This window comes from Bacillus sp. URHA0034 (assembly GCF_056280405.1).
Map to the genome: position 1 here is coordinate 2,879,239 of NZ_JBWCDK010000002.1, position 57,671 is coordinate 2,936,909.

The 57,671-nt window shown below is 40.6% G+C and carries 45 protein-coding genes, 7 tRNA genes, 3 rRNA genes, 2 pseudogenes and 1 other annotated feature (1 of these 58 running past the window's edge); of the genes and pseudogenes, 39 read left to right on the top strand and 18 right to left on the bottom strand.

Going from position 1 to position 57,671, the window contains the following annotated elements:
• The first annotated feature begins 205 nt into the window (after positions 1 to 205).
• Together ACZ9EE_RS15945 and ACZ9EE_RS15950 are read left to right on the top strand one after the other, a co-directional pair.
• Positions 206 to 871: a deoxynucleoside kinase gene (locus ACZ9EE_RS15945; RefSeq protein ID WP_476028488.1), complete on the top strand. Its 666-nt coding sequence runs from the start codon at positions 206 to 208 to the stop codon at positions 869 to 871.
• Positions 871 to 1,566: a deoxynucleoside kinase gene (locus tag ACZ9EE_RS15950; RefSeq protein WP_476028490.1), complete on the top strand. Its 696-nt coding sequence runs from the start codon at positions 871 to 873 to the stop codon at positions 1,564 to 1,566. The genes ACZ9EE_RS15945 and ACZ9EE_RS15950 overlap by 1 nt, the downstream gene beginning before the upstream one ends.
• 111 nt (positions 1,567 to 1,677) lie before the next feature.
• Here the strand turns inward: ACZ9EE_RS15950 and ACZ9EE_RS15955 are convergent.
• The 5 genes and pseudogenes from ACZ9EE_RS15955 to guaB all read right to left on the bottom strand — a co-directional run bounded on the left by ACZ9EE_RS15955 (position 1,678) and on the right by guaB (position 7,177).
• Positions 1,678 to 1,770: transfer RNA gene (locus tag ACZ9EE_RS15955), tRNA-Ser, on the bottom strand.
• A 118-nt stretch (positions 1,771 to 1,888) separates the two neighbouring features.
• Positions 1,889 to 3,169: a serine--tRNA ligase gene (serS, locus tag ACZ9EE_RS15960; RefSeq protein WP_476028492.1), complete on the bottom strand. Its 1,281-nt coding sequence runs from the start codon at positions 3,167 to 3,169 to the stop codon at positions 1,889 to 1,891.
• Positions 3,170 to 3,473: 304 nt separating this feature from the next.
• Positions 3,474 to 3,692 (bottom strand) — a binding site (T-box leader).
• A 53-nt stretch (positions 3,693 to 3,745) separates the two neighbouring features.
• Positions 3,746 to 4,015 (bottom strand): annotated as a pseudogene (locus ACZ9EE_RS15965) (type 1 glutamine amidotransferase family protein); the annotation flags it as partial.
• 156 nt (positions 4,016 to 4,171) lie between these two features.
• Positions 4,172 to 5,488, bottom strand: a complete 1,317-nt coding sequence (locus tag ACZ9EE_RS15970) for a serine hydrolase (RefSeq protein ID WP_476032978.1) — start codon at positions 5,486 to 5,488, stop codon at positions 4,172 to 4,174.
• A gap of 219 nt (positions 5,489 to 5,707) precedes the next feature.
• Positions 5,708 to 7,177, bottom strand: a complete 1,470-nt coding sequence (gene guaB, locus ACZ9EE_RS15975) for an IMP dehydrogenase (protein ID WP_476028494.1) — start codon at positions 7,175 to 7,177, stop codon at positions 5,708 to 5,710.
• A gap of 106 nt (positions 7,178 to 7,283) precedes the next feature.
• Here guaB and ACZ9EE_RS15980 point away from each other — a divergent pair, with 106 nt between their 5' ends.
• A complete protein-coding gene (locus ACZ9EE_RS15980) occupies positions 7,284 to 8,225 on the top strand; it encodes a YaaC family protein (protein ID WP_476032979.1) in 942 nt (313 codons plus the stop codon).
• A gap of 219 nt (positions 8,226 to 8,444) precedes the next feature.
• Here the strand turns inward: ACZ9EE_RS15980 and rrf are convergent.
• From rrf to dnaA, 12 genes and pseudogenes are all read right to left on the bottom strand, one after another.
• Positions 8,445 to 8,560: ribosomal RNA gene (gene rrf / locus ACZ9EE_RS15985) — 5S ribosomal RNA — on the bottom strand.
• An 80-nt stretch (positions 8,561 to 8,640) separates the two neighbouring features.
• Positions 8,641 to 11,575, bottom strand: a 23S ribosomal RNA gene (locus ACZ9EE_RS15990).
• 128 nt (positions 11,576 to 11,703) lie between these two features.
• A tRNA-Ala gene (locus tag ACZ9EE_RS15995) sits at positions 11,704 to 11,779 on the bottom strand.
• Between the two features lie 11 nt (positions 11,780 to 11,790).
• A tRNA-Ile gene (locus tag ACZ9EE_RS16000) sits at positions 11,791 to 11,867 on the bottom strand.
• A 97-nt stretch (positions 11,868 to 11,964) separates the two neighbouring features.
• Positions 11,965 to 13,514, bottom strand: a 16S ribosomal RNA gene (locus ACZ9EE_RS16005).
• The 16S, 23S and 5S rRNA genes sit together here with 2 tRNA genes alongside, the layout of an rRNA operon.
• Before the next feature lie 236 nt (positions 13,515 to 13,750).
• Positions 13,751 to 16,280, bottom strand: a pseudogene (gene gyrA, locus ACZ9EE_RS16010) (DNA gyrase subunit A).
• Between the two features lie 22 nt (positions 16,281 to 16,302).
• Positions 16,303 to 18,228, bottom strand: coding sequence for a DNA topoisomerase (ATP-hydrolyzing) subunit B (gyrB, locus tag ACZ9EE_RS16015; RefSeq protein ID WP_476028496.1), 1,926 nt, complete (start codon positions 18,226 to 18,228; stop codon positions 16,303 to 16,305).
• Between the two features lie 64 nt (positions 18,229 to 18,292).
• The gene (remB, locus tag ACZ9EE_RS16020) at positions 18,293 to 18,541 is read right to left on the bottom strand and encodes an extracellular matrix regulator RemB (protein WP_476028498.1); all 249 of its coding nucleotides are present in this window, start codon (positions 18,539 to 18,541) and stop codon (positions 18,293 to 18,295) included.
• A gap of 9 nt (positions 18,542 to 18,550) precedes the next feature.
• Positions 18,551 to 19,669 (bottom strand): DNA replication/repair protein RecF, encoded by a 1,119-nt coding sequence (gene recF, locus ACZ9EE_RS16025; RefSeq protein ID WP_476028500.1) that lies wholly within the window; start codon positions 19,667 to 19,669, stop codon positions 18,551 to 18,553.
• Positions 19,670 to 19,687: 18 nt separating this feature from the next.
• Entirely contained in the window at positions 19,688 to 19,903 is a 216-nt protein-coding gene (yaaA, locus tag ACZ9EE_RS16030; protein ID WP_098530203.1) for a S4 domain-containing protein YaaA, read from the bottom strand.
• A gap of 193 nt (positions 19,904 to 20,096) precedes the next feature.
• Positions 20,097 to 21,233 carry a DNA polymerase III subunit beta gene (gene dnaN / locus ACZ9EE_RS16035; protein ID WP_476028503.1) on the bottom strand — a complete coding sequence of 379 codons (1,137 nt, stop codon included), beginning with the start codon at positions 21,231 to 21,233 and terminating at the stop codon, positions 20,097 to 20,099.
• Positions 21,234 to 21,432: 199 nt separating this feature from the next.
• On the bottom strand, positions 21,433 to 22,779 hold the full coding sequence (dnaA, locus tag ACZ9EE_RS16040; RefSeq protein ID WP_476028505.1) for a chromosomal replication initiator protein DnaA: 1,347 nt from the start codon (positions 22,777 to 22,779) through the stop codon (positions 21,433 to 21,435).
• A 727-nt stretch (positions 22,780 to 23,506) separates the two neighbouring features.
• Between dnaA and rpmH the strand changes: the two genes are divergently transcribed.
• The 11 genes from rpmH (at position 23,507) to ACZ9EE_RS16095 (ending at position 34,054) form a co-directional block, all read left to right on the top strand.
• On the top strand, positions 23,507 to 23,641 hold the full coding sequence (rpmH, locus tag ACZ9EE_RS16045) for a 50S ribosomal protein L34 (RefSeq protein WP_007084526.1): 135 nt from the start codon (positions 23,507 to 23,509) through the stop codon (positions 23,639 to 23,641).
• Between the two features lie 148 nt (positions 23,642 to 23,789).
• Positions 23,790 to 24,134 carry a ribonuclease P protein component gene (rnpA, locus tag ACZ9EE_RS16050; RefSeq protein WP_476028507.1) on the top strand — a complete coding sequence of 115 codons (345 nt, stop codon included), beginning with the start codon at positions 23,790 to 23,792 and terminating at the stop codon, positions 24,132 to 24,134.
• Between the two features lie 168 nt (positions 24,135 to 24,302).
• Positions 24,303 to 25,076, top strand: coding sequence for a YidC family membrane integrase SpoIIIJ (gene spoIIIJ / locus ACZ9EE_RS16055; protein WP_476028509.1), 774 nt, complete (start codon positions 24,303 to 24,305; stop codon positions 25,074 to 25,076).
• Positions 25,073 to 25,696 (top strand): RNA-binding cell elongation regulator Jag/EloR, encoded by a 624-nt coding sequence (gene jag, locus ACZ9EE_RS16060; protein WP_476028511.1) that lies wholly within the window; start codon positions 25,073 to 25,075, stop codon positions 25,694 to 25,696. The genes spoIIIJ and jag overlap by 4 nt, the downstream gene beginning before the upstream one ends.
• A 309-nt stretch (positions 25,697 to 26,005) precedes the next feature.
• Positions 26,006 to 27,391 carry a tRNA uridine-5-carboxymethylaminomethyl(34) synthesis GTPase MnmE gene (gene mnmE / locus ACZ9EE_RS16065; RefSeq protein ID WP_476028513.1) on the top strand — a complete coding sequence of 462 codons (1,386 nt, stop codon included), beginning with the start codon at positions 26,006 to 26,008 and terminating at the stop codon, positions 27,389 to 27,391.
• Positions 27,392 to 27,514: 123 nt separating this feature from the next.
• The gene (gene mnmG / locus ACZ9EE_RS16070) at positions 27,515 to 29,404 is read left to right on the top strand and encodes a tRNA uridine-5-carboxymethylaminomethyl(34) synthesis enzyme MnmG (protein ID WP_476028515.1); all 1,890 of its coding nucleotides are present in this window, start codon (positions 27,515 to 27,517) and stop codon (positions 29,402 to 29,404) included.
• Between the two features lie 81 nt (positions 29,405 to 29,485).
• Complete coding sequence (gene rsmG / locus ACZ9EE_RS16075) at positions 29,486 to 30,202, top strand: 16S rRNA (guanine(527)-N(7))-methyltransferase RsmG (RefSeq protein ID WP_476028517.1); 717 nt, start codon at positions 29,486 to 29,488, stop codon at positions 30,200 to 30,202.
• A gap of 135 nt (positions 30,203 to 30,337) precedes the next feature.
• Positions 30,338 to 31,195, top strand: coding sequence for a nucleoid occlusion protein (noc, locus tag ACZ9EE_RS16080; RefSeq protein ID WP_476028519.1), 858 nt, complete (start codon positions 30,338 to 30,340; stop codon positions 31,193 to 31,195).
• A gap of 264 nt (positions 31,196 to 31,459) precedes the next feature.
• Positions 31,460 to 32,221 carry a ParA family protein gene (locus tag ACZ9EE_RS16085; RefSeq protein ID WP_476028521.1) on the top strand — a complete coding sequence of 254 codons (762 nt, stop codon included), beginning with the start codon at positions 31,460 to 31,462 and terminating at the stop codon, positions 32,219 to 32,221.
• Positions 32,214 to 33,065: a ParB/RepB/Spo0J family partition protein gene (locus ACZ9EE_RS16090; protein ID WP_476028523.1), complete on the top strand. Its 852-nt coding sequence runs from the start codon at positions 32,214 to 32,216 to the stop codon at positions 33,063 to 33,065. The genes ACZ9EE_RS16085 and ACZ9EE_RS16090 overlap by 8 nt, the downstream gene beginning before the upstream one ends.
• 275 nt (positions 33,066 to 33,340) lie before the next feature.
• Positions 33,341 to 34,054, top strand: a complete 714-nt coding sequence (locus ACZ9EE_RS16095) for a DUF554 domain-containing protein (RefSeq protein WP_476028525.1) — start codon at positions 33,341 to 33,343, stop codon at positions 34,052 to 34,054.
• 42 nt (positions 34,055 to 34,096) lie between these two features.
• On the opposite strand, the gene yyaC is transcribed toward ACZ9EE_RS16095, so the two are convergent.
• Entirely contained in the window at positions 34,097 to 34,711 is a 615-nt protein-coding gene (yyaC, locus tag ACZ9EE_RS16100) for a spore protease YyaC (RefSeq protein ID WP_476028527.1), read from the bottom strand.
• A gap of 200 nt (positions 34,712 to 34,911) precedes the next feature.
• On the opposite strand from yyaC, the gene ACZ9EE_RS16105 reads away from it, so the two are divergent.
• The 25 genes from ACZ9EE_RS16105 to rlmH form a co-directional block, all read left to right on the top strand.
• The gene (locus tag ACZ9EE_RS16105) at positions 34,912 to 35,796 is read left to right on the top strand and encodes a mechanosensitive ion channel family protein (RefSeq protein ID WP_476028529.1); all 885 of its coding nucleotides are present in this window, start codon (positions 34,912 to 34,914) and stop codon (positions 35,794 to 35,796) included.
• 13 nt (positions 35,797 to 35,809) lie between these two features.
• Entirely contained in the window at positions 35,810 to 36,007 is a 198-nt protein-coding gene (locus ACZ9EE_RS16110; protein ID WP_476028531.1) for a DUF951 domain-containing protein, read from the top strand.
• Between the two features lie 77 nt (positions 36,008 to 36,084).
• Positions 36,085 to 38,097, top strand: coding sequence for a molybdopterin-dependent oxidoreductase (locus tag ACZ9EE_RS16115; RefSeq protein ID WP_476028532.1), 2,013 nt, complete (start codon positions 36,085 to 36,087; stop codon positions 38,095 to 38,097).
• A gap of 119 nt (positions 38,098 to 38,216) precedes the next feature.
• Positions 38,217 to 39,317, top strand: a complete 1,101-nt coding sequence (gene ychF / locus ACZ9EE_RS16120; RefSeq protein WP_476028534.1) for a redox-regulated ATPase YchF — start codon at positions 38,217 to 38,219, stop codon at positions 39,315 to 39,317.
• 186 nt (positions 39,318 to 39,503) lie between these two features.
• Positions 39,504 to 39,791, top strand: a complete 288-nt coding sequence (gene rpsF, locus ACZ9EE_RS16125; protein WP_098530221.1) for a 30S ribosomal protein S6 — start codon at positions 39,504 to 39,506, stop codon at positions 39,789 to 39,791.
• 71 nt (positions 39,792 to 39,862) lie between these two features.
• Positions 39,863 to 40,381: a single-stranded DNA-binding protein gene (gene ssb, locus ACZ9EE_RS16130; RefSeq protein ID WP_476028537.1), complete on the top strand. Its 519-nt coding sequence runs from the start codon at positions 39,863 to 39,865 to the stop codon at positions 40,379 to 40,381.
• Between the two features lie 48 nt (positions 40,382 to 40,429).
• Positions 40,430 to 40,669 carry a 30S ribosomal protein S18 gene (rpsR, locus tag ACZ9EE_RS16135; protein WP_007088219.1) on the top strand — a complete coding sequence of 80 codons (240 nt, stop codon included), beginning with the start codon at positions 40,430 to 40,432 and terminating at the stop codon, positions 40,667 to 40,669.
• A 122-nt stretch (positions 40,670 to 40,791) separates the two neighbouring features.
• Positions 40,792 to 41,736, top strand: a complete 945-nt coding sequence (locus ACZ9EE_RS16140; protein ID WP_476028540.1) for a YybS family protein — start codon at positions 40,792 to 40,794, stop codon at positions 41,734 to 41,736.
• A gap of 22 nt (positions 41,737 to 41,758) precedes the next feature.
• Positions 41,759 to 43,732: a DHH family phosphoesterase gene (locus tag ACZ9EE_RS16145; protein ID WP_476028541.1), complete on the top strand. Its 1,974-nt coding sequence runs from the start codon at positions 41,759 to 41,761 to the stop codon at positions 43,730 to 43,732.
• A complete protein-coding gene (gene rplI, locus ACZ9EE_RS16150) occupies positions 43,729 to 44,178 on the top strand; it encodes a 50S ribosomal protein L9 (RefSeq protein ID WP_335504038.1) in 450 nt (149 codons plus the stop codon). The genes ACZ9EE_RS16145 and rplI overlap by 4 nt, the downstream gene beginning before the upstream one ends.
• Before the next feature lie 158 nt (positions 44,179 to 44,336).
• Positions 44,337 to 45,689, top strand: a complete 1,353-nt coding sequence (gene dnaB, locus ACZ9EE_RS16155; protein ID WP_476028544.1) for a replicative DNA helicase — start codon at positions 44,337 to 44,339, stop codon at positions 45,687 to 45,689.
• Positions 45,690 to 45,914: 225 nt separating this feature from the next.
• Positions 45,915 to 47,207, top strand: coding sequence for an adenylosuccinate synthase (locus ACZ9EE_RS16160; protein WP_476028546.1), 1,293 nt, complete (start codon positions 45,915 to 45,917; stop codon positions 47,205 to 47,207).
• 429 nt (positions 47,208 to 47,636) lie between these two features.
• Positions 47,637 to 47,712: transfer RNA gene (locus tag ACZ9EE_RS16165), tRNA-Lys, on the top strand.
• Between the two features lie 14 nt (positions 47,713 to 47,726).
• Positions 47,727 to 47,798: transfer RNA gene (locus ACZ9EE_RS16170), tRNA-Glu, on the top strand.
• A gap of 64 nt (positions 47,799 to 47,862) precedes the next feature.
• A tRNA-Asp gene (locus ACZ9EE_RS16175) sits at positions 47,863 to 47,939 on the top strand.
• Between the two features lie 5 nt (positions 47,940 to 47,944).
• Positions 47,945 to 48,017, top strand: a tRNA-Phe gene (locus tag ACZ9EE_RS16180).
• Between the two features lie 395 nt (positions 48,018 to 48,412).
• Complete coding sequence (locus ACZ9EE_RS16185; protein ID WP_476028548.1) at positions 48,413 to 49,861, top strand: peptidoglycan DD-metalloendopeptidase family protein; 1,449 nt, start codon at positions 48,413 to 48,415, stop codon at positions 49,859 to 49,861.
• A gap of 218 nt (positions 49,862 to 50,079) precedes the next feature.
• A complete protein-coding gene (yycF, locus tag ACZ9EE_RS16190; protein ID WP_476028549.1) occupies positions 50,080 to 50,790 on the top strand; it encodes a response regulator YycF in 711 nt (236 codons plus the stop codon).
• 7 nt (positions 50,791 to 50,797) lie between these two features.
• Positions 50,798 to 52,630 (top strand): cell wall metabolism sensor histidine kinase WalK, encoded by a 1,833-nt coding sequence (gene walK, locus ACZ9EE_RS16195; RefSeq protein ID WP_476028551.1) that lies wholly within the window; start codon positions 50,798 to 50,800, stop codon positions 52,628 to 52,630.
• Complete coding sequence (locus ACZ9EE_RS16200) at positions 52,627 to 53,952, top strand: YycH family regulatory protein (RefSeq protein ID WP_476028553.1); 1,326 nt, start codon at positions 52,627 to 52,629, stop codon at positions 53,950 to 53,952. Before walK ends, ACZ9EE_RS16200 begins: the two co-directional genes overlap by 4 nt.
• Positions 53,939 to 54,736 carry a two-component system regulatory protein YycI gene (locus ACZ9EE_RS16205; RefSeq protein ID WP_476028555.1) on the top strand — a complete coding sequence of 266 codons (798 nt, stop codon included), beginning with the start codon at positions 53,939 to 53,941 and terminating at the stop codon, positions 54,734 to 54,736. The genes ACZ9EE_RS16200 and ACZ9EE_RS16205 overlap by 14 nt, the downstream gene beginning before the upstream one ends.
• Positions 54,737 to 54,742: 6 nt before the next feature.
• On the top strand, positions 54,743 to 55,537 hold the full coding sequence (locus ACZ9EE_RS16210) for an MBL fold metallo-hydrolase (protein ID WP_476028557.1): 795 nt from the start codon (positions 54,743 to 54,745) through the stop codon (positions 55,535 to 55,537).
• 155 nt (positions 55,538 to 55,692) lie between these two features.
• Positions 55,693 to 56,928, top strand: a complete 1,236-nt coding sequence (locus tag ACZ9EE_RS16215; protein WP_476028559.1) for a S1C family serine protease — start codon at positions 55,693 to 55,695, stop codon at positions 56,926 to 56,928.
• Positions 56,929 to 57,067: 139 nt separating this feature from the next.
• A complete protein-coding gene (locus ACZ9EE_RS16220; protein WP_476028561.1) occupies positions 57,068 to 57,226 on the top strand; it encodes a CxxH/CxxC protein in 159 nt (52 codons plus the stop codon).
• Positions 57,227 to 57,326: 100 nt separating this feature from the next.
• Positions 57,327 to 57,671 carry the 5' portion of a 23S rRNA (pseudouridine(1915)-N(3))-methyltransferase RlmH gene (gene rlmH / locus ACZ9EE_RS16225; RefSeq protein WP_476032980.1) on the top strand. 135 nt of this gene lie beyond the right edge of the window, so 345 of the gene's 480 nt are visible here — the first part of the coding sequence; it begins with the start codon at positions 57,327 to 57,329; its stop codon lies beyond the right edge, outside the window.

Below are 57,671 nucleotides of genomic sequence, written 5' to 3' on the forward strand. Positions count from 1 at the left end.
CTTCATTCGGCAGTTTTTTCATATATTTGACATAAAACATCCAGCTTGAAAATTTTCCATATCCCTTCCTTCGACAGATTATGATAAAATATTCTTTGCGTCATTATTAAGAGAACGTATAACCACATGTACTACGGTAAGGTTAGGTAAAAACTTATCATAAGATAGCATAGATGTACGAGCAGTTGGAGAAGGAGGACTTGCAATGGGGGATACACCCTTTATTACCGTTGAAGGGCCGATTGGTGTAGGAAAAACATCTCTCGCAAAAGCCATTTCAGAAAAGTTCAATTTTGCTTTACTAAAAGAGATAGTTGATGAAAATCCATTTTTGGGGAAATTCTACGAAAATATAGAGGAATGGAGTTTTCAAACAGAGATGTTCTTTCTCTGTAATCGCTATAAGCAATTAGGAGATATCAATACCCATTTCTTAAGTCAAAATAGGCCTGTTGTGGCAGACTATCATATTTTAAAGAATCTGATCTTTGCCGAACGGACTTTAAATAATGAAGAGTATAAAAAATACTTAAAGATTTATCAAATTCTAACAGAAGATATGCCGAAGCCGAATGTCATTATTTATCTAAATGCAAGCCTCGACACACTTTTGAAACGAATTAAAAAAAGAGGACGCGAAGTAGAGAAAAATATTAGTCCTTTATATTTAGAGCAGCTCTCTCTTGACTATGAAAATACGATAACTGCTTTTGAAAAGAAACATCCGGAGATTCCAGTTCTTCGCTTTAGCGGTGATGAGTTGGATTTTGTACAGAGTGAACAGGATTTAAATTATATTTTTCAAAAGCTATCCACTTCCTTACAAGAAAACAGCTGGGCAAACAACATATTATTGAACGGGGGATGTTAGTGAGTATCGTTATTGGTGGTATGATTGGTCTAGGAAAAACAAGTGTGGCGGATACATTGAATGCACACTTTAAAACTAAAGGAATTGAAAGTAAGGTATTTTATGAAACGGTTGATGATAATCCGATTCTTCCCCTTTACTATGAACTAACACCTGAGGAACTAGATTCCAGAAGAATTCCTTTCCTCCTGCAGTTATTCTTTTTAAACAAACGGTTTAAAACGGTTAAAGAATGTATTAATTGGCGTGAACCGATCTATACGATTCAAGACCGTTCAATTTATGAAGATTGGTATTTTGCTTATGTAAATAAAAACTTAGGCCGGATTTCAGACCTGGAATTCAAAATATATGAAGACCTTGTTGATAATATGATGGAAGAATTAAATGAACTTCCTAAAAAGGCACCGGATTTAATGGTTTACTTAAAAGGTTCCTTTGATACAGTCATTGATCGGATTATGGCGCGTGGCAGAAGCTTTGAAATTAACCCGGAACTAAAGGAGTACTATTTCGAAGTGTGGAAGGGTTACGACGAATGGGTCTTGAATCAGTATGCTGCCAGTGAAGTACTTGTCATTGATATGGATCATACAGATGTTGTCAAAAGCAAGGCGGATGCAATCAAGGTTTCTAATGCCGTCGAAGAGAAATTAAATGAAATATTAAAAATCGAAAAAGCACAGATTGGTTAAACCGATCTGTGCTTTTTTCTATATAAAGGCTTAGGCAAAAAAAATCCGCTGCAAGTAAATTGCAGCGGATTTTTATCTCCAGTTTTTATGCGCGTGATTTATTAAAAATGATGGCGGAGGAAGAGGGATTCGAACCCCCGCGCGGTTTAACCCGCCTGTCGGTTTTCAAGACCGATCCCTTCAGCCGGACTTGGGTATTCCTCCGTATCGACAAATGATAATTTATCATACATAGATGACAATGTCAAATAGAATAACTAACTTTTCCGGACAAATTTAGATTGCCCGGAAAAATCTTTTAAATACAATTCTTTTTTAAAATTTACAAAGGTTTAATGACTTCGCGATTGCCCATATATGGTCGTAGGGCCGTCGGAATGATGACACTGCCGTCTGCTTGCTGATAATTTTCTAGGATTGCAGCCACCGTGCGGCCAATCGCAAGACCAGATCCGTTTAGGGTATGAACATGCTCTGGCTTTGCCTTTGGATCACGACGGAAACGGATATTGGCCCGTCTGGCCTGGAATGCCTCAAAGTTACTGCAAGAAGAAATCTCCCGATATGTTCCGTAACTTGGAATCCATACTTCAATATCGTATTTTTTCGCAGCAGTAAAGCCAAGATCCCCTGTACACATGCTTAACACACGGTATGGCAGCTCAAGCAGCTGTAACACACGTTCCGCATCATGGGTCAACTTTTCTAGCTCCTCATAAGAATCTTCGGGTTTCACAAACTTTACAAGCTCAACCTTATTAAATTGATGCTGGCGGATCAGTCCTCTTGTATCGCGTCCTGCAGAACCTGCTTCAGATCGGAAACAAGCACTATAAGCAGCAAAACGAATTGGAAGGTCTTCACCGCTTAAAATTTCATCACGGTGGTAGTTTGTGACTGGCACCTCAGCGGTAGGAATGAGGAAATAATCTTCATTTTCAATTAAGAAGGCATCTTCTTCAAACTTTGGCAGCTGCCCTGTTCCTGTCATACTTGTTCGATTGACTAGGTAAGGAGGTAATATTTCTGTGTAGCCATGCTCATCCACATGAAGGTCTAACATGAAGCTGATTAAGGCCCTTTCTAAGCGGGCTCCAAGTCCCTTATAAAAGACAAAGCGGCTTCCGGTAACCTTTCCTGCCCGCTCGAAATCAAGGATCCCTAGTTCGTCTGCAACGTCCCAGTGCGGCTTTGCTTCAAAATCAAATTCACGGACTTGGCCCCATTTTCTGATTTCAACATTATCATCCTCTGTTTCTCCGATTGGAACACTTTCATGTGGAATATTTGGAATACTTAGTAGTAATAGCTCTAATGTCTCTTCGACACCGCGCAGTTCCTCGTCTAAGACTTTTATTTGATCGCCAACTTCACGCATCTCCGTAATTAAATGATCGGCATCCTTTTTTTCGCGCTTTAGTGCGGCCACTTGCTGTGAAACTTCATTTTTTCGGCTCTTTAATTTTTCTGTTTCAACGATTAGTTCGCGTCTTTTTACATCCAGATCCTCAAACCGGCCTAAATCCGTTAAATCTTCCCCCCGGTACTGAAGCTTTTCTTTTACTTCAGCAAAGTTTGCTCTTAATACTTTGATATCTAACATCTGTTGACACTCCTTTTATTAATTTAAAAACTATCCGACTCCCGACCCTATCCGCTAATGGGACCCGCTAATTGGTGATATCACTTTAAAATAAGGCTCTGTTAAATATCGCTGTTGATTTCCGCTCCAGGCTCTCGCTTTCCGCGGGCGTGCCGGGGAGCCTCCTCGGCGCTGAAAGCGCCTGTGGGGTCTCCCCTGCCCCGTACTCCCGCAGGAGTCGAGCGCTTTCCGCTCCAATCAACAGAGTATAAAAAACAACAATATCGTTTAACAGAGCCTAAAATAAAAAAACTCCCGCCCCAAAAACAGGGACGAGAGTTAGTCGCGATACCACCCTGGTTGACAGCATAGGCTGCCCACCTCGAAAAACTGTAACGGTTTTTACCGAAAGTACTTACTAACCAAACAGGCGTTCCATACCTTGCTCGAGGAGGGATTCGCAAGGATCACACACCGGTTTACACCAGACACCGGCTCTCTTTAGTGTGAGGTTCTTGTTACTAGTTCCTCTCATTGCTTTTTTCATTATTGATTTGTTTTATAATTTACTATAATTATGAACCAAATGCAACCGAATTAAACAAATTGTTTGGCTTTTGCTTCCTTCACCATTTCGACAAAGTAGGCTGTAATGGCATGGTTTTCGGTTTATTCCAGATGGAATGAACAGCCAAGAAATTGTCCTTCCCGCGCGGCGACGATGCGGTCATTATGCTTGGGCAAAATTTCAACATTCTCTCCCGCCTCAACGATGTGCGGCACACGGATGAACACAGCAGGAAAACGATCTGCTACACCATTGATCGTGAGGTCGGCCTCGAAGCTATTGACTTGTCTGCCAAATGAGATGTGTTGCCGGGTAGGATAAGGGTTTGAATTTTTGAGCTATGGTTTAATGGCATTAAAGCAACAAAAGAGGATTCCTGTCAAGACAAGAATCCTTCTTATAATGATTACCTTGTAGTAGTCTAGTTCAAGCATTTAGACGTTACGCTTTTCTAATTAAAACCAACCTTTTATAGTTGTCCCGATTCCATGAAATACATCCCCAAAGAAATTACCTATGCCTCGCATCATTAAGACAAACCAGTTGGCTTTTTCAACATCCTGAGCAGCCACAACATCTGCTTGTGCTTTCTTCTGTCCCTCAGCAGTTAAGAAGCTAACCTTTTCATTATTCTTTGGTTTTAAGGTCACATAACCGATCTTTTCTCCTTTTTTAATCGGTGCAATCAATTCACCCTTTTTGTTAACCTCATTTTTATCTAAAACAAGAACCGGTTGATAGTTTTTCTCTTCACCATTTAGAACAGTCATATTAATCGCTGATTTGGTGTAAATCTTTACTTGATCCTCTTTACCTTTAAGGACTGGTAATGTTTTCTGCCCTTTTACTTGGTAGTGCTTTGGAACAAGTTTGACATTCGTATAATTACTAAATGCATAATCCAACATTTTTCTAGTTTCTTCAAAGCGTGCTTTATATCCACCTTGTTGCCCAGAGCCATCCTTTGCATTTTGCACGACAGTAATAAATCGTTTTCCATCACGGCTCGCTGTTCCGGTAAAGCAATAGCCTGCAAAATCAGTTGTCCCTGTTTTAAGCCCGTCCATCCCCTGGTAACCATAATCTAGTGATGGAAGCATCCAGTTCCAGTTAATCATATTAATTTGATCCGTTGTTCCTTCACGAAAGACCTTTTTCGGTGTGCTGGCTGTCTTTAATACATCAGGAAAATCATTAATTAAATGAAAAGCTAATGTTGCAACTGCGCGGGATGACATTACATTTTCATCCTCAGAACCTGTTCCTTTTGGGTGCAAACCTTTGTAGTCACGATTATTTAAACCTGTTGAGTTAACAAATTTATAATCCTTTAAGCCTAGTTCTTTCGCTTTTTCATTCATCATTTTTATAAAGTTTGTTTCTGAACCACCGATAATTTCTGCAATCGCGATGGTGGCAGCGTTGGCAGAGTATATCGCCATTGCTTCATATAATTCTCGCACTTTATAGGTGCCATCTGCCCGTAATGGTACATTTGAAAGATCGCGGCGCTGAGAGATTTTATAGACAAGATCACTTACCCTATACTCTTGGTCCCATTTCACTTTTCCCTTTTTTACTGAATCCAGTAAGATATATTCAGTCATCATTTTCGTCATACTAGCAATTCCTAGTAGACTATCAGCATTTTTTTCATATAAAACTTTACCTGTTTTTCCATCTACTAAAATGGCTCCATCTGCATTCACATTTAAAGCTGCTTCTGCATGGGCCTTATTTACACCAGCAAAAACACTTAAAAACATAATCATTGCCAATGCGCTGACAATATATTTTCGATAAAGATGTTTGTTCACTATTACACGCCCTCCAAGGAATTTATACACTTTGAATATTTTATCATACCTGCATAGTAAATCATAGAATGAGCATCGAACCATTCTTTGGCATATGATTAAAATTTCCTTAAAATTTAATAGGAAATTTTTCATAATAAAAAAACAGAGAGTATAACCTCTCTGTTAGAAAATTTATAACGAATAATTTGGTGCCTCTTTGGTAATTTGAACATCATGTGGATGACTTTCCTTTAAACCTGCACCTGTCATTTTAATAAATTGTGCTTTTGTTCTTAAATCATGAAGATCTTTTGTCCCGCAATAGCCCATACCTGACCTTATGCCGCCAATAAGCTGATAAATTGTCTCGGCTAAAGGTCCTTTATATGGAATCCGTCCTTCAATTCCTTCTGGAACAAACTTTTTATTATCCTCTTGGAAATATCGGTCCTTAGATCCCTTTTCCATTGCTGCGACTGAACCCATTCCTCTATAGACCTTAAAGCGGCGCCCTTGGAAGATTTCTGTTTCTCCAGGACTCTCAGATACTCCGGCCAATAAGCTTCCAAGCATAACTGCATGTCCGCCCGCTGCCAAGGCTTTTACGATATCTCCTGAATATTTAATCCCGCCATCAGCTATAATCGTTTTCCCATGCTTCATCGCTTCTGTTGCACAATCATAAACAGCTGTTATTTGCGGTACCCCTACCCCTGCTACTACTCGTGTTGTACAAATGGAACCAGGTCCAATTCCAACCTTTACAACATCGGCACCAGCTTCAATTAGGTCCTTTGTCGCTTCAGCTGTGGCGACATTCCCAGCAATGATGGTTAAGTCAGGATATGCACTTCTAATTTCCTTAACCATGTCTAGAACACCTTTAGAATGTCCGTGAGCCGTATCAATAACAATGGCATCAACATTTGCCGCTACTAAAGCCTCAACACGCTTCATTGTATCCTTTGTTACACCTACAGCTCCCCCAGCAAGTAGACGCCCTTGTCTGTCTTTTGCAGAGTTGGGAAATTCGATTACTTTTTCAATATCTTTAATCGTAATTAATCCTTTTAATACGCCGTCTTCATTTACAAGAGGAAGCTTTTCAATCTTATGCTTTTGAAGAATCTTTTCGGCTTCTTTTAATGTGGTCCCAACTGGGGCTGTTACAAGATTTTCTTTTGTCATGACATCTGAGATTTTAAAAGAATAATCTTGATCCTGAATAAAACGGAGGTCACGATTGGTAATGATTCCGATTAGCCTTTGATCCTGCATATTGTTGACAATTGGGACACCAGAAATTCGGTACTTACCCATCAAATGTTCTGCGTCAAACACTTGGTGTTCAGGGGTTAGGAAAAAGGGATCAGTTATAACTCCGCTTTCCGACCTTTTGACTTTTTCTACTTGTTCTGCCTGCTGTTCAATCGTCATATTCTTGTGAATGATCCCTAAGCCGCCTTGGCGGGCAATAGAAATAGCCATTTCTGATTCTGTTACGGTGTCCATTCCAGCACTGATAATTGGAATATTAAGTTTCACACTTGGCGATAATTCTACTTGCAAGTTGACATCTTTGGGCAGTATCTCTGATTTACCCGGAATTAACAAAACATCATCAAACGTTAGACCTTCTTTTGCAAATTTATTTTCCCACATTTTTAACAGCCCTCCAGGACAAAAAATATTATTTGTACTTTAACAATTGGACAAAATACTGTCAAGGAATAAATATTTAATTGATTTTTCTGAAAAAGGTGATAATTTGATAATTAACTATAAAGATTGGGAAAATTTTTCTTGTTTTTTTTCAGCTGACTACTGTCAAAAGTATCTAAAAACCTGCTACCAAAAGCGAAATGTTGATAATCCAGACCAAAAAAGCTATGAAAATGGATATGCCTTTCTCTATTATCTCGAACATGGGCAAATATATTATGATCAAGCAGAAAAGGCTCCACTCATTTTAAAACCAATTTTACTTTTCTATGGACTTGTCCATTTAATTAAAGCCTGTATCTTAACCATAGATCCTTCCTATCCGGAAACAACTGCTGTATTGGCGCATGGCGTATCCACTAGGAAAAGAAAAAAGCAAAATTATCTTTTTTTCCATGATGAAGTAAAGTTTCAAAAAAATGGTCTCTTTCCCTTTATGTCGGAAAAAATGTTTCACATGAAACAATTAGAAGGGGAAAAAGTCATTATGGAAGAATTATTACAGCTTATACCTGAATTAAATGATTTATTCTTTATCGTAGAAGGAAAAAAGACCTTTGCAAATTTAGCTCAACAGGATAATAAATTGATTATCCCAGAGTATGTATTGGATCACTATCATATGACAGAGAGCAGATTTAAGGAGTTTTTTACCTCAAAATTCAAAAATAGTGCGGAGTTTATTAATGGGGAGCTTGCCTTTTGTATCAATGAGAACTTTTCTTTTGAAATCTCACCATTACACTTTAACTTAGAGAACAGTAGTTACACAATCCCACTCGTTAAAGGGAGTTTTGTCCAATTTCCAGAGCTGCTCGTTCACTATCTGTTGTTATATAACCTAAGTATGATTGCCCGTTATGAAACCGAATGGTGGAGTGAGTTAACAAAGATGATGCCCAACCGGGATTATCCATTTATTAAATCTTTCCTAGAAATCACAATGAAAAAGGGGCCATTTTTAATCTTTCAATTTCTTATGAGGTAAAAGAACAAAAGCGCAAGCGCCTTGGTTAGCTCCGACAAGCATAAGACAAGACGGCTGAAAGGTTGCTCTTTAACCTTTTAGACGGATTGACTTATGACCTCGAGGGGCTAGGCGCTGGAGCTGGACGTATCTAACCCTGTAAAAAGTTATTTACAAGTAGTAAATCTATAATTTCTTAGAACACACAAAAGGACAATCCTTCCGGATTGTCCTAAACATGCCTGGCAACGTCCTACTCTCACAGGGGCAAAGCCCCAACTACCATCGGCGCTGAGAAGCTTAACTTCCGTGTTCGGTATGGGAACGGGTGTGACCTTCTCGCCTTAATTGCCAGACTATTTAATTGAAAGATCGCTCTCTCAAAACTAGATAATGTAGAAGAAACTTTATAAAAACGAGTTATTCGCTTTAGACTATGGTTAAGTCCTCGATCGATTAGTATCAGTCAGCTCCACATGTCGCCACGCTTCCACCTCTGACCTATCAACCTGATCATCTTTCAGGGATCTTACTAGCTTGACGCTATGGGAAATCTCATCTTGAGGGGGGCTTCATGCTTAGATGCTTTCAGCACTTATCCCGTCCGCACATAGCTACCCAGCGATGCCTTTGGCAAGACAACTGGTACACCAGCGGTGCGTCCATCCCGGTCCTCTCGTACTAAGGACAGCTCCTCTCAAATTTCCTGCGCCCACGACGGATAGGGACCGAACTGTCTCACGACGTTCTGAACCCAGCTCGCGTACCGCTTTAATGGGCGAACAGCCCAACCCTTGGGACCGACTACAGCCCCAGGATGCGATGAGCCGACATCGAGGTGCCAAACCTCCCCGTCGATGTGGACTCTTGGGGGAGATAAGCCTGTTATCCCCGGGGTAGCTTTTATCCGTTGAGCGATGGCCCTTCCATGCGGAACCACCGGATCACTAAGCCCGACTTTCGTCCCTGCTCGACTTGTAGGTCTCGCAGTCAAGCTCCCTTGTGCCTTTACACTCTACGAATGATTTCCAACCATTCTGAGGGAACCTTTGGGCGCCTCCGTTACTCTTTAGGAGGCGACCGCCCCAGTCAAACTGCCCACCTGACACTGTCTCCCACCCCGATAAGGGGTGCGGGTTAGAATTTCAATACAGCCAGGGTAGTATCCCACCGACGCCTCCACCGAAGCTGGCGCTCCGGCTTCTCAGGCTCCTACCTATCCTGTACAAGCTGTACCAAAATTCAATATCAGGCTACAGTAAAGCTCCACGGGGTCTTTCCGTCCTGTCGCGGGTAACCTGCATCTTCACAGGTACTATAATTTCACCGAGTCTCTCGTTGAGACAGTGCCCAGATCGTTACGCCTTTCGTGCGGGTCGGAACTTACCCGACAAGGAATTTCGCTACCTTAGGACCGTTATAGTTACGGCCGCCGTTTACTGGGGCTTCGATTCAGAGCTTCGCGTGAGCTAACCCCTCCTCTTAACCTTCCAGCACCGGGCAGGCGTCAGCCCCTATACTTCGCCTTGCGGCTTCGCAGAGACCTGTGTTTTTGCTAAACAGTCGCCTGGGCCTATTCACTGCGGCTCTTCGAGGCTATGAACCCCAAAGAGCACCCCTTCTCCCGAAGTTACGGGGTCATTTTGCCGAGTTCCTTAACGAGAGTTCTCTCGCTCACCTTAGGATTCTCTCCTCGCCTACCTGTGTCGGTTTGCGGTACGGGCACCTTTTATCTCGCTAGAGGCTTTTCTTGGCAGTGTGGAATCAGGAACTTCGGTACTATATTTCCCTCGCTGTCACAGCTCAGCACACACGAGAAGCGGATTTTCCTGCTTCTCAGCCTAACTGCTTAGACGCACATATCCAACAGTGCGCTTACCCTATCCTCCTGCGTCCCCCCATCACTCAAACGATAAAGAGGTGGTACAGGAATATCAACCTGTTGTCCATCGCCTACGCCTTTCGGCCTCGGCTTAGGTCCCGACTAACCCTGAGCGGACGAGCCTTCCTCAGGAAACCTTAGGCATTCGGTGGATGAGATTCTCACTCATCTTTCGCTACTCATACCGGCATTCTCACTTCTAAGCGCTCCACCAGTCCTTACGGTCTAGCTTCAACGCCCTTAGAACGCTCTCCTACCACTGACACCAACGGTGTCAATCCACAGCTTCGGTGATACGTTTAGCCCCGGTACATTTTCGGCGCAGAGTCACTCGACCAGTGAGCTATTACGCACTCTTTAAATGGTGGCTGCTTCTAAGCCAACATCCTGGTTGTCTAAGCAACTCCACATCCTTTTCCACTTAACGTATACTTTGGGACCTTAGCTGGTGGTCTGGGCTGTTTCCCTTTTGACTACGGATCTTATCACTCGCAGTCTGACTCCCACGGATAAGTCTTTGGCATTCGGAGTTTGTCTGAATTCGGTAACCCGATGAGGGCCCCTAGTCCAAACAGTGCTCTACCTCCAAGACTCTAACTACGTGAGGCTAGCCCTAAAGCTATTTCGGAGAGAACCAGCTATCTCCAAGTTCGATTGGAATTTCTCCGCTACCCACACCTCATCCCCGCACTTTTCAACGTGCGTGGGTTCGGGCCTCCATCCAGTGTTACCTGGACTTCACCCTGGACATGGGTAGATCACCTGGTTTCGGGTCTACGACCACATACTAATTCGCCCTATTCAGACTCGCTTTCGCTGCGGCTCCGTCTCTTCAACTTAACCTTGCATGTAATCGTAACTCGCCGGTTCATTCTACAAAAGGCACGCTATCACCCATTAACGGGCTCTAACTACTTGTAGGCACACGGTTTCAGGAACTATTTCACTCCCCTTCCGGGGTGCTTTTCACCTTTCCCTCACGGTACTGGTTCACTATCGGTCACTAGGGAGTATTTAGCCTTGGGAGATGGTCCTCCCTGCTTCCGACCGGATTTCACGTGTCCGGCCGTACTCAGGATCCACTCAGGAGGGAACGAAGTTTCAACTACAGGGCTTTTACCTTCTATGACGGGCCTTTCCAGACCGCTTCATCTACCCCGTTCCTTTGTAACTCCATGTTGAGTGTCCTACAACCCCAAGAGGCAAGCCTCTTGGTTTGGGCTAATCCCGTTTCGCTCGCCGCTACTTAGGGAATCGCGTTTGCTTTCTCTTCCTCCGGGTACTTAGATGTTTCAGTTCCCCGGGTCTGCCATCAATACCCTATGTATTCAGGTAAAGATACTGCTCCATTACGAGCAGTGGGTTTCCCCATTCGGAAATCTCCGGATCAAAGCTTACTTACAGCTCCCCGAAGCATATCGGTGTTAGTCCCGTCCTTCATCGGCTCCTAGTGCCAAGGCATTCACCGTGCGCCCTTTCTAACTTAACCTAAAAGGTTTTACTCTATTTAAAATAGAGAGAAAAACTAAAATGGCGATTTTACTCGGTTTTTACTTGGTTTCTTCTATACGATTATCTAGTTTTCAAAGAACGAATTTCGACGTTTTTAATCATCATTGGTGGAGTCTAGGGGGATCGAACCCCTGACCTCCTGCGTGCAAAGCAGGCGCTCTCCCAGCTGAGCTAAGACCCCGTTATGAAGTATGGTGGGCCTAAATGGACTCGAACCATCGACCTCACGCTTATCAGGCGTGCGCTCTAACCAGCTGAGCTATAGGCCCATACCATAAAATATTTTGAGAGGATTGCTCCCTCAAAACTAAACAAACAAAAAACGGTCAACTTCTTATCAGTCCATAAGGACTGCATTATCCTTAGAAAGGAGGTGATCCAGCCGCACCTTCCGATACGGCTACCTTGTTACGACTTCACCCCAATCATCTGTCCCACCTTAGGCGGCTGGCTCCTTGCGGTTACCCCACCGACTTCGGGTGTTACAAACTCTCGTGGTGTGACGGGCGGTGTGTACAAGGCCCGGGAACGTATTCACCGCGGCATGCTGATCCGCGATTACTAGCGATTCCGGCTTCATGTAGGCGAGTTGCAGCCTACAATCCGAACTGAGAATGGTTTTATGGGATTGGCTAGGCCTCGCGGCTTTGCTGCCCTTTGTACCATCCATTGTAGCACGTGTGTAGCCCAGGTCATAAGGGGCATGATGATTTGACGTCATCCCCACCTTCCTCCGGTTTGTCACCGGCAGTCACCTTAGAGTGCCCAACTGAATGCTGGCAACTAAGATCAAGGGTTGCGCTCGTTGCGGGACTTAACCCAACATCTCACGACACGAGCTGACGACAACCATGCACCACCTGTCACTCTGTCCCCCGAAGGGGAAATTCCTATCTCTAGGAGTGTCAGAGGATGTCAAGACCTGGTAAGGTTCTTCGCGTTGCTTCGAATTAAACCACATGCTCCACCGCTTGTGCGGGCCCCCGTCAATTCCTTTGAGTTTCAGCCTTGCGGCCGTACTCCCCAGGCGGAGTGCTTAATGCGTTAGCTGCAGCACTAAAGGGCGGAAACCCTCTAACACTTAGCACTCATCGTTTACGGCGTGGACTACCAGGGTATCTAATCCTGTTTGCTCCCCACGCTTTCGCGCCTCAGCGTCAGTTACAGACCAGAAAGCCGCCTTCGCCACTGGTGTTCCTCCACATCTCTACGCATTTCACCGCTACACGTGGAATTCCGCTTTCCTCTTCTGCACTCAAGTCCCCCAGTTTCCAATGACCCTCCACGGTTGAGCCGTGGGCTTTCACATCAGACTTAAAGGACCGCCTGCGCGCGCTTTACGCCCAATAATTCCGGACAACGCTTGCCACCTACGTATTACCGCGGCTGCTGGCACGTAGTTAGCCGTGGCTTTCTGGTTAGGTACCGTCAAGGTACCGGCAGTTACTCCGGTACTTGTTCTTCCCTAACAACAGAGTTTTACGACCCGAAGGCCTTCATCGCTCACGCGGCGTTGCTCCATCAGACTTTCGTCCATTGTGGAAGATTCCCTACTGCTGCCTCCCGTAGGAGTCTGGGCCGTGTCTCAGTCCCAGTGTGGCCGATCACCCTCTCAGGTCGGCTACGCATCGTCGCCTTGGTGAGCCGTTACCTCACCAACTAGCTAATGCGCCGCGGGCCCATCTGTAAGTGTCAGCCGAAACCGACTTTCAACTTTTCCTCATGAGAGGAAAAGGATTATCCGGTATTAGCACCGGTTTCCCGGTGTTATCCCAGTCTTACAGGCAGGTTGCCCACGTGTTACTCACCCGTCCGCCGCTAACCAACAGGAGCAAGCTCCTATTGATTCGCTCGACTTGCATGTATTAGGCACGCCGCCAGCGTTCGTCCTGAGCCAGGATCAAACTCTCCAAGAAAGTTGATTTAGCTCAATTTGTTACGTTGGCTTCATTTCCTAAGAAATGAATATTATTGTTTGTTGACGTTTTTGTTTGTTTAGTTTTCAAAGAACAACCATCGCCCCGAAGCGACTTTATTAATATACCACCCATATCAAATGAAGTCAACAATTTTTTCGAATAAATTTTATATAGCCGCTCCAACTTTTGGTCATAATAAAAGGAGCACATGAAAGTGCTCCTTTTAATCAAAATTATTCTTCACCTTCAGGAAGGCTGTCATCTTGGCCTTCATCAAGGACTGCTTCATTGCTATCAACTAGAGCAGCTTCATCTTGCTCTAGTTCCTCTTCTTTTTCAACCTTTGCTACGGTTGCAACAAATTCATTTTCACTTTCTTTTAAATTGATCAGTTTAACACCTTGTGTATTTCGACCCATCTGTGAAATACCTGCAACATCAGTTCGAATTAACACACCACCGGTTGTAATCAGCATGATATCTTCTTCTCCAGTTACAGCTCTCATGGAGACTAGGTTTCCGTTTTTCTCTGTGACATGGCAGGTTTTAATCCCTTTACCACCTCGGCCTTGAATCCGGTACTCAGATGCAGGAGTACGTTTTCCATAACCATTTTTGGTTACAATTAGTACGTCGTTATCTTCTTCTATTACTTCCATACCTACTACTTCATCATCTGAATCAAGAGTAATCCCTTTGACCCCTGTTGCCGTACGTCCCATTGATCGGACGTCAGTCTCAGGAAAGTGGATTAGCATGCCTTTCTTAGTACCAATAATGATATGTTTGGTCCCATCAGTCAGACGAACAGAGATTAATTCATCTCCTTCACGCAGACTTAACGCAATCAAACCATTGTTACGGATATGGGCAAACGATGACAGTGGTGAACGCTTTGAGACCCCTTCCTTCGTTGTGAAGAATAAGAACCAATCATCCACAAATTCGTCTACAGGAATAATTGCATTGATCCACTCACCTTTTTCGATACCAAGCAGATTTATAATCGGAAGCCCTTTAGCTGTCCTGCTATACTCCGGTATCTCATATCCTTTAGAACGATAAACCTTCCCTTTATTGGTAAAGAATAAAATCGTATCATGGGACGAAGTAGTAATTAGATGTTCAACAAAGTCGTCTTCATTTGTTCCCATTCCTTGTATACCCCGGCCGCCGCGTCTCTGCGCACGATAAGTGGACACTGGGAGCCGTTTAATATAGCCATTATGGGTTAACGAAATAACGATATTTTCGCGTGGAATTAAATCCTCATCTTCGATATTTTCAATACCGCCCATGACAATTTCTGTCCGGCGTTTATCATTGAAACGTTCTTTAATTTCTAATAATTCTTCACGGATGATCTCGAGAATTTTTTCCTCATCGGCCAAAATTGCTTTTAGTTCCGCAATTAACTTCATCAAACTTTGGAATTCATCCTCAATTTTTTCTCTTTCTAATCCTGTTAAACGCTGTAAACGCATATCAAGGATGGCCTGAGCTTGTTTTTCAGAAAGATTAAACTGGGTCATTAAGCCTTCACGGGCAATATCCGTTGTACGAGAGCTTCGGATCAGGGTAATGACAGCATCTAAATTATCAAGTGCAATTCTTAACCCTTCTAAAATATGTGCACGTGCTTCTGCTTTGTTTAATTCAAACAATGTTCTTCGGCGAATGACCACTTTTTGATGGTCTAAATAGTAAACTAAACACTGCTTTAGGCTTAACACTTTGGGCTGTCCATCTACTAGTGCCAATGTGTTTATTCCAAAACTGGTTTGTAGTGCTGTTTGTTTATATAAGTTATTTAACAGTACATTTGCATTTGCATCTTTACGGACCTCAATAACAATCCGCATACCGCGGCGGTCAGATTCATCTCTAAGATCGGTGATGCCTTCAATCTTTTTATCGCGGGCTAACTCAGCAATTTTTTCAATTAATCTCGCTTTATTTACTTGATATGGAATTTCATTAACGATAATGACTTCTTTACCGTTGGACTTCTGTTCAATTTCCACTTTAGCACGGATAGTAATCGATCCGCGGCCTGTTTCATATGCTTTTCTAATTCCGCTTCGGCCAATAATAATACCGCCAGTTGGAAAATCTGGACCTGGAATTATTTCCATCAATTCTTGTATAGTAATTTCAGGTTCGCGGCTTACTGCTAATACCCCATCAATAACTTCCCCTAATTGATGTGGCGGAATATTGGTTGCCATACCAACGGCAATCCCGGTTGTCCCATTTACTAAAAAGGTTAGGGAATCGCGCCGGCAGAACAACCGGCTCTCTTTCCTCCCCATCATAGTTGTCTTGATAATCGATAGTATCTTTGTTTAAATCTCTTAGTAATTCCATAGAGATTTTGGACATTCTTGATTCTGTATAACGCATAGCGGCCGCTGAGTCACCATCAACAGATCCAAAGTTTCCATGTCCATCTACTAGCATATAACGATAGTTAAAATTCTGTGCCATCCGAACCATGGTTTCATAAACAGCAGAATCACCATGTGGGTGATATTTACCGATAACATCCCCAACGATACGCGCAGACTTTTTATATGGTTTGTCTGCATGAATGCCAAGGTCATGCATCGCATATAAAATACGGCGATGAACTGGCTTTAACCCATCACGAACATCTGGAAGGGCACGAGAAACAATAACACTCATCGCATAATCTAGAAAGGACGACTTCATCTCATGACTAATATTAATTTCGCTTACTTTTGAATTGGGTGTTTCAGTCATATTACCTACCTCCCTCCGACTTTTATATATCTAAATTCTTTACGTATTGTGCATTTTCTTCAATGAAGTTACGACGTGGTTCTACCTTCTCACCCATTAGCATATCAAAAGTTTCGTCGGCTTCAATTGCATCTTCAAGACTTACTTGGAGCATACTTCTATAAGCAGGATCCATCGTTGTTTCCCATAACTGTTCAGGATTCATCTCCCCTAAACCTTTATAACGTTGGATATTAGGTTTTGGTGTAGCTGGCAGCTCCGCAAATATCCGCTCAAGTTCTTTGTCGTTATAAGCATACTCAATTCGTTTGCCTTGCTGTACCTTATAAAGAGGCGGCTGGGCAATATATACATAACCAGCTTCTAAAATTTTTCTCATAAAGCGGTAAAAGAACGTTAAAAGAAGCGTACGAATATGAGCACCATCCACATCGGCATCTGTCATAATGACCACTTTATGGTAACGAGCTTTGGAAATATCAAAGTCTTCTCCAATTCCAGTCCCTATCGCCGTAATCATTGCTCTGACTTCATTGTTTGAAAGAATTCTATCTAAACGTGCTTTTTCCACATTAAGAATTTTCCCACGTAGTGGCAGGATCGCTTGGAAATGACGATCACGTCCTTGTTTTGCTGATCCGCCGGCAGAGTCACCCTCAACGATGTACAATTCACTCTCTGAAGGATCCTTTGAAGAACAATCTGCTAATTTCCCAGGCAAACTGGATACCTCTAATGCACTTTTGCGGCGGGTTAATTCCCTAGCCTTTTTGGCAGCAAGTCTTGCCCGGGATGCCATCAATCCTTTATCAACAATTTTCCTTGCCACGGTTGGATTTTCCAATAAAAATTTATCAAACGTACTTGCAAAAACTGTGTCAGTAATTGCTCTGACTTCTGAATTTCCAAGCTTTGTTTTTGTTTGTCCTTCAAATTGAGGATCAGGGTGTTTGATCGAAACAATCGCTGTAATCCCTTCACGAACATCCTCGCCTGAAAGGTTTGCATCACTTTCCTTGAATATGCCACTTTTTCTAGCATAATCATTGATAACTCTTGTTAAAGCAGTTTTAAAACCTGATTCATGTGTACCGCCTTCATAGGTGTGAATATTATTAGCGAAAGAGTAAATATTTTCTGTATAGCCCTCATTGTATTGGAGTGCGACCTCAACACTAATGCCGTCTTTTTCTCCCTCCATGTAGATAGGCTCATCATGGACTACTTCTTTTGTACGATTTAAATGTTCAACATACGATTTGATACCACCCTCATAGTGGTATTCATTCCGTTTATTTTCACCACGTTTATCCTCAATTGTAATTCTTATTCCTCTGTTAAGAAAGGCAAGCTCACGTAAACGAGTAGCCAGAATATCATATTCATACACTAATGTTTCCGTAAAAATTTGGCTATCTGGTTTAAAATGAGTGATCGTTCCGGTTTTGTCAGTAGTTCCAATAACCTTTAGTTCTGAGACTACCGCACCACGTTCAAATATAATCTGATAAATTTTACCGTCACGATGAACGTTAACCTCAAGTTCGGTAGAAAGGGCATTAACAACCGATGCACCAACACCATGTAAACCGCCGGAAACCTTATAACCTCCGCCGCCAAATTTCCCACCTGCGTGAAGTACAGTCATGATTACTTCGACGGCTGGTCTGCCCATCTTTTCTTGAATATCAACTGGTATTCCACGGCCATTGTCCTTTACGGTGATACTATTATCTTCTTCAATGATGACATTAATTTCATCACAGTAACCTGCCAGGGCCTCATCAATACTATTATCAACAATTTCCCAAACAAGATGATGCAGACCTTTTCCGCTTGTTGAACCAATATACATACCAGGTCTTTTCCGTACTGCTTCAAGTCCCTCGAGAACTTGAATTTGATCAGCGCCGTATGCTCCCTCTACTGCTTTCTGTTCCAAAGTCATACTTGTTCACCTACACCTTCTGACAAAAATATCTCTAAATAAACTATAAATATAAAAATTTATATTAAAAATCATGTATACTCATTTGATTTGAACGTTTCTTTAATGTTCCTGAAGCAATGGGGGATAAATAAACCTTGTCATATGTAATAATGACTGATTTATAGGGGTTTTTAGACAAGTTAATGACTCTTTCACTTTGTTTATCCAAAAATTCATTCACCAATGGTGATTGATTGGCACTCTCTTTATCTAATATTGAAATAATATCTTTTGCCCTTATATTTAAATCTTCCCCGATATGAATATACATTGACCCACCTCAATTAACCTTCTTTATGGTGCCTGCCTGCACGATATAGGTCGAAGCATCTTTTAATGTCTGATGATCAATTCCTTCTACACTTGTCGTGGTGACAAATGTCTGAACTTTCCCTTGAATGGTATTGAGTAAATGGGATTGCCTGTAATCATCTAATTCGGATAAAACATCATCAAGCAAAAGAATTGGATATTCACCAATTTCATTATGAATCAATTCAATTTCAGCCAGTTTAACAGAGAGGGCGGTTGTTCGTTGCTGCCCTTGGGAGCCGTATGTTTGAACATCCCTTCCATTAACGAAAAACAATAAGTCGTCACGATGCGGGCCAAACAAGGTAGTTCCTCGTTCCATTTCCCTTACTCTCACCTTGGCGAATTTTTCCTGAAAGCTTTCTATCATTTTCGACAAATCTTGTTCTTCTAATACCTCTACTGAAGGTTTATACATAATTTCTAGTGTTTCCAAGCCTCTTGAAATTCCTTGATGAATAGGTTTAGCCCAATTTTCGAGTAATCTCAGGAATTCAAATCTCTTTTTAACAACCTTTACAGCCATGTTAATAAATTGTTCAGTTAAGACTTCAAGCATGGTTGGATCGCTTTGTTTTTTTATTTGCATCATTTTTAAATAATGGTTGCGTTGTTGAAGTATTTTTTGATATTGGCTCATATCATGTAAGTAAATCGGTGATACCTGACCAATCTCCATATCAATAAATCGTCTTCGTACCTGAGGGCTGCCTTTAACAATATTTAAATCCTCTGGTGCAAACATGACTACATTTAAGTTTCCAACATATTGGCTTAATTTTTGCTGTTCAATATGGTTCAACCTTGCCTTTTTTCCCTTTTTCGAAATCACCAGCTGCAAGGGCAGGGAGCTGTGCTGCTTTTGAACCCTTCCTTCTATTTTAGCATACTCCTGGTCCCAGCGAATAAGTTCTTTATCATTAGACGTTCGATGTGACTTGGCCATTGCTAACACATAGATGGATTCCATTACATTGGTTTTTCCTTGAGCGTTTTCTCCCAAAATAACATTTACCTTATTTTCAAACTCGACGAATAACTCGTCATAGTTCCGATAATCTTTAAGTGCTAATTTTTCTATATACATGGTAACAACATCCTTTAGCTACTCGCTAATTACAAATTCCCCAAAGCCGGCTATTTGGACTTTGTCACCAACGCGAAGCTTTCTCCCTCTTCTTTGGTCTTGCTCACCATTGATAAATATTTCATGCTCACTTAAAAACCATTTGGCCATACCGCCTGTTTGAATCACATCAGCCAGCTTTAAAAATTGCCCTAATGTTATATATTCGGTATCCAATTTAATTTTTTCAGGCATCTTTTCATCCTCATTTCTAAAAATGGTCCCAATACTTTATTTTACTAAAAAAATTAGTCGGACACAAAGGAAACTCGAAAAAAATAAAAGTAAACGTTCTAGGACTGCGGTGAAGTAACGCAGTAGAACCTGACTTGTCATATAAAGAAGCCACCAGTGATATGGTGGCTTATAGGTTGTAAACTGCTTTAATTTAGTATGTTCTAACTGGCAAAATAAGCTGTAAAATCGTTTCATCATGCAGCGGACGAATGACAAACGGACGCATTGCACCGGTAAAGCTTACTTTAATTTCCGTTCCTTCTAATGCCTTTAAAGCATCCATCATATACTTTGCACTAAATGAAATTTTTAACTCTTCTCCGTCTATGGACTGGCTCTGAATTTCTTCAACTACCTTTCCAATTTCGGGGGTATTCGATGATATTTCAATTGTTCCTCCCTCGATAGTAGACAACTTAACAACATTGTTTCTTCCTTCACGAGCTAAAAGGGAAGCACGATCAATAGCTTGTAGGAACTCTTTGGTATTAACAGTCACATCTGTTTTACTTTCATCAGGAATCAATCTTGATGTATCAGGATAATTCCCTTCTAATAATCTTGAGAAAAATAATAAGTGTTTCGCTTTAAATAAGATTTGATTCTCTGTAATCACAATATCAATTAGTTCATTCGAATCAGCAATAATTTTGCTTAATTCATTTAAGCTTTTCCCAGGAATGACCACATTATAGTTTTCATGACTTTCTGATTCAATTTTCGCTTTTCGTAAAGCAAGACGATGGCTATCTGTTGCAATACAGGTTAGCTCTTCATTTTCAATCCGCCAGTTTACACCTGTCAAGATGGGGCGTGTTTCTGAGGTGGACACAGCAAAATGTGTTTGGCGGATCATCGCTTTTAGAAGATCAGTTGCGATGTGAAATTTGTTGTTCTCCTCGACTTGCGGAAGATGTGGATATTCTTCTGCATCAAGGCCGTTTAAGTTAAATTCAGACTTACCAGAGCGAATAACGGTTTGTAACGAACCAAGAACTTCTATTTCCACGGTATCCGTAGGGAGCTTTTTAACGATTTCACTAAAAAATTTGGCTTGGAGGACAATTGCACCTGGTTGTCTAATTTCAACAATTTCAGCTCCATCCTCTTCTTTAGGAATAAATGATTCAATCGATATGTCTGAGTCGCTTCCGGTTAACGTAACTCCTTCAGCTGAAGCTGTAATTTTAATCCCCGTTAAGATAGGTATGGTCGTTCTAGAAGTGACAGCCTTCATAACATCTTGAACACTTTGAACTAAGTGGTCCCGCTGGATGATAAATTTCATCGCATTTAATCCTCCGTATTATGCATATTTTTATTGCTGTTACATATAATATTATTTTTTAAAAAATAGTAGAAGTACTAGTAGGCCCTGTTAGTATGTGGATAACTACAATTTTCAATAGAAACACAGCCTATCCACATGTGGACAGACTGTGTATAGATTCTAAGAAGTTATTCACAGTTTAAACAAAAAAAATTAACTATATTTTTAAAAGTTCATGTAGTTCCTTCATTTGTTTTTGAAACATTGAATCTGTTTGAAGGAGCTTTGAGATTTTTTCATGTGCGTGAATGACGGTTGTATGGTCACGTCCCCCAAATTCTTCTCCTATTTTCGGCAGGGAATAATCGGTTAATTCACGTGATAAGTACATGGCAATTTGCCGTGGAAAGGCAACAGACTTTGTCCGCTTTTTTGCCTTAAAGTCTTCAAGTTTAATACTAAAATGCTCCCCAACTACCTTTTGAATTTCATGGATCGTAATGACCTTTGGCTTAGAGCTAGGGATGATATCTTTTAATGCCTCTGCTGCTAGATCTGCATTGATATCTTTATTGATTAAAGAAGAATAAGCTACTACGCGAATGAGTGCACCTTCAAGCTCACGGATGTTGGAATCAATTTGATTCGCTATATATAGCATCACTTCATTAGGAATATCTAAACCTTCCGCCTTTGCCTTTTTTCGGAGAATCGCTATTCTCGTTTCTAAATCAGGCGGAGTGATATCTGTGATCAAGCCCCACTCAAATCGTGAACGGAGCCGGTCTTCAAGTGTGGGAATTTCCCTAGGCGGGCGGTCACTTGAGATAATGATTTGTTTACTTTCCTCATGCAGGGCATTAAAGGTATGGAAAAATTCTTCCTGGGTTGATTCTTTTCCGGCCAGAAACTGAATATCATCAATAAGTAAGATATCGACATTTCGATATTTATTGCGGAAACTCTCTGCTTTATTGTCACGAATCGAGTTAATAAATTCGTTCGTAAATTTTTCAGAAGATAGGTAAACTACCTTTGCAGCTGGATTATGATCTAGAACATAATGGCCAATCGCGTGCATTAAGTGCGTTTTCCCGAGTCCTACTCCCCCATAAATAAATAAGGGATTATAAGCCTTCGCTGGTGCTTCTGCTACTGCAAGCGATGCTGCGTGGGCAAATCGATTTCCTGAGCCGATAACAAATGTATCAAATGTATATTTTTGATTTAAAATTCCCTGTGGGAATTCGACATGATCATCATCTTTTTTAACCTTTTTGGGCGGCAGCTGGACATCATTTTCAGCTTCATTTTGATTTTGCGGAATAATAAATTTTACAGATAGCTCTTCACCGGTAATTTCATCAAGGATTCCCGAAATTAACTGAGAATAACGCTCTTCTAGCCAGTCTCTTGCAAATTCATTAGGAGCGGTAATCACCAGGTTATTGCCTTGAAGGGAATGGGCTTTTGTTGATTTAAGCCAGGTATCAAAGCTAGGCTTGCTTATCTTTTTCTCGATATTGGCCAGCGCTGCATTCCAAAGGTCTGCAATATTTTCCAACTAGTATCCCTCCTTTTTAAATTTATAAAACCATATATCTTAACAGACACTCTCTCTATTACAGTCTAACTCCAAAGGAATATTTATCAACGGCATCATGTCCCGTGAAAACAAGATTATACCGGCAGTACAACCTATTAATTTATAAATATACAAAACAGTGATTGTGGAAAAACTTATAATAAGGAAGTAAAGTGGAGTTTCGACAATATCCACCGCTTGTGGACAAGTTTTTACAGAATGCTAGGATAAACTATCCACATGTTATCCACAAATTGTGGATAACACTTTTCTGTTGATGAAGTTATTCAGAGTGAAAACACAAATATAATAACAAATAATTGCTTAGGGTGCAATGCTTTTTCACAGTTTATCCACAAGTATAACATTCTGTGTGTAAAATTTGTCCACAAGCTGAAGGTTTGTGTAAAACCTGTCAATATCATGTGTGGATAATAAAAATAATGTCGAAATTTTATCCACAACCTCAAAAGTGGTGCTGGATCTACAAATTTTTAAAGTGATTTTAGCGAGGAATATAAAATTTAATCGTTCGGCATCTTACCGATAGAATTTCTTGTCAGGTAAGAACTCATACCGAGAAATAATGGAAATAGGGAATAATCTTTAGAGAGATGTTGACAATTGCAAGTATCCGTCCTTATAATAAGTAGGACTGTCAATTAAGATTTAAATTTGATAGCTATTCCTCAGGGAGGTGTCATATATGAAAAGAACATATCAACCAAATAAACGTAAACATAGTAAAGTTCACGGATTCCGTAGTCGCATGAGCTCAGCAAACGGACGTAAGGTTCTTGCTCGCCGTCGTCTAAAAGGAAGAAAAGTATTATCAGCTTAGGCCACTGAAACGTCTCAGTGGTCTTTTTTTCAATTATAGTGGAAGCGCTATTAGAAAAGCGGAAGTGCCTTGACCGGGGGCCCCGGGCCCCTAGGCGCTGCAGCTAGACAATTCTCATAGTATAAACCTAGATAAAGGAGTTTTTTTTATGAAAAAAGAATTCCGAGTAAAGAAGAATAACGATTTTCAAGCGGCCTTTAAGAAGGGCCAGTCGTTTGCAAACCGGCAATTTGTGGTCTATTCATTAGAAAAAGAGGAACAAGACTTTTTTCGAATCGGTTTATCTGTCAGTAAAAAGCTTGGGAATGCTGTTACCAGAAATAGAATTAAACGCTTTGTGAGACAATCCGTCATGGAAATGCAGGATCAACTTACAAAAGGGAAAGATTATGTAATCATCGCCAGGAAGCCTGTTGCTGAAATGGACTTTTTTGAAGTGAAGAAGAGTCTTACCCATGTGTTGAAGGTTGGGAAAGTATTGAAGAAAAACTAACCTTTCTAAAAATAGTTTTAATAAACCTAAAACAATAAAGACATCCGCTCCATAAAAATGCTAAAATGAAAGCAAAAGTGTGTGGGTGAGATTTGTCGAAATAGGATAAATAAAGAAATTACATATCAAACATTATTTTACTTAATATAGGTAAGGAGGAAATTTTGGTTGAATAAACGAATATTACTTTCGTTCGGCGTCCTTTCTGTATTCTTATTTTTAACTGGCTGCAGTGAAATTAAAAAGCCGATTACATCAGAAAGCACAGGTTTTTGGAATGAATATATTGTCTATCCGTTATCTTGGTTGATTAAAGAGGGAGCACATCTGCTTGGGGGAAGCTATGGATTGTCACTAATTGTGGTAACTCTTGTCATTCGTTTAGTGCTCCTGCCGCTTATGGTCAAGCAAACAAGGAGCTCAAAGGCCATGCAGGCTTTGCAGCCCGAAATGAAGGCGCTTCGTGAAAAATATAGCTCTAAAGACCAAAAAACACAGCAAAAGCTTCAGCAGGAAACAATGGCACTCTTTCAAAAGCACGGTGTCAACCCAATGGCTGGATGTTTCCCATTAATCATACAAATGCCGATTTTAATTGGTTTTTATCATGCAATCTCAAGAACGAGAGAAATTGCCTCTGATAGTTTTTTATGGTTTGATCTCGGAGAAAAAGACCCTTATTATATCTTGCCGATTGTGGCAGGGATTACGACTTTTATTCAGCAAAAAATTATGATGGCAGGACAAGAGCAAAATCCACAAATGGCCATGATGGTCTGGATGATGCCAATTATGATTATTTTCTTTGCGTTTAGTTTCCCTGCAGCCCTTTCACTTTATTGGGTTGTCGGAAATATATTTATGATTGTACAAACCTATTTTATTAAAGGACCGGACCTAAAGGCGCAGGCCGCCGGTAATGCGGGAGGAGCAAAAAAGTGAAACAGGTAACTGCTACAGGACAAACTGTCGAAGCAGCAGTAGAATCAGCTTTAGCTCAATTAAATACCACCAAAGACCGCGCAGATGTGGATATAATCGATGAAGGCAAAAAAGGGATCTTCGGAATTTTTGGATCCAGGCCTGCTGTTGTCAAAGTAACAGTTATCCTTGATCCAGTTGAAGAGGCGAAGAAGTTTTTAGAACAAGTTAGTGAACAAATGGGTGCACCCGCAGAAATTGAAATCAGACGAGATGGTAAACAAGTGACCTTTGTGATGACGGGGGAAAAGATTGCGCTTTTAATCGGAAAAAGAGGTCAAACCCTAAACTCACTACAATATTTGACTCAGTTGGTCATTAACCGTTCTTCGAATCAATATTTAACTGTAATTTTGGACGCTGAAGATTACCGGAATCGAAGAAGTGAAACACTAATTCAGTTGGCCCATCGGCTTGCCGGTAAGGCTGTCAAGACAGGAAAAGATGTGGCCTTAGAACCGATGCCTTCTTATGAGCGTAAAGTCATTCATAGTGCTTTATCTGATAATAAACGCGTTAAGACATTTTCTGATGGATCTGAACCACATCGATTTATTGTCATCACCCCAGTAAGAAGATAACTAGCAGCAGAAAAGCAGGTTAACATGAAAGGCACTCTACCAAGTAGAGTGTCTTTTTTTATGCTTATTTTTAAAAATTAAGACTGTTGATAACTTTTGCCGATCATCAAAAAGAAGGTGCGGGTTTCAGCTTATTGTTATTCACATGTTGATAAGTTAAAATAATATAAGTACATCCAAAGACTGTGGATAAGTAAGATGGTCGAAGTGGTTTGCTTTTTTAACAGAAACTGATGTGGTATTCTATTTTTTTGGATATAAAATTTAGGATCATATATAGATTGAATCTTTATTTGTGAGGTGAAGTAAATGGAATACGATACAATTGCGGCAATATCGACACCGATGGGGGAGGGCGCTATTGCCATAGTGCGCTTGAGTGGTGAGAAGGCGATCCCAATTGCGGACAAGCTGTTTAAAGGCATCGGAGCGAAAAAGCTAATCGATGTTTCCAGCCATACCATTCACTACGGGCATTTGCTGGATCCGAAAAATGGCGAGGTCATCGAAGAGGTAATGGTTTCGGTGATGAAGGGACCAAAAACCTTTACTAAAGAGGATGTAGTCGAAATTAATTGCCATGGAGGAATTGTTTCTGTCAATCGAGTCCTTCAGCAGGTATTAAAGTATGGAGCAAGATTGGCCGAACCAGGAGAGTTTACCAAACGGGCTTTTTTAAATGGACGAATTGACCTATCACAGGCTGAAGCCGTGATGGATTTAATTCGGGCAAAAACAGACAGAGCGATGAATGTCGCTTTAGGGCAAATGGAAGGCCGTCTTTCTAAATTAATTCGAACATTAAGGCAGGAAATTTTAGAGGTTTTAGCCCATGTGGAAGTAAATATCGATTATCCGGAATATGACGATGTCGAAGAAATGACACATAAAATGCTTTTAGAAAAGGCTCATTTTGTACGGGAAGAAATCCAAAAACTGCTGCAGACCTCAGAACAGGGAAAAATATTACGGGAAGGATTGTCAACTGTCATTGTTGGCCGGCCCAATGTCGGAAAATCCTCCCTATTAAATAGCCTTGTTCATGAGAATAAAGCAATCGTTACGGATATCCCAGGGACAACCCGGGATGTAATTGAAGAGTATGTAAATGTTCGTGGTGTTCCACTTCGATTATTAGATACTGCGGGAATACGAGAAACGGAAGATATTGTTGAGCGAATTGGTGTGGAACGTTCCCGCCAAGTTTTAAAAGAGGCTGATCTGATTTTACTTGTGCTGAATTATTCAGATCAGCTGACAGTAGAAGATGAAAATTTATTTGAAGTGGTCAAGGGAATGGATGTTATTGTTATAGTAAACAAAACAGACCTTCCGCAGCAAATTGATTTGGACCGGGTCCATGAACTTACTAAAGAGCATAAATTGGTGACAACCTCTTTGTTAGAGGAACGCGGCGTCGATGATCTTGAAGAAGCGATTTCTTCTTTATTTTTCTCAGGGTCAATTGAAGCGGGAGATATCACCTATGTATCAAACACCCGCCATATTGCGGTGCTGAATCAGAGTCTCCAAACAATCGAAGATGCCATTGAAGGGGTTGAAATGGGTGTTCCCATTGATATTGTTCAAATCGATATGACTCGGACGTGGGAGCTGCTTGGTGAAATCATTGGTGATAGTGTTCATGAGAGTCTGATTGATCAATTGTTCTCACAATTTTGTTTAGGAAAATAGAATTGTTCAGGAAGGTGTTCGTTTTGCTAATGCCTATTCTGGACAGGATAATAAAAAAGCATTAGCTCTCTAGGGGGCTAGGAGAAGCAAGTTTCCGTAATGGTACGGAAAAGGAGGAAACACATGCAATACGAAGCAGGAAATTATGACGTCATCGTTGTTGGCGCAGGACATGCCGGTTGTGAGGCCGGACTTGCGGCTGCCCGACTGGGTGCAAAAACTTTAATGATTACGATTAACTTAGATATGGTGGCATTTATGCCATGTAACCCATCTGTTGGCGGACCGGCTAAGGGAATTGTCGTACGTGAAATAGATGCTCTTGGCGGGGAAATGGGTAAAAATATTGATAAAACCTATATCCAAATGAGAATGTTAAACACAGGAAAAGGACCGGCAGTAAGGGCTTTAAGGGCACAGGCCGATAAATTTGCTTATCAGCATGAAATGAAAAAAACACTCGAGGAAGAACCTAATTTAACTCTCCTTCAAGGTATGGTTGAGCAATTGATCGTTGAGGATGGGGTTGTTAAAGGGGTTATTTCAAAAACAGGTGCAATCTACCGTGCTAAGACAGTAGTTATCACAACAGGCACCTATTTGCGCGGAGAAGTTATCTTAGGCGAATTGAAATATTCAAGCGGACCTAATAATCAGCAGCCATCGATTAGGTTGTCTGAGCACTTAGAAGAGCTTGGTTTTGACTTAGTCCGTTTTAAGACAGGTACACCGCCACGGGTAAACAGTAATACGATCGATTATAGCAAGACGGAAATACAACCAGGGGATGACGTCCCAAGAGCTTTTTCCTATGAAACGACAAAATATATTACCGATCAGCTCCCATGCTGGTTAACTTATACAAATGATCAAACACACCAAATTATTGATAACAATCTGTATCGTTCACCAATGTTTTCCGGCATGATTAAAGGAACAGGTCCGAGATATTGTCCATCGATCGAAGATAAGGTGGTTCGTTTTAATGACAAGCCGCGCCATCAAATCTTTCTGGAGCCGGAAGGAAGACATACACAGGAAGTCTATGTACAGGGAATGTCAACCAGTCTTCCTGAAGATGTACAGCTGCAGATCCTTAAAACGGTTCCTGGGTTAGAAAATGCCCAGATGATGAGGGCTGGGTATGCAATTGAATATGATGCAATTGTCCCAACACAGTTATGGCCTACATTAGAAACTAAGGTTGTTAAAAATCTATACACTGCCGGCCAAATTAATGGCACAAGCGGTTATGAAGAGGCTGCTGGTCAAGGTATTATGGCTGGAATTAATGCAGGATTAAATGCTTTAGGGAAAGAGCAATTAATTCTAAGCCGCTCTGATGCTTATATTGGAGTATTAATTGATGATTTAATTACAAAAGGGACCAATGAACCATATCGTTTGTTAACCTCACGTGCGGAATACCGCCTATTACTGCGGCATGATAATGCTGACCTGCGTTTGACAGAGATTGGCCATAATATTGGTCTGATTCGTGATGACCGTTACGAAGCATTTTTAGTCAAGAAAGAAGCGATTGAAGGAGAAAGGGAACGTTTAAAGTCGACTATTTTAAAACCATCTGCAGAAGTCCAAGAATTAATTCGCAGCATCGGCGGCAGTGAGCTAAAAGATGGTATCCGAGCTTCTGATTTATTAAAGCGGCCAGAAATGACGTATGAGTTATTAGAAAAATTAACTAGTAGTGAACTTCCTTTGGATGATGAAATCAAAGAACAAGTGGAAATTCAAATTAAATACGAGGGTTATATTGATAAATCGTTACAGCAAGTAGAACGGCTAAAGAAGATGGAAAACAAACGAATTCCTGAAAATATCGATTACGATGCCATAAATGGTCTTGCAACAGAGGCAAAACAAAAGCTTAAGCAAATTAAACCTGTCTCCCTTGCCCAGGCATCCCGTATTTCCGGGGTGAATCCAGCAGATATTTCCATCCTGCTTGTTTATCTCGAACAAGGGCGGATTGCCAGGGTTTCAAATGAATGAGAAAAGTAAACCGCGGAAGAGCTTGTCGCTAATAAGGCTCTTCCGCGGCCATGCCAGATAGTTAGTGAGGAAGATTTGTTAATGAATATTGAACAATTTACAGCGAACCTTCAGGAAAAGGGGATTATCCTTTCCGAAAAACAGCTTGATCAGTTTGAAACCTATTTTACAACCTTGGTTGAGTGGAATGAAAAAATGAACCTAACCGCCATCACAGAAAAAACAGACGTGTACTTAAAACATTTTTATGACTCAATCACTGCTTCCTTCTATTTTGATTTTACAAAGCCCTTCCATTTATGTGATGTTGGTGCCGGGGCAGGTTTTCCAAGTATTCCATTAAAAATTATTTACCCACATATTGAAGTGACGATCGTAGATTCATTAAACAAACGGATTTCCTTTTTAAACCATCTTGCTAATGTATTAAATTTGGAAAATATCTATTTTGTTCATGACCGCGCGGAAACCTTTGGGGTGAATCCCGCCTATCGGGAAAGCTTTGATGTCGTGACAGCACGTGCAGTGGCTAGAATGTCTGTGTTAAGCGAGTTTTGTATTCCGTTAGCAAAAGTGGGCGGGCATTTTCTTGCGATGAAAGCCCTGCATGCAAAGGAAGAATTAGACGCTGCCCAAAAGGCGATTACGACTCTTGGCGGCAAGCTTGAAGAGGTCCATACGTTTACGCTGCCAATGGAAGATAGTGAACGAACCATTCTGATTATTAAAAAGGAAAAACAGACGCCAAAGAAGTATCCGCGCAAGCCTGGTACACCTGGCAAGGCACCAATTGAATAACCCCGGCCACTAAATTTTTGGCTGGTTTACGTTAAATAGCACATAACAATTTTTACAAAAATAGTATCCCAGGCAGGAAGAAATTATTTGCATATAGAATAAGTAATAGGGAGTTTCTTAAAGGTGGTGTTGGGGATGAAGAGTTCATTTACACGCTTTTTTGGCCTCGGCGAAAAGGGAGAGCAAGAGGTTGAGCAGGAGCTGCATATAGAACGAAATGAAGAAATCAAGAAAATACCGATTAACCAAATAATTCCGAACCGATTCCAGCCACGGGCGGTTTTTGATGAAGAGAAAATTGAAGAATTATCACGTACGATTCATATACATGGTATTATTCAGCCAATAGTTGTCCGGGAGTTTGCAGATAATAAATATGAGATCATTGCCGGAGAGCGGCGTTGGCGGGCGATGAAAAAGCTAGGCTGGACAGAAGCGCCGGCAATTGTTAAAAATCTTTCAGATACAGAAACTGCATCTGTAGCCCTGATTGAAAATTTACAGCGTGAGGAATTATCTCCGATTGAGGAGGCTATTGCGTACGGTAAACTGCTTGAATTGCACAATTTAACGCAGGAAGCATTAGCACAGCGTCTTGGGAAGGGTCAATCCACTGTCGCAAACAAGCTGCGACTGCTGAAATTACCACAGCCTGTTCAGGATGCCTTATTAAGTAAAGTCATTACGGAGCGGCATGCCCGTGCCTTAATTCCGCTTAAGGATCCGGAAAAACAAGTGACCTTATTAGCTGAAGTGATGGAGAGAAATTTAAATGTCAAGCAAACGGAGGAACGTGTTGTCCGCCTGCTTGAACAAAAAAATCAACAGCCAAAGCCGAAGCGGAAGGCTTTTAGTAAAGATATGAGAATTGCCGTAAATACCATCCGGCAATCACTTTCCATGGTATCGGACAGCGGGATTAATTTGGACTCTGAGGAAGAGGAATTTGATGAATTTTACCAGTTTACAATCCGCATCCCGAAGAAAAAGTAAATACGTAGAGGATGAAGAACTAGACAGAATGATGTTTAGTTCTTCTTTTTTTATTTGGAAGGTCCTTCTTTTGCCCTTTGTACACTATTGGAAAAAATAAGCTGAATCTACTAGTGGAATTTTTTTAGGAAACAAACCAACTCCAATTAAAATCATGTTAAAATAAAGGAATGGAAATTTTACTTTCTTTTCCGTTATTGAGATAATTAATACATTTAATAGAATGCTAGATTTACTATTTTTTAATTTTAGGTAGGTGACAACGTGGGGAAAATCCTTTCAATCGCAAACCAAAAAGGTGGAGTCGGAAAAACGACAACCTCTGTCAACCTAGGTGCCTGCTTAGCATACATAGGGAAACGGGTCTTACTAGTAGATATTGATCCGCAGGGAAATGCAACAAGCGGCGTTGGTATTGAAAAGGCTGAAGTTGAACAGTGTATATATGATGTTTTAGTAGATGATGTGGAAGCAAAGGATGTCATTAAAGCAACCTCTGTTGAAAATTTGTATACGGTTCCGGCTACTATTCAACTGGCAGGAGCCGAAATTGAATTGGTTCCGACTATTTCAAGAGAAGTTCGTTTAAAACGCGCTCTTGCGGAAGTGAAGGATCAGTTTGATTACATTATTATCGATTGTCCACCATCACTAGGACTATTAACATTAAATGCACTAACTGCATCTGATGCGGTATTAATCCCGGTACAATGTGAGTACTATGCATTAGAAGGTCTTAGTCAATTATTAAATACAGTTCGGCTCGTGCAAAAACATTTAAATCAAGATTTGAAAATTGAGGGCGTGCTGCTAACAATGCTTGATGCAAGAACAAATCTTGGACTTCAAGTGATTGAAGAAGTAAAAAAATACTTTCAAGATAAAGTTTATAAAACCATTATTCCAAGAAATGTACGTCTAAGTGAAGCACCCAGCCATGGGGAGCCAATCATTACTTATGATGCTAAATCCCGGGGTGCTGAAGTTTATTTAGATTTAGCAAAGGAAGTGGTCACAAATGGCTAAAGGTTTAGGAAAAGGACTGAATGCTTTCTTTAATGAAGTAAGTAAAGAAGAAACAGTCCAGGAAATTAAACTAAAAGAGCTTCGGCCAAACCCATATCAGCCACGGAAAACCTTCCAGCAAGAAGCCATTGACGAACTAAGAGATTCCATCATTGAGCATGGGATTCTGCAGCCAATTGTCGTCCGCAGAAGTATTAGAGGCTATGAAATTGTAGTCGGCGAACGACGTTTTCGTGCTGCCAAGGAAGCAAAGCTTGAAACGATTCCTGCTGTTGTCCGCGAACTCACAGAGCAGCAAATGATGGAACTAGCTGTCCTAGAGAACCTGCAAAGAGAAGATTTAAATCCGATAGAAGAGGGACAAGCCTATCAAACATTAATAGAAAAGTTAAAGCTTACCCAGGAAGAGGTAGCTAAACGTCTCGGAAAAAGCCGGCCGCATGTAGCTAACCATATCCGGCTCCTTTCCCTCCCTCCTAAAATTCAAGAGCTTATTTCACGCGGGAATATTTCAATGGGGCATGGCCGTGCATTACTAGGACTCAGACAGAAAGCAAAGCTGCCGGTTCTGGTAGATAAGGTAATCAAGGAAGGACTGAATGTCCGTCAATTAGAAAAGTTAATTCAGCAAATAAATGAGAATGTTTCACGTGAAACAAAAAAGCCAGAAAAGAAAAAAGATGTGTTTGTACAGCAGCGTGAGCATTCTCTTCGTGAACGATTTGGAACAACCGTAAATATCGTTCAAAAGAAGAATAAAGGAAAAATTGAAATTGAATTTTTCTCCCAAGAGGATTTAGAGCGGATTTTAGAAATGCTTGATCAAGAGGACTCTAATATATAAATAGACTCGCCAATCGGCGGGTTTTTCTTTGTTAAAACTGTCTAATACGTTATTGTTGATTGGAACGTAAAGCTCGAAGATTCCTCCGGAAGTACGGGGCTATGGAGACCCCACAGGCGCTTAAGCACCGAGGAGGCTCCACGGACCGCCCCGCGGAAAGCGTAGTGCCTGAAGTGGAAATCAACAGTCCCTTATTAAATCATCTTCCAATTGATTCGTGGACATGATAGGTTATAATTATTGCTATTTCGAAAGGCGAAGAAGGAGAAAAGAGCATGTTTTTATTAGGAACATTAGTTAATGGTCTATTAATAGTTATTGGGACTCTTCTGGGCAAATTGTTAAACCGGATACCAGAGGGAATGAAAATGACAGTCATGTATGCAATCGGACTGTCTGTTATGGTTTTAGGCCTACAAATGGGCTTAAAGAGTGAAAACTTTCTAATCGTGATCATTAGCTTAGTTGTCGGCGCCGTTGTCGGTGAGCTATTAAGATTAGAGGATAAATTAAATGATTTAGGCGGCTGGCTTGAGCGCAGGGTAGGTTCCAATGGGAAAGGAAGTATTTCTGAGGGGTTTGTTACGGCAACTTTAATCTTTGTCATTGGAGCAATGGCTATTATTGGTGCTCTTGATAGCGGTATTCGCGGCGATCATGATGTTTTGTACACTAAATCATTAATCGATGGTTTTACCGCGTTAATATTAACAACTACGCTTGGAATTGGCGTTATTTTCTCAGCCATCCCTGTTGTCCTCTATGAAGGACTAATTGCTTTATTTGCAACGCAAATCGATCGGTTCGTTCCCAAGGAATTAATGGATCAATTTATTGTTGAAATGACGGCAACGGGTGGTGTGATGATTTTCGCCATCGGGCTCAACCTTACCGGTATGGTGAAAATTAAAGTAGCAAACCTGCTGCCGGGAATTGTCGTCACAGGGATTATCGTCACCATTCTTTACAGCTATCATCATTTTTCTTAATGAATGCGAAAGAGCAACCGACCTGATATCGATTGCTCTTTTTTAATTTGTCTTTTCTTCCTCGACCCAATCTAAATCTGTCCAGTTTTGCTTTGGGTATAGCAGACTCGCTTGAAGGATTCCCGATGCGATCGTCTTAGCCATTTTCATCACAAGATTCAACCTTGTATTTTGTAAGACAAAGAATTCCATAAACCCGCTGACATTGACGATGCCAGTAATATGGATGTCACCGACGGCAGGCAGTTCCTTATTAACCCCTGCTCCTGGTTTAACGGGCCCATTCCCAACTTGAATGACACCGACATTTTTAATCCGTCCTAAGCAGGCATCAATCCCAATTATGTATGGATTGGCATGAATGGTGTTAATCTCGCGCAGTTTATCTGCCAAATTAACAGCATGGATTGGCTCATCTAAAGTTCCGTAAACATAAAATGATTGAAGTTCTTTTTCCTCAAGAAGGCTCCCAACTAGCGGTCCTAATGAATCACCTGTGGAGCGGTCAGTCCCAATACAAACAAATACAATTGGACGTCTAGTGACACTAGGGATATTAAGGAGTAATTCACGAGCAAGCTGTTCAGCAGCGTTAGACTCATCGTGTACGATGCTTACCTTGCCCCTCCTGTCAAAAAAGCTAGTCTTCAAATTCATTCCGTCCACTCCCTAAAACATAATCATTCATGGAAAAAGTCAGCTAGTAATGGGGCTGTTATCCGTGTTTTTAATCAGTATACGGAAAATTTTGAAAATCTATACATCGGATAGGTAAAAAATGCAAATTCATAATGCTATTATCTAAAAAGAAAACTTGTTAAAATAGAGTGGGTAAAAAGGGTTGAGGAAGGTGTTATATGAGTATTACACAAAGAGGAATACAAAAGCTTATTGATAAATATCAAAATGAAGACACCTGGTTGAATATCGGAGAAGGCTTGCTTAAAATAATAGTCATCATGGCTATTGCCAATGTTTTAATTCGAATCGGCAAGCTGGCGATTCATAACATTTTTAAAATTAGAAACCTTTCTCCGTTGAACACATCAGAACGAAGGGAAGCTACACTTTCTAAGCTGCTTGACAATATGGTTACCTACGTCGTTTATTTTATTGCCTTTATGATGGTCCTATCGGTGCTCGGAATCGATGTAAAGGCACTGATTGCCGGAGCTGGGGTAGTTGGTTTAGCAGTCGGTTTTGGTGCTCAGAGCTTGGTAAAGGATGTTATTTCTGGATTTTTTATTATCTTTGAGGACCAGTTTTCTGTGGGCGACCATGTTCGGATCGGACAATTTGAAGGTAACGTTCAGGCAATTGGATTAAGAACGACCAAATTAAAGAGCTGGACAGGAGAAGTTCATATTTTACCTAATGGAGGTATTGCAGAGGTAACAAACTTTTCACTTAATAACAGCTTAGCGATCATAGATGTTGGTATCGCGTATGAAGAGGACCTTGATAAGGCTGAAAGGGTTATTAGAGATTTACTCGAAAAAATGCCAGAAAGATATGAAGAATTGGTTAAAGAACCAGATTTTCTTGGAATTCAAAATTTTGGGCCATCTGAGGTGACGTTAAGAATTGTCGCTGAAACACTGCCAATGCAGCATGCCGCAGTATCAAGGAAAATCCGCAAAGATATTAAACTTTCTTTAGATGAGCATGGAATTGAAATTCCGTATCCTCGGATGGTCATGTATGCGAAAGATAATGGTAATATTAAAGAACCAAGTGTTTAAGGGGGACAAACAGATGGAAGAAAAAGAATTTGCCCTAAATGACGTTGTAGAGATGAAGAAACAGCATCCGTGTGGTACCAACCGCTGGAAAGTTATTCGGATGGGAATGGATGTCCGGATTAAATGTGAGGGCTGCGGTCATAGTGTTTTGATCCCAAGAAGAGAGTTTTCAAGGAAAATGAAAAAGATTTTAGTCAAGCATGAAGGATAATTTTTCATGCTTCTTTTTTTATTCAGCTATAGTATGCTGGTGAGTAAATAGGAGCGGTATGACGGGGGTGGCGATGGATGGTGGAAATACGAAAGGCGGCATGTCCGTTAAACTGTTGGGATAGCTGTGGTTTTAATGTAACGATTGACGATGGTAAGGTTGTCAAAGTGGAGGGTGACGCGGAACACCCGATCACGAGAGGGAAAATATGCGGGCGCGGCCGGATGCTGGAGAAAAGAACCAATTCCGAGCAGCGTCTATTAAATCCGTTAAAAAAGATAAACGGAGAATTTGTAGAAATTTCATGGGAGCAGGCACTTGATGAAATAGCAGTGAGGTTTCGTGAAATAAAACAAACGGTTGGGACGACTGCTGTATTGCACAGCCATGACTATGCCAATAATGGAATTTTAAAAAATTTAGACCAGCGCTTTTTTAATTGTTATGGCGGGGTAACAGAGGTTTATGGATCTCTCTGCTGGGGAGCAGGAATTGAAGCCCAAAGATGGGATTTTGGCAATGCTTACAGCCATGAACCAGATGATATTGTGAACAGCAAAAACATTATTATTTGGGGAAGAAATGTTGCTAGAACCAATATGCATTTATATGAAAGATTGCTAGAGGCAAAAAAACAAGGAATTAAATTATATGTGATTGATCCAATTTATAATGCCACTGCCAAGCAGGCAGATCAATTTATAACCGTAAAACCTGGGATGGATGGTATTTTGGCAGCAGGAATAATGAAGGAAATCCTCCGGCTTGGCTTAGAGGACCGGAATTTTATTGAGCAATTTACACATGGATTCGCAGACTTAGTGAAGCTGCTTAATAGTATTACTCTAGAAAAGATTAGCGAAATGACGGAAGTTTCCTCAGAAGTTATCACCCAATTGGCTCTTGTGTATAGTGACAGACCAACCGCCACTTATATGGGGTTAGGAATGCAACGGTATGAAAATGGCGGCAATACCATTCGTTTGATTGATGCCCTTGCAGCTATTAGTGGAAATATTGGCATCCCAGGAGGGGGTGCTAATTATGCCAATCTCCAGGTCGGCCAAAGTTTTGCTTTTAATGAGTTAACCCTCCCTCATCGTAAACAAGACAGTCGTCAATTTTCGATGATGAAACAGGCGGAAGAGACCTTAAAGGCCGCCGATCCGGCTATCGAAATGATTGTGGTGACATGTGGAAATCCACTTACTCAGGTCCCGGATAGCAGTGTAGTTGAAAAGGCCTTCTCTTCTGTGCCAACTGTTGTGGTTTTAGAGCAATTTATGACGGATACGGCTTTATTAGCTGATTACGTGTTGCCGACAACAACTGCTTTTGAAGAGGAAGATTTCTATTATTCTTCTATGTATCATCATTATGTAAATTATGGTCCAAAACTTGTTTCTGCTCCTGGGGAAGCTAAATCTGATTTATGGATTTGGACACAGCTGGCAGCAAGACTTGGCTACGGTGAGGATTTTGCGTTTACTCGGGATGAATGGTTAAATATGACACTGAAGCCGCTGGAAGATTCGGGCATTACCCTTGAAAAATTAAAAGAGCAGCACACGATGGAACTGCCAGTTGAAAAGGTGCCATGGCATAATCGTAAATTTCAAACCCCAACCGGGAAATTTGAATTTACCTCTCGAATAGGCCAGAAAAAGGGCAAGAATGGTTTGCTAACGTTAGCCGTTCCTGATGAATCAAAATGGAAAAATCCTTTACTTGCTAAAGAATTTCCCTATCAGCTGCTGACCATCCATCCAATGCGTTCAAACCATTCTCAGAATTATCATCTTTTAGGCGTCAACCTTAAGCTTAAAGTAGAGATTGCCCCTAATATTGCGGAAGACAAAGGATTATCGAACGGTGATTATGTAAGGGTTTGGAATGAGCGTGGCGAAGTGAGGGGATATATTTCGATATTAGTGAAGGCACATCCTAACACGATTAATATTGATGAAGGCATCTGGAAGAGGTTTGGCGGTTCTGTTAATCAACTGACCTCTAGCCGGGAATCAGATAATGGTATGGGCAGTACCCTTTACGATTGTCTAGTTAACCTCGAAAAAGGTGAAACTAACTAAACTGCTGCGAAAAAAGCGGCAGTTGTATTTTTTATGTCTGTTGCCTTATAATTGTGAGAGGCTTTTTAATATATAGAACTTATTTTTATATAGATATTTATTATTAGGAGTGAACGTGAATGGCTTTAACAGCTGGTATTGTCGGTTTGCCGAACGTTGGTAAGTCGACATTATTTAATGCAATTACACAGGCAGGAGCGGAATCAGCGAACTATCCCTTCTGTACGATTGATCCGAACGTAGGAATTGTTGAAGTTCCTGACCACCGCCTGCAAAGACTAACGGAACTTGTACAGCCCAAAAAAACAGTTCCAACTGCATTTGAATTTACTGACATCGCTGGGATTGTAAAAGGCGCAAGCAAGGGGGAAGGTCTCGGTAACAAGTTCCTTTCACATATTCGCCAAGTAGATGCCATTTGTCAGGTAGTCCGCTGCTTTGCGGATGAAAACATCACCCACGTATCTGGTAAAGTGGATCCAATTGATGATATTGAAACGATTAACCTTGAGTTAATTCTTGCTGATATGGAATCAGTAGAAAAAAGGATCAGCCGTGTCGAAAAGCTCGCTAAGCAAAAGGATAAGGAAGCTGCCGCTGAATTTGAAGTTCTTGCGATGCTGCGTGATGCTTTTGAAGCTGAGAAGCCGGCTCGTACAATCGACTTTACCGATGAACAAATGAAACTTGTAAAAGGTCTTCACTTGTTAACGATTAAGCCGGTTTTATATGTTGCCAATGTCAGCGAAGATGATATCGCTGATCCAGCTGATAATGAATACGTACAAAAGGTACGTGAATTTGCGGCAAAGGATAATGCGGAAGTCATTGTGATTTGTGCTAAAATTGAAGAAGAAATTGCTGAGCTTGAAGGTGAAGAAAAGGCAATGTTCCTCTCCGAGCTAGGCATTGAAGAATCTGGTTTAGACCAATTAATCCGTGCTGCTTACAGCCTGCTTGGTTTAGCTACTTACTTCACAGCGGGTGTACAAGAAGTACGTGCCTGGACTTTTAGAAAAGGGATGAAGGCTCCGCAATGTGCCGGCGTTATTCACTCCGATTTTGAACGCGGATTTATCCGTGCCGAAACTGTATCTTTTGATGATTTATTGGCTGCTGGCAGTCACAATGCTGCAAAGGAAGCAGGAAAGGTCCGCTTAGAAGGTAAGGACTATGAAGTAAAAGACGGCGATGTCATCCATTTCCGTTTTAACGTATAATTTATTTGTTGCTCTGTCTTTTGGCAGAGCTTTTCCTTATTTTAGACTTTACGATGAGTAGAATGACAAAAGTATGAACGTCATTGCAATTTCATTTTTAATGTGCTATAATTTCAACTTGTGAGTAATTAATTAATTGCTCCTTGCCCATAACTGGGCCGTTTAGACCAAAAGGAGGTGACTGTGATGAATAAGTACGAAATCATGTACATCATCCGCCCAAATATTGAAGATGAAGCAAAGAAGGCTCTTGTTGAGCGTTTTAACACAATTCTTCTTGAAAACGGTGCGGAAACTGCTGAAACAAAAGATTGGGGTAAGCGCCGTCTAGCATACGAAATCAACGATTTCCGTGACGGATACTACGAAATCGCTAAAACTACATCTTCAGCTGCTGCAGTACAAGAGTTTTCTCGTCTTGCAAAAATCAGTGAAGATATCATTCGCCATATTGTAATTAAAGAAGAAGCTTAAGAATTATATAGATTTCTTGGTAAAATTGTTCCACGTGGAACATATTTCCAAAAGAAAAGGAGTTGATTCTGATGATGAATCGTGTCGTGCTTGTAGGTCGTTTAACAAAAGATCCAGATTTGCGTTATACACCAAATGGGGTTCCTGTTGCTACTTTTACTTTAGCAGTTAACCGTCCATTTTCTAGTCAATCAGGTGAGCGGGAAGCAGACTTTATTAACTGTGTTGTTTGGCGTAAACCAGCTGAAAATGTGGCAAACTTCTTAAAAAAAGGCAGCCTTGCAGGTGTTGATGGCCGTATTCAAACGCGCAACTATGAAGGACAAGATGGTAAACGTGTTTACGTTACAGAGGTTCAAGCAGAAAGTGTCCAATTTCTAGAGCCTAAGTCCTCTTCTGGTGGTGGCGGAAGAAGCAACAACGATTATTATGGTGCTCCTCCTATGGAACCGCAAGGTAATTCATATGGCAGCGGCAATCAGAATCAACGTCCTAATCAAAACCAAAACAAAGGGTTCACCCGCGTGGATGAAGATCCATTTGCAGGAACTGGCCAGATTGACATCTCTGATGATGATCTCCCATTCTAAACCAACCCTTATGAACGTTACCATTAAAAATTAAAGGAGGGAATTTTCATGGCAGGAGGACGTAAAGGCGGTCGCGCAAAGCGTCGTAAAGTTTGCTATTTTACAGCAAATGGTATCACTCGCATCGATTACAAAGATGTAGATTTACTTAAAAAATTCATCTCTGAGCGTGGAAAAATTTTACCACGTCGTGTAACTGGTACTAGCGCTAAATACCAACGTAAACTAACAGTTGCAATCAAACGTGCACGTCAAATGGCATTACTACCATTCGTGGCTGGAGAGTAATAATTTGTGTCTAAAAAGACAGTAGGGATTTCCCTTACTGTCTTTTTCTTTTCTCAATAGTTGTATCAAAACAAGTAAGTGGCTAAAATAAAGAGATAGATTTAATTGTAAGAGGTGTTGAAGTGAAAAATGTCCGTAACTTAACGGAAGGCGCTATTCTTTTAGCAGCCTTAACTGTCTTTTTATTAATAACCATCTACATCCCGCCTTTAAGCATCATAAGTGTATTTATTCTGCCACTGCCTTTTATCATGTTTTCAGCCAAAAACGATCTGAAATATATTGTTGTTTTCTTTATTGCAGCCTTTATTATTTCGTTTATTTCAAGTTCAATACAGGGGCTGGGCTTGATGGCTCTTTTTGGGACTGCTGGTGTTGTCATGGGCTATATGACTCAGAAAACAAAAAGCCGTTCCGCTATTTTAATTGGCAGTACACTTACCTTTATTGTAGGTTTAATCATCTTTTATGTAGTGCTCGTTACGTTTATGAATATCAATTTTATCCATGAATTAAGTACGATGTTAAACCAATCAATGAAACAATCAGAGGTAATGTTGAAAGCATTGGGGAATGAAGAGCAAATAAAGCTGTTGCAGGCGCAAAACGCCAGCTTAATTAAAAACATTCAACAATTAGCGCCGGGTTATTTAATAACTGTGTCGATCGTCTATGCGTTTATTACTCAGTGGATTTGTTTTCCTATTGCGAGGAGATTTGGAATTACGGTTCCATCCTGGGGGAAATTTAGAAATCTTAGACTTCCGAAAAGTCTTTTATGGTATTATTTAGCAACATTAGGCGGTTATTTGTTGTTTCATCCTCAAGAAGGCACCTATCTATACTTAGTCTTAATTAATGCAAGGTTAGTTTTGGAACTGTTTTTATTATTGCAAGGGTTGTCATTTTTATTTTTTATTTTCCATCAGCGTTCCATTGGTAAAGGTCTTGCGGTGTTTGTTGTAATTCTATCTTTCATCCTACCGATTGTTCATTATATAATAATGATATTAGGCATTACCGATTTAGGCTTTGATTTTAGACAGCGATTCGTAAAAAAAGAGTAAAAACGTCAAGGAGCTGAAGACTTTGCCTGCATTTTTTGAAAAGCGGTCAATTCGTTACCCTTTTTATGGGCTAATTGGCGTTACGGTGATCCTGCTTATCATCCTGTGGTTGTACAATTGGATTTTAAGCACAGCTGGGTTCTTATTAATGTTAGTTCCCCTCTACTATATGTTAATCATTGACCGCAGAGAGCGTAAAGAGATGGAAGAATACATTTCCACCCTTTCCTACCGAGTGAAGAAGGTGGGCGAAGAAGCCCTGATGGAAATGCCAATCGGGATCATGCTCATCAACGAGGAGTATTATATTGAGTGGACGAATCCCTATCTTTCCTCCTGCTTTGATGAGGCTACATTGGTAGGAAGATCCCTTTACGATGTTGCAGATGCGTTGATTCCTTTAATTAAACAAGAGGTAGAAACAGAAGTAATTACCCTTCATGAACGGAAATTCCGTGTTGTCCATAAACGGGAAGAACGGCTGTTATATTTCTTTGATGTCACCGAGCAAACTGAAATTGAGAAAAAATATCAAGATGACCGAACGGCTATTGCGACTATTTTCCTTGATAATTATGATGATCTTACCCAAGGCATGGATGATCAAATGCGCGGCAGCATTAATAACTTGGTTACCTCTATCCTAAATAAATGGGCCCAGGATAATGGAATATATTTAAAACGAGTTTCTTCGGAACGTTTTATTGCCGTATTTAGCGAAAGAATTCTTCGTATTCTTGAAAAAGGCAAATTCACGATCCTCGATGAAGTGAGAGAAATGACCTCTAAGCAAAATGTCAGCTTTACCTTAAGTATCGGTGTGGGAACAGGCGTATCCTCCCTTCCAGAATTGGGTGCTATGGCCCAATCAAGCCTTGACCTAGCCTTAGGAAGAGGCGGAGACCAAGTGGCCATTAAACTGCCGAGCGGCAAAGTGAAATTTTATGGGGGCAAAACGAACCCTGTTGAGAAACGGACAAGAGTGAGAGCGCGGGTTATCTCTCATGCCATCAGAGATTTAATTATCGCAAGTGATAAAGTCATTATTATGGGGCATAAGAATCCGGATATGGATTCGATTGGTTCAAGCATTGGGATTTACAAGGTAGCCCAAATGAACCAGAAGGAAGCCTATATCGTTGTTAATAAGCAGGAAATGGACAGCGGAGTAAAAAGGTTAATGGAAGAGATCCGCCATCAAGAGGAATTATATTCTTATTTCATTGAACCTGAACTGGCATTAGAAATTGCCACAGATAAAACATTACTTGTTGTTGTTGATACCCATAAGCCTTCCATGGTGATTGAGGAACGGTTATTAAATAAAATTGACCATGTAGTGGTAATTGATCATCATCGCCGTGGTGAAGACTTTATTGCAAATCCTTTGCTTGTCTATATGGAACCATATGCCTCGTCAACTGCAGAGCTTGTGACGGAATTTTTGGAATATCAGCCAAAACGGAGTAAAATTGAAATGATTGAGGCAACCGCTCTTTTAGCCGGAATCATTGTTGATACAAAAAGTTTTACATTAAGAACGGGTTCACGGACATTTGATGCAGCATCCTATCTTCGGGCACATGGAGCCGATACGATTCTCGTTCAAAAGTTTTTGAAAGAAGACATTGATACCTATATAAAAAGATCAAAGTTAATTGAATCGGTTTCTTTCTACCATGATGGGATAGCGATTGCTAAGGGCTCAGAACAAGACCAGTATGACCAAGTGATCATTGCCCAGGCAGCAGACACACTATTAGCTATGGATGGAGTGAGCGGGTCCTTTGTGATTGCGAAAAGGGATGAGGGTGTGATCGCCATAAGTGCGAGATCGCTTGGAAATATCAATGTTCAGGTGATTATGGAAAGCCTGAAGGGCGGCGGCCATTTAACAAATGCAGCTACCCAGCTGACTGGACTGACGATTGATGAAACAGAGGTCCGATTAAAACTGGCCATTGATGAATATTTTGAAGGAGTGAAAAAAGAATGAAGGTTATCTTTTTAAAGGATGTTAAAGGAAAAGGCAAAAAGGGAGAAGTTAAAAACGTGGCTGATGGTTATGCCCATAACTTTTTAATCAAGCAAGGTTTAGCAATTGAGGCAAACAATGCCAATATCAGTTCTCTTGATGCTCAAAAGAAAAAAGAAGAAAAGGCTGCGGCTCAAGAGCTTGCCGAGGCTAAAAAGCTGAAGGAAGTTTTAGATAAAATTACAGTTGAACTAAAAGCCAAGGCCGGTGAAGGCGGCAGACTCTTTGGTTCTATTACCACCAAGCAAGTTGCTGAAGAATTACAAAAGAAACATGGCATTAAAATTGATAAACGTAAAATGGAATTAGATGATGCGATTCGGACCTTAGGGCATACAAAGGTACCAGTAAAGCTTCATCATGAAGTAACAGCAACGTTAACGGTTTCAGTGACAGAAGTAAAATAAGGTGAAAAATTGCCAGTACGAAAGTAACAATAAACATGATAGAATAATATGTAGCAAATCTTCTTGTGATCGGTTATAACTGGTCACTTTTTTCTTTTCGAAATATGATACTTTTAATATAGTTTTAATTATCCTTCTAGACTAGGAGGTTTTGATAGATGAATGATGTATTAGCAGATCGTATGCCGCCGCAAAATATTGAGGCGGAACAGGCAGTTTTAGGGGCTATCTTTTTAGAACCTTCTGCACTTACTGTTGCATCAGAAATATTAATCCCTGAGGACTTTTATCGTGCCTCTCACCAAAAGATTTTTAATGTTATGCTGGATTTAAATGATCAAGGTAAAGCCGTTGACCTTGTGACCGTAACGGAGGAATTAGCTGCAGCCAAACTGATTGAGGATATTGGCGGTGTTAGTTACTTAAGTGATTTGTCCGGGTCTGTTCCGACGGCAGCAAACATAGAGTATTATGCTAGAATTGTAGAGGAGAAGTCTCTTTTACGAAGATTAATCCGGACAGCCACAAACATTGCTTCTGATGGATATTCTCGTGAAGACGAGGTTGAAGCTCTTTTAAGTGAAGCAGAAAAAAGTATTATGGAAGTGGCACAAAGAAAGAATGCCGGAGCCTTCCATAATATCAAAGATGTCCTTGTTCGTACGTATGACAATATTGAAGAAATGCATAACCGGGTTGGCGAGATTACTGGAATTTCAACTGGATTTGCTGAACTTGATCGAATGACAGCAGGATTTCAGCGCAATGATTTAATCATTGTAGGTGCCCGTCCTTCCGTAGGTAAAACAGCCTTTGCCTTGAATATTGCCGCCAATGTAGCTACAAAAACAGGTGAAAATGTGGCTATCTTCAGTCTTGAGATGGGTGCGGAACAGCTCGTTATGCGTATGCTTTGTTCAGAAGGAAATATTGATGCACAACGACTTCGTACCGGGTCTCTTACAGATGATGACTGGGGCAAGCTGACAATGGCAATGGGCAGCCTTTCAAACTCGGGGATATTTATCGATGATACTCCAGGGGTAAGAATTAGTGATATTCGGTCGAAATGCCGCCGTCTCCAGCAGGAGCATGGCTTAGGCATGATTTTAATTGATTACTTACAGCTGATCTTAGGAAGCGGCAGATCGGGTGAAAATCGTCAGCAGGAAGTTTCCGAGATTTCCCGTTCTCTTAAGCAATTAGCCCGTGAACTGAAGGTCCCTGTAATCGCCCTTTCACAGCTATCTCGTGGCGTTGAGCAGCGTCAGGATAAGCGTCCGATGATGTCGGATATCCGTGAATCCGGTAGTATTGAGCAGGACGCTGATATTGTTGCGTTCTTATATCGTGATGACTACTATGATAAGGAATCAGAGAATAAAAATATTATCGAAATCATTATTGCCAAACAGCGTAACGGCCCGACAGGAACGGTGGCGTTAGCCTTTGTAAAGGAATATAATAAGTTCGTAAACCTAGAGACACGTTATGAGCCTCCAGGTGCGTAGGTTTAAAGGCTAGCCGAATTAGGCTAGCCTTTTTTAGTAATTCTATTTTGTAAAACAAATACATACGGCCAAGCTAAAAAATTACTAGATTAGTATATTAATATTTTACGAACATAATATTATAATTTTATTTAAATGTTCGTGTTTTGTTTGCTTTTAGGTCTGAAAGTTGATAAACTTGTGTATGGAAAATAGAAAAGCCCATTTAATTTGGAGGTGCCTTACATGTCATCAGTAGTAGTTGTTGGAACACAATGGGGAGACGAGGGAAAAGGGAAAATAACCGATTTCCTTTCTGAAAATGCAGAAGTAATCGCACGTTATCAAGGCGGCAACAATGCTGGCCATACTATCAAATTTAACGGAGAAACTTACAAGTTACATTTAATACCGTCTGGGATTTTTAATAAAGAAAAAATTAGTGTAATCGGTAATGGAATGGTTGTTGATCCAAAAGCACTTGTAGCAGAGCTAGCTTATTTACATGAAAAGGGTGTGACCACGGATAATCTTCGAATTAGTAACCGTGCCCATGTCATCCTCCCTTATCATTTAAAATTAGATGAAGTAGAAGAATTGCGCAAAGGTGCCAATAAAATCGGTACAACTAAAAAGGGTATTGGCCCAGCCTATATGGATAAAGCTGCCCGCGTGGGTATTCGAATAGCTGATTTGCTCGATCGTGAAATTTTTGAAGAAAAATTACAACAAAATCTTGAAGAGAAAAACCGTTTATTTGAACGGATTTATGAAACAGAAGGATTCAAAAAGGAAGATATTCTAGATGAATACTTCGAATATGGACAGCAGATTCAGAAATATGTCTGCGATACGTCTGTTGTATTAAATGATGCCTTAGATGAGGGGAAACGCGTATTATTTGAAGGTGCCCAAGGGGTTATGCTTGATATTGACCAAGGTACCTACCCATTCGTTACCTCTTCTAATCCTGTGGCAGGTGGAGTTACGATTGGATCAGGTGTTGGTCCTTCTAAAATCACACATGTTGTAGGTGTTTGTAAAGCCTATACCTCCCGCGTAGGTGATGGCCCATTCCCAACGGAATTAAATAATGAAATCGGCAATCGTATCCGTGAAGTTGGCCGTGAGTATGGAACAACAACTGGACGTCCGCGCCGTGTTGGCTGGTTTGATAGTGTGGTTGTGCGCCATGCCCGTCGTGTCAGCGGCTTAACTGATTTATCTTTAAATTCGATTGATGTGTTAACAGGCATTGAAACTTTAAAGATTTGTACGGCTTATCGCTATAACGATGAAGTTATTACTGAATATCCTGCAAATTTACGGATTTTATCACAATGTGAGCCAATTTATGAGGAACTTCCAGGCTGGACTGAGGATATTACTGGTGTGAAATCACTGGATGAGCTTCCTGTTAATGCCCGCCATTATGTTGAACGGGTAACCCAGCTTACAGGCGTTCCATTAACTACCTTCTCTGTCGGCCCTGATCGTATGCAAACAAACGTGGTCCGCAGCCCTTGGAGACAGATATAAAAACGTAAGCACCTTGATCAGGGGCGACAGGCATAAGCCAAGCCGGCGAGAAGGCTGCTCTTTAGTCTTCTTGACCGGATTGGCTTAGACCTAAGAGCCCCTAGGCGCTGGAGCCGGACAATTTTCAAAGTCAATTTTTCTTATTTCTTTAACAATGAAGCCCTCTTTATGAGGGCTTCAAACTTTTTTAAAAAACTTTTAAAAAAGTATTGCTAAAACTATTACATCCATGATATATTAATAAGCGTCGTCACGATACGACAAAAAAGTTTAAAAGAATTTAGTACGAGCCATTAGCTCAGTTGGTAGAGCACGATCGAATAAGCTTCATTGAAACAGCATCAGGGCACACGCCGAGCTGCTGCTTGAATAATCTTACTGAGGCGTGGGCATCCGGCGAAATCAAAGTTTAGGGAACTTCATAAGTACGAGCCATTAGCTCAGTTGGTAGAGCATCTGACTTTTAATCAGAGGGTCGAAGGTTCGAGTCCTTCATGGCTCACCATTTATCTTTAATTTGGCCCCTTGGTCAAGCGGTTAAGACACCTCCCTTTCACGGAGGTAACACGGGTTCGAGTCCCGTAGGGGTCATGGCTTTTGATTATCAGCGAGTGGCTGGCAAGGACGGTTTCCTTGCTGATAATCAATTAAATATGGTCTGGTAGTTCAGTTGGTTAGAATGCCTGCCTGTCACGCAGGAGGTCGCGGGTTCGAGTCCCGTCCAGACCGCCATTGTTGGCTCAGTAGCTCAGTCGGTAGAGCAAAGGACTGAAAATCCTTGTGTCGGCGGTTCGATTCCGTCCTGAGCCATAAAAAAAGAAGCTTGCTTATGCAGCTTCTTTTTTTATTTCTGCAAAGATTTCGCAATAAAACTTCCTTCCTCCTTTTTTCCATTAATCGAATATTGGATACACAAGGTAAAAAATATAAATCTACTACGCTTGCCCTATGAAAGTCCTTCCACCATAAGGTTTTTTCTCCTAATTTTAGCCATAAACTCAATATTAGCATTGTGAAAATAGACCTGAAATATGTCGTTAAAATGTGAAAAATGTCAGGTGTTATACATTTTTGTTACATTATTAAGACTATTAATCTTTCTAAAAATAACTATGTTAAAGTAATAGAGGTCAAAAATATGGAAAAATTCTTTCTGACATACATAGAAGACTGATAAGGGTTTTACCGTCGTTTAGGGGGAAAAAATGTTATTTTCAAATAGAGAATCTAAAACAAATAAGCTTTTATGGCTGAAAACCACGGTCATTACGGCCGTGGCCGCTTCAGTTGTTGCCTTTAGTAATGGACCTATTGCTTTTGCCCTATCAGCAAATGCAACTAAAATCTATCATGTATATCTAAATGGTACCTATGTAGGTAATGTTACCGATAAAAGTGTAGTGAATAAGTTAATTGCTGAGAAAGTAGACACCGCAAAGAAGTCATTTACAAATTTCGATCTGAAGATTGAGCCGCAAGTCCAATACATACCGGAGCAGGTCTTGCACTCAACAGCTAATAATCAGGAAACAGTCCAAAACTTTAATCAGATCTTTCAATTAGAGGCGGAATCTTCAGCCATTCTAATCGATGGAACACCAGTGGTTTATCTAGATAGTAAAGATTCTGCAGAAGAAGTTATCAAAAAGCTCAAACTGCAATATGTTCCAGAAGCGCAGCTAAACGAACTAGAAGCCAGAAAAGCGCAAAAGGATACGGTACTGCCGCCTTTACAAGAGAATGAAACTCGTCTATTAGACGTACGCTTATCGAAGGAAACAACTATTGAAGAAAAAAATATACCACCAGAGAAAATTATGAGCGCTGATGATGCCGTTGCCTATTTACAAAAGGGTACTCTAGAGGAAAAGAAGTATACGGTAGCAGACGGTGATGTTCTTGAAACAATCGCGCATAGCCATGGGTTAACAGTGGGAGAACTAATCACATTAAACCCTGGTTTGTCATCGAAGAGCCTATTAAAGATTGGCCAGGAAATAAATGTTACAGCGATTAAACCGTTTGTTGAAGTGATAGTGGATAAGGAAGTCAATCAAAAGGAAGAAATTCCATTTGCTAATCAAGTTGTTGAGGATTCCTCTCTGCCAAAGGGTGAGACAAAGGAAAAACAAGCTGGACAGAATGGCTCACGTTTGGTTACCTATCAAATTTCAGAACAAAACGGTGTAACTGTAAAAAAGGATCAGTCCAAAGAGCAAATTCTAGTACAGCCTGTTAATCATATTGTTGTAAAAGGAACGAAAGTAATCCCTTCGCGCGGTGAGGGCAGCTTTGCCTGGCCGACTGTCGGCGGTTATATTTCCAGTAAGCAGGGGATGCGCTGGGGCAAAATGCATAAAGGGATTGATATTGCAAGACCTAGTAATAAGACCATTAAGGCAGCTGATAATGGCGTGGTTGTTTTTGCAGGTTGGAGCAATGGGTATGGAAATAAAGTTATTATTGACCACCACAATGGCTTCCGCACTCTTTACGGACACATGTATTCCCTAAATGTCAAAGCGGGACAAACAGTGTCAAAGGGCACAGCGATAGGAATTATGGGGGCAACTGGTGATGCAACCGGAGTCCATCTTCATTTTGAGGTTTATAAAAACGGAAGTCTAGTCAACCCGTTATCTTATATACATTAATGTTAGAGTCTCTAGTTCATGCTAGAGACTCTTCTATTTGAATAGAGAAAGTATACCTCTAGAGCCCCAAGTCAAGGTACTTCCACTTCCTTATTTGCCAAATGCTGAATATAGGTGAATTTCTACTTATAAAATGGTAAAGTAAAGTAGTATAGGTATGACTTCTAAAGGCTTTTAATTGAATAGATTAGATCAATTGAACAAAAAGGAGTAATGGTATGGAAAAGAAAATTCTTGTTGTCGATGATGAAAAACCAATTGCAGATATTTTGCAATTTAACTTAAAAAAAGAAGGTTATGTCGTTTATTGTGCCTATGATGGCAATGAGGCGGTACAATTAGTTGATGAAATTCAGCCTGACTTAATCCTCTTAGATATTATGCTTCCATTACGTGACGGGATGGAGGTTTGCCGTGAGGTGCGTAAGAAATATGAAATGCCGATTATTATGCTGACGGCTAAGGACTCAGAAATTGATAAGGTATTAGGGCTTGAATTAGGAGCAGATGATTACGTAACAAAACCTTTTAGTACAAGGGAATTAATTGCCCGCGTGAAAGCTAATTTACGTCGTCATAATCAAATTTTAGCGCAGACAGATGCTGAAAATGATTCGAATGAAATTGAGATTGGTTCACTTGTGATACATCCAGATGCCTATGTGGTTTCAAAACGAGGAGAAACAATTGAACTGACCCACCGCGAATTTGAACTGCTTTATTACTTAGCCCAGCATATTGGCCAAGTTATGACGAGGGAACATTTACTGCAAACCGTATGGGGGTACGACTATTATGGAGACGTACGAACCGTCGATGTAACGGTTCGACGATTACGTGAAAAAATTGAGGATAGCCCAAGCCATCCAACATGGATTGTCACTCGCCGCGGGGTTGGCTACTATTTGCGCAATCCTGAACAGGAGTAATTAATTAATGAAAAAGGTTGGTTTCTTTCGCTCGATACATGTAAAGTTTGTTCTTATCTATGTCCTTCTTATCTTAGTTGCAATGCAAATTATCGGTGTTTACTTTGTTAAACAACTTGAACAAACATTGCGGACAAACTTTCAAACTTCGATTCAACAGCGGGTTGATCTACTAGCTTATAATGTGGTCGAGGAAATGCAAAAAGAAAGAAAGGCAGAAGACCCAACACTTGAGGAAGATTTGAAAAAAGTTCTTAAGGACTTTGATGCAGGTGATAGTGATATTACAGAGGTCCAAGTGATTGAAAATCGGTCCTTAAAGATACTTGGTACCTCTCAATCCAGTAACCAGGGACTTGTAGGTCAAAGGACGACTGTCCTTCAGGTAAAACAATCAATGGTTTTGGAAGAAGATCAAAGCTCTATCAAGATTGAACAGAAAACCGGACATCGAATCTGGGTCCTCTCAACGCCTATTAAATCTGGCAAAAAGGTAATTGGGGCTATTTACCTTGTCGCAAAAATTGAAAATGTGTTTGAGCAAATGAAAACCATTAATAATATTTTTGCTACAGGTACAGCGATTGCCTTATCGATAACAGCTGTTTTGGGGATTTTGTTAGCCCAAACGATTACCCGTCCAATAGCAGATATGAAAAAACAAGCGCTCGCTATGGCCAAAGGAAACTTCTCTCGGAAGGTAAAAGTGTATGGTCAAGATGAAATTGGAACGCTCGCAGTTACCTTTAACCACTTGACGAAAAAATTGCAGGAAGCCCAAGCCATGACGGAAGGGGAACGTAGAAAGCTATCCTCCGTCCTGTCGTATATGACAGATGGAGTTATTGCTACTGACCGCAAAGGACGTGTCATTTTAATTAATGATCCTGCAGCAGAAATGCTGAATGTTTCACGTGAAACAGTTTTATCTCAACCAATTGTTGAATTATTGGACTTGGATGATACCAACACTTTTGAAGACCTTCTGGAAGAAAATGATTCATTAATTTTAGACTATAGTACAAAAGCAGAACGCTATATACTAAGAGCTAATTTTTCTATTATCCAAAAGGAGACAGGTTTTGTTAATGGTTTGATTGCCGTTTTACATGATATCACGGACCAAGAAAAGATTGACGCTGAAAGAAGAGAATTCGTGGCTAATGTTTCACATGAATTAAGAACACCTCTCACTACGATGCGCAGCTATTTAGAGGCACTTGCAGATGGTGCATGGCAAGACGCAGAAATTGCCCCTAATTTCTTAGAAGTGACGCGGACTGAGACGGAAAGAATGATTCGTCTTGTCAATGACCTGCTACAATTATCAAAAATGGATAGCACTGATTACAAGCTCAAAAAGGAATGGGTAAACTTTGTCGACTTCTATAACAATATTATTGATCGATTTGAAATGTCTAAGGAACAGAACGTAACATTTAAACGTAAGCTTCCGAAGCAGGCGATCTTTGTGGAAGTAGATGAGGATAAAATGACCCAAGTCTTATACAATATAATCTCAAATGCCTTAAAGTATTCTCCTGAAGGCGGACAGGTTACTTTTTCGATAAAAGAAAAAGAAGATAAGATTATTGTTAGTGTATCGGACCAAGGGGTAGGAATTCCAAAAGAGAATATTGGGAAAATCTTTGATCGTTTTTACCGGGTGGATAAAGCGAGAACCCGCAAATTGGGCGGTACAGGTTTGGGGCTTGCGATTGCTCAGGAAATGGTCAAGGCTCATGGCGGATCGATTTGGGCAACAAGCGAGGAAGGCAAAGGGACAAAGATATCCTTTTCCCTGCCATATGAACGTTCTGAAGAGGATGAATGGTCATGAGATATGAAAATATTAAATCCGGAATTTTAACCGTTTTAGTGTTGGTAAGTCTACTGCTCACTTGGAATCTTTGGACATACCAGCCCAACTATGACAAGATGGAAAAAAGTAAAACGGTGGCAGAGGTAACCGTAGATAAAAAACAAGATGTGACAAAAATAGTAAGGCCTGATCAGGTTTTATTTCATGTTAAAGGGCAGCACTACGGGACTAGTAACCCTGATGAATTGGAAAAGTTAATGAAAGAAATAAGCAGCTGGACCATTTCTGATGTGAAAAACTATACCGAAAAGGTTGGGAATGTGGATAGTTTTATCCATGGCAGCGGCAATGCTGAACTCATTTTTCCTAGTGATGTTCCGATTGAGTTATATCTTAGTGTTTTAAATATTGAAGGGAAGAAAATTCCTCCCTTCAATTTTAATCGTATTATTATTAATGTTAATGATTTGGATAAAGGGAATGGCAGTGTTTATTTTGCCTCTACTGAAACGGGACAAATTTATTTAAGTCATATATCGCCCGCAAATTTAAATGAGTTTAATCGAGATTACTATAAAAATGCCACTCATTATCCAAAGTTTTTTGCCTATAAGCCATCTGATAAACGTACTCTTTATCTGCCAGAGGCTAAAGTAAAAATGACTACCTATAAGTATTTGCTTGAGATGCTTAATTCTGATGAATTTAAAGATGCGCTTTTTGACGATCCAAGTTTTGTTCAAAGAAGCTCTATTCCTCATGGTGAGGAATTTACGAATGACTCAAGTAAAATGACAGTTAACTATGATAGTAACATTTTGCAGTACATTAATCCGATACCAGAAGACAGCTTTGTAGATAGCTCCTACGATTTGGTCAAAAGAAGTATTGATTTTGTCAATGAACATGGAGGCTGGACAGATTCGTTTCGTTATGTTTCTAAAAGTGAATCTAAACGCTCGGTTACTTTTCGCTTGTATAGTACGGATGGCTATCCTATCTTTAATGATTATGGATTATCAGAAATTACTGAGGAATGGGGACGTGACCAGATTAATAAATATGTCCGTCCGAATATTACCTTAGATCTTCCATTAATAACAGAAATGCAAACTGTTACGCCGCCATCAGGACATGAAATCTTAGCTATTTTACAAAGTAATAAGAACTTTAAGCCGGAGCTTCTCGAAGACCTAGTCCTTGGCTATCAAATGATAAGAAGTACGGATGAGAATAAACTGATTATCTTAGAACCTGCCTGGTTTTATCGGTATAACAAATCTTGGGGTCAGATCACACTGAGTGGCCTAGGAGGAGGTTCTGCAGATGGATTGGAGTAAAATTAAAACGATTTTTATCATTACTTTTTTAATATTAGACGTGTATCTCTTATTTCAATTTATGAAGATGCGTGATGCTAATAATTACGAAGTGATAACCCCAACTTCTTTTGAAGATAAATTGAAGGCAGATGAGATCGCGTACGTGGAGCTTCCGAAGGCGCCGATTAAAGACCAATATTTAAGCGCTAAGCCTAAGACATTTACAAAAGGGGATATGGCAAAATTAAAAGGACAGAAAGCTTTATCAACAGAACCGACTTCTACTCTCTCTGTCATGCTTGATAAACCGATTCAACTGAGTTCTAAATTTGAACCCGCAGATCTTGCCTCGTTTATAAAAGCAGGTATTCTATACGGTGAGCATTATCAGTTTTGGAAGAAGGATGATAAGAAACATACCATCACCTATTTTCAACAATACGATAATTATCCATTTTATGAAAATATTAATGGGATGATTACATTTAATGTGAATGAGGAAAACCAGATTACCTCCTATCAGCAAACCTATTTAGAGGAAATTGAAAAGCTGACGGCTAAAGAAGGAGTCCTTCCGCCGTTAAAGGCAATTGAGACCTTGCATCAAAAAGGCGCCTTAAAACCAAAAAGTAAAATTACTAAGATTGAGCTTGGCTATTCGACGCTTATCCAGCTGGCTGCATCACAGGTATTAGCCCCCACTTGGCACTTTGTGGTCAATGATAAGGAGAGCCTGTTTGTCAATGCGTTTGAAGGGCAGATTATTGAGTTTAATAGTGAGGAAAATAGTAAAGTGGAGTGAAAAAGTATGTCGTTACGATATAGTATCCTAGCAAGCGGCAGTACCGGGAACGCCTTGTTTGTAGAGTCTGATGAACATTCCTTTCTAGTTGATGCCGGCTTCAGCGGAAAACAGATGGAGTCCCTTTTTGGACAGATTGATCGTGATATCAGCAAGCTTTCGGGCATCTTTGTCACACATGAGCACAGCGACCATATTAAGGGAATTGGTGTCCTTGCCCGTAAATATCATTTGCCTGTGTATGCAAATGAAAAAACATGGCGGGCCATGGAAAGTTCGGTAGGTGCGATTCCAACAGAACAAAAATTCGTTTTTAATATGGAAACCGTAAAAAGCTTTGGTTCTACCGATATTGAGTCTTTTGGTGTGTCCCATGATGCAGCAGAGCCAATGTTTTATGTGTTTCATCAGTCAGGCAAAAAACTAGTGCTGATTACGGATACTGGCTATGTTAGTGACCGGATGAAAGGGACCATCTCGAATGCCGATGTGTACATCTTTGAATCGAATCATGATGTTCAAATGCTGCGGATGGGCAGATATCCTTGGAATATTAAACGCCGGATCTTAAGTGATGTTGGACATGTTTCCAATGAAGATGCGGCCCTAGCCATGAGTGAAGTGGTAGGGGACCGGACGAAACGGGTCTATCTCGCCCATTTGAGCATGGATAATAATATGAAGGATCTGGCGAAAATGGCGGTAGCACAAACATTAGAAAGCCGTGGTTTAATGGTTGGTGAACAGTTTGACCTTTATGATACTGATCCGAAAATCCCAACGATAGTAACAGCGGTATAATGATCGAATAGAGGCCATAAAGGTCTCTATTTTTTTATTAGTTTAAATAAAGTAAAAACAACAAATGGCTTAGTAATTTTAGGAAGAATGATTATAATTATAAGTGGTATATACAAAATAATAAATAGCACTTTTCGAAGAAGGGAATGGTGTAAATGGGCTATTATGACGATCATACACAGGGACGCTACCGGGAGCAGAGAAGTAAAAGAGGCGGTGTGTTTCTGGCAGGCCTGGCTGGGGCGATAATTGGGGCAATCCTAGTGATCCTTGCCATCCCAACTTTATCAAAGCAGGGAGTATTGCCCTATAAACTAGCAACAGATCAAAATCAAGCAGCGGATACTTCTACTACTAACAACCAGAAAAATGTCGTTGAAAAGGTTTCGTATGATGTGAATACAAACACGACAAAAGCAGTTGAAAAAACAGGTGAAGCAGTCGTTGGTATTAATAACATTCAATCATCAAGTTTTTGGTCAGATAATGGCGATTCATCCGAAGAGGCGGCGGGGACTGGGTCTGGAGTTATCTATAAAAAGGCAGGCAATAAAGCCTATGTCGTAACAAACCACCATGTTGTAGAGGGTGCTACCAGCCTAGAAGTAAGCCTGGATAACGGAACAAAGATCCCTGCTAAGCTGCTTGGCAGTGATATATGGACAGACCTGGCCGTTCTTGAAATTGATGCAAGTAAGATTAAAAAAGTAGCGGAATTCGGAAATTCTGATAGTCTGAAGATGGGAGAACCGGTAATTGCCATCGGAAACCCACTTGGAGCGACATTTTCTGGTTCAGTAACCCTAGGAATTATTTCTGGTCTAAAACGGACTATTCCTGTTGATATCAACCAGGATGGTGTGGTTGATTGGCAGTCTGAGGTACTACAAACGGATGCTGCGATTAACCCAGGTAATAGCGGCGGCGCGTTAATCAATATGGCGGGACAAGTCATCGGGATTAATTCAATGAAAATTTCCCAAGAGGCAGTTGAGGGGATTGGTCTCTCTATTCCGATTAATTCAGCTAAACCTATTATTGATGACCTAGAACAGTTTGGAGTTGTAAAACGCCCATATATGGGTGTGGATTTAAAGTCAGTGAGTGAAATTCCGGCGTACTATCAAGAGGGAACCTTAAAATTACCGCGCGATGTCAATTATGGTGTCGCACTTCGCCAGGTAATGCCAAAGTCACCAGCTTCCGAGGCAGGTCTAAAAGAGCTGGATGTGATTGTTGACATGGATGGAGAGAAAATTAATGATGTCATCGATCTGCGTAAGCATTTATATCAGAAAAAGAAAATTGGTGAGAAATTAAAGGTTAAGTATTACCGTGCAGGAAAGTTAAAGGAAACTACTTTAACGTTGTCAGGTGAAAAACTTGAGTAAACAGCTATTTCGGGAAAGTGAGCCATTCACTTTCCCGTTTTTGTTTGTGTGGTATGATAAGTGAGGTTAAAAAGTATGATAGCGGTGAGAACGGTAAAAATACTGATAACGATATTGTGTGTGAAAGCGAGGACGAAATATGATTTATAGTTGTGAGGAGCATGTTGAGATTGCCTTAGATGATATTGTGGATAAATATCAAACATATCCAGTTTTATCACAATTACCTGTGGATAATTCAGGCGCAGGTTGTGAATATTGCGAAAAACAAGCTGTATATATGGTGGCGAACAAATGATTCCATACAAGATGTGGATAAAAAATGTGAATATGTGGATAACTTCTGTGGATATCTTGTTTGTAAGCTGTTTGTAATTAAATTAAAAGGGTTGTGGATTGTGAATATCTCCATCATTACAGTTGGTAAATTAAAAGAAAAATATTTACGGCAGGGAATCGATGAGTATTTAAAAAGATTGACTGCTTATGCAAAAGTTGAAATGGTAGAGGTGGCCGATGAAAAGGCCCCTGAGGAATTAAGTGAGCTTGAAATGCTGCAGGTGAAGCAAAAAGAAGGAGAACGAATTTTAGCTAAGATTAGCCAGGATACATATGTCATCGCATTAGCGATCCAAGGGAAACTGCAATCGTCTGAGGAACTGGCGAAAACCTTAGATCAATTAGCTACCTATGGAAAAAGCAAGGTTGCTTTAGTGATCGGTGGTTCGCTGGGATTAAGTGAC

Excerpts from the sequence above, each read along its gene's own strand:
- rsmG (WP_476028517.1), top strand. The coding sequence starts at position 29,486 with ATGAATATTGAACAATTTACAGCGAACCTTCAGGAAAAGGGGATTATC.
- dnaB (WP_476028544.1), top strand. The coding sequence starts at position 44,337 with ATGAATGATGTATTAGCAGATCGTATGCCGCCGCAAAATATTGAGGCG.
- ACZ9EE_RS16215 (WP_476028559.1), top strand. The coding sequence starts at position 55,693 with ATGGGCTATTATGACGATCATACACAGGGACGCTACCGGGAGCAGAGA.
- rpsF (WP_098530221.1), top strand. The coding sequence starts at position 39,504 with ATGAATAAGTACGAAATCATGTACATCATCCGCCCAAATATTGAAGAT.
- remB (WP_476028498.1), bottom strand. The coding sequence starts at position 18,541 with ATGTATATTCATATCGGGGAAGATTTAAATATAAGGGCAAAAGATATT.
- gyrB (WP_476028496.1), bottom strand. The coding sequence starts at position 18,228 with ATGACTTTGGAACAGAAAGCAGTAGAGGGAGCATACGGCGCTGATCAA.
- serS (WP_476028492.1), bottom strand. The coding sequence starts at position 3,169 with ATGTTAGATATCAAAGTATTAAGAGCAAACTTTGCTGAAGTAAAAGAA.
- mnmG (WP_476028515.1), top strand. The coding sequence starts at position 27,515 with ATGCAATACGAAGCAGGAAATTATGACGTCATCGTTGTTGGCGCAGGA.
- rplI (WP_335504038.1), top strand. The coding sequence starts at position 43,729 with ATGAAGGTTATCTTTTTAAAGGATGTTAAAGGAAAAGGCAAAAAGGGA.
- rpsR (WP_007088219.1), top strand. The coding sequence starts at position 40,430 with ATGGCAGGAGGACGTAAAGGCGGTCGCGCAAAGCGTCGTAAAGTTTGC.
- ACZ9EE_RS16095 (WP_476028525.1), top strand. The coding sequence starts at position 33,341 with ATGTTTTTATTAGGAACATTAGTTAATGGTCTATTAATAGTTATTGGG.
- mnmE (WP_476028513.1), top strand. The coding sequence starts at position 26,006 with ATGGAATACGATACAATTGCGGCAATATCGACACCGATGGGGGAGGGC.
- ssb (WP_476028537.1), top strand. The coding sequence starts at position 39,863 with ATGATGAATCGTGTCGTGCTTGTAGGTCGTTTAACAAAAGATCCAGAT.
- ACZ9EE_RS15945 (WP_476028488.1), top strand. The coding sequence starts at position 206 with ATGGGGGATACACCCTTTATTACCGTTGAAGGGCCGATTGGTGTAGGA.
- yyaC (WP_476028527.1), bottom strand. The coding sequence starts at position 34,711 with ATGAATTTGAAGACTAGCTTTTTTGACAGGAGGGGCAAGGTAAGCATC.
- ACZ9EE_RS16220 (WP_476028561.1), top strand. The coding sequence starts at position 57,068 with ATGATTTATAGTTGTGAGGAGCATGTTGAGATTGCCTTAGATGATATT.
- ACZ9EE_RS16105 (WP_476028529.1), top strand. The coding sequence starts at position 34,912 with ATGAGTATTACACAAAGAGGAATACAAAAGCTTATTGATAAATATCAA.
- yycF (WP_476028549.1), top strand. The coding sequence starts at position 50,080 with ATGGAAAAGAAAATTCTTGTTGTCGATGATGAAAAACCAATTGCAGAT.
- ACZ9EE_RS16160 (WP_476028546.1), top strand. The coding sequence starts at position 45,915 with ATGTCATCAGTAGTAGTTGTTGGAACACAATGGGGAGACGAGGGAAAA.
- ACZ9EE_RS15970 (WP_476032978.1), bottom strand. The coding sequence starts at position 5,488 with ATGATTATGTTTTTAAGTGTTTTTGCTGGTGTAAATAAGGCCCATGCA.
- guaB (WP_476028494.1), bottom strand. The coding sequence starts at position 7,177 with ATGTGGGAAAATAAATTTGCAAAAGAAGGTCTAACGTTTGATGATGTT.
- rnpA (WP_476028507.1), top strand. The coding sequence starts at position 23,790 with ATGAAAAAAGAATTCCGAGTAAAGAAGAATAACGATTTTCAAGCGGCC.
- dnaN (WP_476028503.1), bottom strand. The coding sequence starts at position 21,233 with ATGAAATTTATCATCCAGCGGGACCACTTAGTTCAAAGTGTTCAAGAT.
- ACZ9EE_RS16210 (WP_476028557.1), top strand. The coding sequence starts at position 54,743 with ATGTCGTTACGATATAGTATCCTAGCAAGCGGCAGTACCGGGAACGCC.
- walK (WP_476028551.1), top strand. The coding sequence starts at position 50,798 with ATGAAAAAGGTTGGTTTCTTTCGCTCGATACATGTAAAGTTTGTTCTT.
- rpmH (WP_007084526.1), top strand. The coding sequence starts at position 23,507 with ATGAAAAGAACATATCAACCAAATAAACGTAAACATAGTAAAGTTCAC.
- ACZ9EE_RS16205 (WP_476028555.1), top strand. The coding sequence starts at position 53,939 with ATGGATTGGAGTAAAATTAAAACGATTTTTATCATTACTTTTTTAATA.
- yaaA (WP_098530203.1), bottom strand. The coding sequence starts at position 19,903 with ATGCCTGAAAAAATTAAATTGGATACCGAATATATAACATTAGGGCAA.
- ACZ9EE_RS16185 (WP_476028548.1), top strand. The coding sequence starts at position 48,413 with ATGTTATTTTCAAATAGAGAATCTAAAACAAATAAGCTTTTATGGCTG.
- ychF (WP_476028534.1), top strand. The coding sequence starts at position 38,217 with ATGGCTTTAACAGCTGGTATTGTCGGTTTGCCGAACGTTGGTAAGTCG.
- noc (WP_476028519.1), top strand. The coding sequence starts at position 30,338 with ATGAAGAGTTCATTTACACGCTTTTTTGGCCTCGGCGAAAAGGGAGAG.
- ACZ9EE_RS16090 (WP_476028523.1), top strand. The coding sequence starts at position 32,214 with ATGGCTAAAGGTTTAGGAAAAGGACTGAATGCTTTCTTTAATGAAGTA.
- ACZ9EE_RS16110 (WP_476028531.1), top strand. The coding sequence starts at position 35,810 with ATGGAAGAAAAAGAATTTGCCCTAAATGACGTTGTAGAGATGAAGAAA.
- ACZ9EE_RS16115 (WP_476028532.1), top strand. The coding sequence starts at position 36,085 with ATGGTGGAAATACGAAAGGCGGCATGTCCGTTAAACTGTTGGGATAGC.
- recF (WP_476028500.1), bottom strand. The coding sequence starts at position 19,669 with ATGTATATAGAAAAATTAGCACTTAAAGATTATCGGAACTATGACGAG.
- ACZ9EE_RS16200 (WP_476028553.1), top strand. The coding sequence starts at position 52,627 with ATGAGATATGAAAATATTAAATCCGGAATTTTAACCGTTTTAGTGTTG.